Source organism: Streptomyces sirii, from assembly GCF_045690365.1.
GTDB lineage: Bacteria > Actinomycetota > Actinomycetes > Streptomycetales > Streptomycetaceae > Streptomyces > Streptomyces sirii.
The window spans coordinates 3,360,037-3,417,707 of the sequence record NZ_CP147982.1 but is presented as its reverse complement, the minus strand read 5'-3'; the positions used below and the strand labels follow the sequence as shown (position 1 = coordinate 3,417,707).

The window sequence follows — 57,671 nt, the reverse complement described above, 5'->3', positions numbered from 1 at the left end:
ATGCCTGCGTCTCGCTTGTCGCGATCGTCCCATGGGTCACTCGTCCCGTTCTGTGGGGGTTCTTGCGGCGCGCACGAGGGGGTATACGCTTCAAAAACCCAACGAAATTGGGCATTCTGCACATGTGGCGACCTTGGACGTACGACCCCGGCTGATCGACGCACTGTCCGTTCTGCGCGACCGCGTCGATGCCGCACGCTTTCCGCTGCCACTCAGGGGCGCGGCCCGTGCCCGGCGAAACCGGGACGAGCTGCTCGCCCAGCTCGACGACTATGTGATTCCCCGCTTGCACTCTCCTCAGGCCCCGCTGCTCGCGGTGATCGGGGGATCTACCGGGGCGGGCAAGTCCACCCTGGTCAATTCGCTGGTGGGGCGACGGGTCTCGGAGGCCGGGGTGCTGCGGCCGACGACCCGTACGCCGGTGCTGGTCTGCCATCCGGACGACGTCCACTGGTTCGCCGGGCCCCGGGTGCTGCCGCAGCTCACCCGGGTGTGGGTGCCCGAGCAGGACGACGGCGGTGAGGGGGAGTACGAGAGGGAGGCGGAGTACGAGAGGGAGGGGGCCGGGGCGGCGGGTGCGTATGGGGGCTATGGCGGTACGGGGGAGGAAGAAGAGACAGCGAAAGGCAAAGGGGGTGGGCGGGGGGCGGGGGAGTCCGGGGCGCTGAGCGTGCGGATCGAGGCGGATGCGGCGGTGCCCAGTGGGGTGGCGCTGCTGGACGCGCCCGACATCGATTCGCTGGTCGCGCGCAACCGGGAGCTGGCCGCCGAGCTGATCTGTGCGGCGGATGTATGGGTGCTGGTCACCACGGCCGCCCGTTACGCGGACGCGGTGCCCTGGCATCTGCTGCGTACGGCCAAGGAGTACGACGTCACGCTGGTGACCGTGCTGGACCGGGTGCCGCATCAGATCGCCACCGATATCTCCGGGCGGTACGCGGAACTCCTGCAGCGCGCCGGACTCGGCCAGGTGCCGCGGTTCACCATTCCCGAGCTGCCCGAGTCGGCGGGCGGCGGCAGCGGGCTGCTGCCGGCCACGGCCGTCGCGGCGCTGCGGGAGTGGCTGGAGCGGCATGCCCAGGACCCCGTGGCCCGGGTCGCCGCCGCGGAACGTACGGCCGCCGGCGTGATCACCTCGCTGCGCAGCCGGCTGCCCGCGCTGGCCGGCGCCGCCGCCGCCCAGCACGCCGCGGCGCTGAGGCTGACCGGGCGGGTCGAAGAGGCGTACGAGCGGGCCGCGAAGCGGGTACGGCGGGAGATCGCGGCCGGGGAGGTGCTGGCCGGGGACGCGCGTGCCCACTGGCGTGATCATGGGCTCGGCGGCCGGCCGGACGAGTTGCTCGACGCGCTGACCGAGGGGCTCGCCTCGCTGCTGACCTGCGCCGTCGAGGAGGCCGACGAGCGGGCCGCGGACGCCTGGCGACGCGATCCCGCGGCGGCGGAGGTCTCGCTGACGGCGGCCGCGGGCGCGGCGGGTGCGGCCGGGCGCGTGGGGGTGATCGTCCGTCGCTGGCGGCGGTGCCTGGAGGAGCTGGCCGAGGAGGAGACCCGTGAGGCGCGCGGCGGCCAGGCCGGTGACCGGGCCGGCTCGGTGGAGCCGGAGGAATCGGCCGCCCTACTGGCCGCCGAGCTGCTCGGCGGGCGGCGCGCCCGTACGGCGGGCGAGAACCTCGCCGACCTCTTGGGGGCACAGGCCGCGCTCCGGCTCTGCGAGCGCGGCGGGCGGCTGCTGACCACGTATCTGGAGCGTGCGCTGGACGGTGAACGCGAGCGGCGGCTGGCACCGCTGGACCGGCTGACCGTCCCGCCGGAACAGCAGGCCGAGCTGATCGCCGCGCTGTCCGTATTGCAGAGGGAGCGGCAGACGGGGAGGGGGAAGCGGGGCGAGACGGAAAGGCGGCGGGAGCGGGAGGAGATGACGGTGGGGGCGGTACCGGGGGGCGGGCTGGGGCTGGAGACGGCGAAGGAGGAGGTGTCGCGGTGAGCGGATCGACGGTGACGGGGCCGGAAGCGGAAGCGGAAGCAGGAGCAGGAGCGGGAGCGGGGATCGGCCGGGCGGCCGGGGAGCAGGAGAGCAGCGGCAAGGAAGGGAGCGGGGAGGAGGAGACGGGGGAGCGGGCGGGTGGGGTGAGGGCGGCCGGGGAGCACCCGGGTGGGGAGGCGGCAGGTGGGGTGGGGCCGGTGGGGGGAGCCGGGGGGCGGGCGTGGGATGACGGGCTGATCGCGCGGCGGGTGCGGGACGGTGGGGTGCCCAGGCCGGGTGTGCGGCGGGGTGGGGGTGAGGCCGGGGCGGAGCCGTCGAGCGACGGGACCGCGCCGGGTGGTGTGGCAGGGGGTGCGGAAGCGGGTGGTGGGTCATGCGTCGAAGCGCAGGACGCATCGGGTATCGGATCGGGAGTCGTATCGGGCGCCGCATCGTGTGGCGCGTCGCCGTCGGGGGCGCGCGTCGGGGTTCGCGCGGGCTCGCGCACGGCCTCGCCCGTCGATGCACGTGGCGGGCACGGCACGGGTTCACCCGCCGACTCGTGCACCGATGGGGGCGTCGGGCCAGGCGGCGTTCGTACCGCCTCGCGTGGGGTTTCGCGTGGGGCTTCGCCCGTGGGGTCGCGTACGCCGTCATACGGCGGCGCGCACGCCGACTCAGGCGCCGGAGCATGCGCCGGGTCGGCATCGCATGACACGTGCTGCGACGCGTCGTGGAGCCCTGCGCAGAGCGACGGCAGGGCCGGGTACCGCTGGGTCGCCGATGGGGGGCCGCGGGCCGCCGGGGGCGGGTTGCGGGGGCGGCTGGAGGCGTTGCGGGAGTTGATCGCGCTGTCGCGGACGCGGCTGGACGGGCGGACGCTGGAGGCGGCGGGCCGGGTGCTGGAGGTGGCGGACGAGCGGTACCGGCTGTCCGGTGAGCACACCGTCGTCGCCATCGCCGGGGCCACCGGCAGCGGCAAGTCGTCGCTGTTCAACGCGCTGGCCGGAGCGCACCGTTCGCAGGTAGGCCCGCGGCGGCCGACGACCGCCGACCCGGTGGCCTGCGTGTGGCCGGGCGGCGGGCCGGGCGCGGAGGGGCTGCTGCACCGGCTGGGCGTGCCCGCGCACCGTCGGCACGCCCCCGCGGACGGCAGCGCCGGGCTGGGCGGGCTCATCCTGATCGATCTGCCCGACCACGACTCCTCGGCCACCGAGCACCGTGCCCAGGTGGACCGGATGCTGGAGCTGGTGGACGCGGTGATCTGGGTGGTCGACCCGGAGAAGTACGCCGACGCGGTGCTGCACGAGCGGTATCTGCGGCCGCTGGCGGGCTACGCCGAGGTGATGTTCGTCGTCCTCAACCAGGTGGACCGGCTGCCCGGGGACGCCGCGGACCAGGTGGTGGACGACCTGCGCCGGCTGCTGGACGAGGACGGACTGGCGCTCGGCGAGCACGGGGAGCCCGGGGCTGCGGTGCTCACCCTCTCCGCCGCGACCGGCCAGGGCGTGGGGGAACTACGGGAGGCGCTCGCGCAGTTCGTCGCGGAACGGGGGGCGGCGGACCGGCGGCTGGCGGCGGACGTCGATGCGGCGGCCGAGCGGTTGCGATCGGTGTATGTGGCGCGCAGCCGGGTCGGGCTGACGGAACGGGCCCGGGAGGAGTTCGACGACCGGGTGGCCGAGGCGGTGGGGGCGGTGGCCACCGGGCGCGCGGCGGAACGCGACTGGCTGCGTCACGCGGAGCGTGCGTGCGGGTCGCCGTGGGCGCGGATGCGGGGCCGGCGGGGGAGGAGCCGGGGCCCCAAGACGGTCCCCGGTCTCAAGGCGGCCGTTGGTGCCGGTGAGGCGGCGGGGGACAGCCGGGCGGCGGCCCGGCCCGTGGTGGAGCAGGCCGTACGGGCCGTGGCCGGTGAGGCGGCGCACGGGTTGCCGGCGCCGTGGGCGCAGGCGGTCCGCGAGGCCGCGGAACGGGGCGCGTACGGCCTGCCGGAGGCGCTGGACAAGGTGGCCGCCGACGCCGAGGGGTCGCTGCGGGCCGGGCCGGCCGTCAAGCCGCGCTGGTGGACGGTGGCCGCCACGTTGCAGGGGATGCTGTCGACGCTCCAAGTCGTCGGGGTGCTGTGGCTGTTGGGTGCGCTCACCGGGGTGGTCGGCGCGACGGCCTGGCTCTACGGGCTGCTGCCCGCGGTCATCGGCTCGGTGGGCGGACCGGCCCTGCTGTGGCTGTGCAAGGTGGTGGCGCGCGGTCCCGCCAGGCGTTACGGGCAGGACGCCGAGCGGCGGCTGCGCAGTGCGGCGGCCGGGTGCGGGCGGGCCCGGGTGCTGGAGCCGGTCGCCGCCGAGCTGCTGCGCTATCGGGAGGTGCGCGAGCAGTACGCGGTGGCGTCGGGCGCCTGACACCGTGACGGGTGGCCGAGTTGTCCACACCCGGCCGCCCGTCCACAGGCCGCCGCGGGCCGCGCCGGATCCGTGCAGCATGAGAACAACGCAGCGCACGCGGCACAGGGCGAGCGCGCAGGACGCGGGGGAGGCGTGTTCCGTGAACGACACGATGGTGACGCTGGTGGGCAACGCCGCGACGGCGGTGGAGCATCGGCAGACGACGGCGGGCGTGACGGTGGCGAGGTTCCGGCTGGCGGCGACGTCCCGGCGGTGGGACAAGTCGCTGGAGCGCTGGGCGGACGGGGAGACGAGTTTCTATACGGTCCGGTCGTGGCGCGCGCTGGCGGACAACGTCGCCGCGTCGGTGGCGGTGGGCGAACCGCTCGTGGTCCAGGGACGGTTGCGGCTGCGCGAAGGGGAGCAGCCCGCCGAGCGGGGCGGCCAGCGCTGGTTCTCGGCCGAGGTCGACGCCGTGGCCATCGGTCACGATCTCTCGCGCGGTACCGCGGCGTTCCGCAGAGTCCTGCGGGCGGCGCGCACGGGAGGGGACCTCGCGCCGCGCGGCACACCGTCACCGCAGCCGGACGAGCACGCGCGCCCGCAGCAGCAGTTGGACGAGCGCAAGCGGACGCCCGCGCAGTCGGCGACGCAGGAGCAGCCGCACCCGCAGCCGGCACGACAGCAGTCCTCACCGCGGTCCGAGTCGCACGAGCAGCCGCGTCCGAAGCCGAAGCCGCGCCCTCCGGCCTCACGCCAACGCCGCCCGCAAGAACCCCCGTTGGCCGTGGGTGCCGCCTCCGCTCCCCTGGATACGGGCAATTCGCCGCAGACGGCATCAGTGCCCTGAAAAGGGGCCAGGGATTTATCGATAATGCCAGGTCAGGATGCTTGATGTCGGTAACGATTGCGATTCGGATCGCTTATGAGATGCCATTAGTGGGGACCCTGATGCGCCCGCTCCATAAGATCCGACACGTACTCACGGGGGCTCACGGGGGCTGACGTTCGGCTGCTGAGTTCTTTGCGATCTTTTCGGCGAGGCATCTTCCCTACTCGACCGCCTCGCCCAGAGGGGAAATTCATGCTTTCGATGAAGGGGCGGGGCGCAGCCCGCCTTGCCGCCGCGGTCGTGGCCTCGGGCCTGGTCGCGGCCGGCGCGATAGCCACCGCGGGCACTGCCGCGGCGGACGAGACCACCCCCGCGCACGGTGGTGCCACCGCCACGCTCGGCGGTCTGAAGACCTTTGACCAGGCGGTCGTGCACAGCGACGGCGGGGACCAGCGCGTCGGCGCCGGGCTCTTCGAGATGTCCGTCGACAACGGCGGCACCCTCCAGACGTACTGCATCGACATCCACAACCCGACGCAGCAGCAGGCGAAGTACCAGGAAGTGCCCTGGAGCGCCTCCTCGCTGCACAACAACGGGGACGCCGGCAAGATCCGCTGGATCCTGCAGAACTCCTACCCGCAGGTGAACGACCTGGCCGCGCTCGCCGCCAAGGCCGGTGCCGGGAACCTCACCGAGAAGACCGCCGCGGCCGGCACCCAGGTCGCGATCTGGCGCTTCTCCGACCACGTCAAGGTGGACGCGGTCGACCCGGCGGCCGAGAAGCTCGCCGACTTCCTCGAGAAGAACGCGCAGAGCGTCGCCGAGCCCAAGGCCTCGCTGACGCTGGACCCGCCGGCCGTCTCCGGCAAGTCCGGCAGCAAGCTCGGCCCGGTCACCGTGCACACCAACGCCGACAGCGTCACGATCTCCCCGGCCGCCGACGTGCCGGCCGGTGTCAAGGTCGTGGGCAAGGACGGCAAGCCGGTCACCAGCGCCACCGACGGCACCCAGCTCTTCTTCGACGTGCCCAAGGGCGCCGCGGACGGCAGCACCTCGCTGACCGCGCAGGCCGCCACCAAGGTCCCGGTCGGCCGTGCCTTCACCGGCATCGGTGAGCACGCCAAGAGCCAGACCCAGATCCTGGCCGGCTCCAGCGAGTCCACGGTCTCCGCGGCCGCCACGGTCTCCTGGAAGAAGCAGGGCGCCATCCCGGCGATCACCGCCGAGAAGAACTGCTCCAAGGGCGGCGTGGACGTCACGGCGACCAACAAGGGCGACGAGGCGTTCGGCTTCCAGCTCTCCGGCAAGCAGTACGAGGTCGCCCCGGGCAAGTCGCAGACCGTGACCGTCCCGGTGGCCGAGGACCAGCCGTACGAGATCACGATCAAGGGTGCGGGCGGTTTCAAGAAGACCTTCACCGGTGTTCTGGACTGCAAGACCGCCGGTAGCGGCGGCGGCAAGCCCTCTCCCCAGCCCAGCCCGGCCTCGGTCGGCGGCAGCACCGGTGGCGGCCACGGCACCGACCTCGCCGAGACCGGTTCCAGCAGCGCCACGCCGATGATCGCGGGCATCGCGGTCGTCCTCGTGGTGGTCGGCGGCGGCGCGGTGTTCTTCCTCCGTAAGAAGAAGGCCGGCACGCCCGCCCAGTAACAATCGGCGACCGTCCGGTGACCGGGCGGTGGTCGAGGAACATCCCGTGGCCCCGGAGCGTTGTATCGCTCCGGGGCCACGGGCGTCCGCCCGTCGGAACCCGTTTCCTTCCAGGGATGGACGTACGGCAAGATGGGGTGTATCTGCCCTCCCTCGGCCATGTCCCACGAAGGCCCCGGGCGGCGCCGCTCACAGACCCTTTTCGATCCAATCTGCCGGACGGTTTCTCTTGGCTGAGTACATCTACACGATGCGCAAGACGCGCAAGGCGCACGGCGACAAGGTCATCCTCGATGACGTGACGCTGAGCTTCCTGCCGGGCGCGAAGATCGGTGTCGTGGGCCCCAACGGCGCCGGTAAGTCCACGGTGCTGAAGATCATGGCCGGTCTTGAGCAGCCGTCGAACGGCGACGCCTTCCTCTCCCCCGGCTACACCGTGGGCATGCTCCTGCAGGAGCCGCCGCTGGACGAGTCGAAGACGGTGCTGCAGAACGTCCAGGACGGCGCCGCCGAGATCATGGGCAAGCTGCACCGCTTCAACGAGGTCGCCGAGCTGATGGCGACCGACTACTCCGACGCGCTGATGGAGGAGATGGGCAAGCTCCAGGAGGACCTCGACCACGCCAACGCGTGGGACCTGGACACCCAGCTCGAGCAGGCGATGGACGCGCTGGGCTGCCCGCCCGGCGACTGGCCGGTCACCAACCTCTCCGGTGGTGAGCGCCGCCGCGTCGCGCTGTGCAAGCTGCTGCTGGAGGCCCCCGACCTGCTGCTGCTCGACGAGCCCACCAACCACCTGGACGCCGAGTCCGTCCAGTGGCTGGAGCAGCACCTGGCCAAGTACCCCGGCACCGTCGTCGCCGTCACCCACGACCGGTACTTCCTCGACAACGTCGCCGGCTGGATCCTGGAGCTCGACCGCGGCCGCGCCATCGGCTACGAGGGCAACTACTCCACGTACCTGGAGACCAAGCAGACCCGTCTGAAGGTCGAGGGCCAGAAGGACGCCAAGCGCGCCAAGCGCCTGAAGGACGAGCTGGAGTGGGTGCGCTCCAACGCCAAGGGACGGCAGGCCAAGTCCAAGGCCCGTCTGGCGCGTTACGAGGAGATGGCCGCCGAGGCCGACAAGATGCGGAAGCTGGACTTCGAGGAGATCCAGATCCCGCCGGGCCCGCGCCTGGGCAGCGTCGTCGTCGAGGTGGAGAAGCTCAACAAGGCCTTCGGCGAGAAGGTCCTGATCGACGACCTGAGCTTCACCCTGCCGCGCAACGGCATCGTCGGCATCATCGGCCCGAACGGCGCCGGCAAGACCACGCTGTTCAAGATGCTGCAGGGCCTGGAGACCGCGGACTCCGGCGACATCAAGGTCGGCGAGACCGTCAAGATCTCCTACGTCGACCAGAGCCGCGAGAACATCGACCCCAAGAAGACCCTGTGGGCCGTGGTCTCCGACGAGCTGGACTACATCAACGTCGGCCACGTCGAGATGCCCTCGCGGGCGTATGTCTCCGCGTTCGGCTTCAAGGGCCCGGACCAGCAGAAGCCGGCCGGGGTGCTCTCCGGTGGTGAGCGCAACCGCCTGAACCTGGCGCTGACCCTCAAGCAGGGCGGCAACCTGCTCCTCCTCGACGAGCCGACCAACGACCTCGACGTCGAGACCCTCTCCTCGCTGGAGAACGCGCTGCTGGAGTTCCCCGGCTGCGCCGTGGTCGTCTCCCACGACCGCTGGTTCCTCGACCGAGTCGCCACCCACATCCTGGCGTACGAGGGCGACTCCAAGTGGTTCTGGTTCGAGGGCAACTTCGAGTCGTACGAGAAGAACAAGATCGAGCGGCTCGGCGCGGACGCCGCCCGCCCGCACCGCGCCACGTACAAGAAGCTCACCCGGGGCTGACCGTCGTGCGTTACCTCTACTCCTGCCCCCTGCGCTGGTCGGACATGGACGCGTTCGGCCATGTCAACAACGTGGTCTTCGTCCGCTACCTCGAAGAGGCGCGGATCGACTTCATGCGCCGGCTGGCGCCGGGGGGCGGCAGCCCGTCGTTCAAGGGCGGTTCGGTCGTCGCCCGGCACGAGATCGACTATCTGCGGCCGCTGGTGCACCGGCACGCCCCGGTGACCGTCGAGTTGTGGGTGACGAGGATCAGCGCCGCGTCGCTGACCGTCGGCTACGAGGTCAAGGACGAGGACGCGCTCTATGCGCGGGCATCGACCGTCGTCGTGCCGTTCGACTTCGCCGAGGGCCGTCCGCGGCGCCTCAGCGCGGAGGAGAAGGGCATCCTCAAGGAGTATCTGGACGACGCGTCGCGTCAGGAGGGAACCGTCGCGGTATGACGGCGCTGCATCTGGCCGATGCCGGGGAGGCGGCGGACCTCGCCGCCTTCCTCGCCCGGCTGATCCACTACGACCGCGCCGCGGCGGTACGGCTCCAGGCCGGCGGCGGGGTGCTCGCCGTCTTCGGCCGCCCGCCGTCCTTCGAGGTGCTGGCGATCCGCACCGCCCGGCTCGCCGGGGACGCCGGTCTGGACACCACCGTCTCGGCCGGTGAACTCCTCGAAGGCATCGAGCAGTCGGCGGGGACGCTGACCGTGCCCGCCGCCGTCACGGGTCCGCCCTGGACCGGGCTGCTGCCGCCGCGCGGTGGCTGGCAGCGGGTGCCCGGACTGCCGGCGCCCGAGGCGCTGGTGCGCGCGGTGGCCGCCGCGGTCGCCGAGTTCCGGGCCCGTGACGAGGCGCTGCCGCCGCAGCACCGCACCCGCGCCGAACGCGACCGCATCGGCCGGGAGATCTGGTCGCGCACCCTCGGCGACACCCACCTTCCGCTGCGGGCCGCGCACGCCGCCCAGTCGCTGGGCTTTCTGCGTCCGGCGCGGGCCGGGGCGCTGGCCGGCGGCCCCACCGCCGCCGCTCAGGGCGAGCGGCCCGGGGCCCAGCCGCTGAGCCTGCTCTCCGCGGGCGGCTGGCTGCGGCTGAGCACCCCGTACGGATCGATCGCCGTACGGACCGGGGGACCGGCGGGGCTCACGGGCCTGTCGGGGCTCACGGTCACGCCGGTCTGAGGCGGCAGGGGCCGTCGGCCCCTCGCCGTCCTAGGCGTCCGCCCCGTCTGCCGTCCCAGGCATCCCGGTCCGCGCGTCCCCGGGCTCCGGCGCCTGCCCGGCCTCGTCCTCGGGCCCGTCCCCGGAACCCTCCTCAGCTCGTCCCTCATCGGCCGGCCGGTCCGGCCACACCCCGATGTGGTCGCTCTCCAGCTCCAGCAGGACGCGATGCTCCATGCCCAGGCTTCCGGTGTACTCGGCCGGCAGCTGGAGGCGGCCCGTGCGGTCGAGCATCGCGTATTCGCGGGCGACCAGGGACTCCCGGCCCGTCGCGGCGTCGCGTTCGGTGCGCCGCAGTACCTCCGACGACGTGCGGCCGTCGCGGATCGCGACCGTGCGCCGCACCTCGCTCGCCACCGCCTGGTCATGGGTGACGATCACGATCGTGGTGCCCAGCTCCTCGTTGGCGGTGCGGAAGGCCGTGAAGACCTGCTCGGCGGTGTGCGAGTCCAGCTCGCCGGTCGGCTCGTCGGCCAGCAGGACCGACGGGGAGTTCGCCAGCGCCACCGCGATGGCGGTGCGCTGCTGCTCACCGCCGGAGAGCTGGTGCGGCCGGCGGTCCCGGCAGTGGTCCAGGGAGAGCATCGACAGCAGCCGCTCGGCCGCCTTCGTACGGGCCGCCCGGCGCCGGCCGCCGCTCAGCTGCATCGGCAGCGTGACGTTCTGCAGCGTGGTCAGATACGGCAGGAGGTTGCGGGCGGTCTGCTGCCAGACGAAGCCGACGACCTCGCGGCGGTAGCCGAGCCGGGCCCCGGCGTCCATCGTCAGCAGATCGCGGCCGGCGACCTTGGCGGCGCCGGCGGTCGGCACGTCCAGACCGGCCAGAATGTTCATCAGCGTGGACTTGCCGCTGCCGGACGCGCCGACCAGCGCCATCAACTCGCCCTCGGCGACCAGCAGATCGAGCCCCTGGAGGGCCTGCACCTCGACGCCGTCGGCGGTGAAGACCCGCACCAGCCGGTCGCAGGCGATCAGCGCGTCGTGCCCGTAGGCCGGGCGTCGGCGCCGGGCCGCCGCGCGCCGCTCCAGCTCGGCGAGGCTCGCGGGCCCGGCGGGCGCCCCGGTGCCGGCCGCCGCAGAGGCGTCCTGGCCATGGTCGGACGGTGTGGTCATCCCAGATCTCCCAGTCTCCACTCGGTGCGCTCGCGCCGCCGTTCGCTCAGCCACGCCTGGGCCAGTGCCACCGCCAGTGCCAGTGCCACCACCCCCGCCGACGGCAGCAGCAGCGACCCGGGGTCGGACCGCAGCCGTACGGTGTCCGGCGCGCCGCCCGCGGCCCCGGCCAGGGCGAGTGCGGTGAGGTCCATGCCGGGGCGCAGCAACCGGATCGTGGCGGCGCCGGCCAGCGCCCCGCCGAACGCCGCCAGCAGCGCCGGCGGCAGCGCTTCGAGGACCATCAGGCGCCGTCCCTGAGCCGGTGTCAGGCCCATCGTGCGCAGCCGGAACAGCAGATGGGCCTGCTGCGGGGCGGCCTGGAGGCGCGCGAGGAGCAGGGCCAGCAGCGCGAATCCGGCGCCGGCCGCGACGGCGGCGGTGTACAGGCGCTGCGCGCCCTGTTGGAGGGGCGGATCGGCGAGCCGCGCGCGTTCGGCGGAGCGCAGCACCAGGTCGGCGGTCAGCGACGCCGGGGTGTGCGCGCGGACGGTGCTGCGCAGCGCCTCGGCGTCCAGCCGGCGGCCGGACAGCAGCAGGACGGTGGGGTCGTTGGCGGGTTCGGCGTAGGTGTCCGGGTGGCGGCGCGCCACGCTTTCGGCGTTGATCAGGACGAAGTCGCCGCCGGGCTGGGCCGGGGTGTCGGCGCGTACCGCCGCGGGCCGGACGACGAGTTGGCCGAAGTCCGGCTGCAGCGCCATCGGGGCGTGTCCGAACCGGGCCAGGACGCGGGGGGAGACGATCGCCGGCAGTGGCCGGTCGCCTCCGGGGTCGGTCAGCTCCCGGGCGGAGAAGGCGCCCAGCCCGGTGGCGCGGGCGAGCCGGGAGTAGGCCTCGGCGTCGGCGATGACCAGATAGAGGGGCGGCCCGCCGTCGTCGGCGGCCTGGACGGCGATCCGTATCGCCACGGCGTCCTCGACGCCCGGCACCTTGGCGACGGCGCGCTGGAGGCCTCGGGGGAGGGGCCCGTCGCCGACGATGCGGGCCTCGGCGCCGACGGCGGTCAGCGCGGCGTGGTCGCGGGCCGCGTCGATGCCCGCGAGCACCGAACCGCCGAAGGACGCGGTGGTCAGCGCCACCAGGAGCGCGAGCAGGGGCAGCCCGGCGACGGCCGGGGCGCGGCCCGCGCGGGCCAGCGCGAGAAAGCCGATGAGCCCCGAGCCGCGGGCGGTGGGGCGGGCGGCCAGCCGCAGCGGGAGCGGGTAGAGCCGCATCAGCAGCAGCGCGGCGATCACGCCGACGAGCACCGGGGCGGCGCTGACCAGGGCGTCCACCCCGTCGCCGGCCGCCGTGCCGCGGCGGCGCAGCGCCACCACCGCGCCCGCCGCCAGTGCCAGCACGGTCAGTTCGGCGACCGTACGGCGCCGGGAGGGGCGGGCGTGCGCCAGGTCGGCGCGTTCGGTGGGGCGCGGGCGCCGGTGGGCGGCGGCGGCCCGCAGCGGCAGGGCGAGCGTGCCCAGCAGACCGGCCCCGGCCGCCGCCGCCAGCGAGGGCCAGACGCGCTCGCCGGGCAGCAGCACCAGCGCCAGCCCGCCGCCGGCCGCCGCCGCGGGCAGTGCCACCACGGCGGTCTCCGCCGCCAGTTGCCCGGTCAGCGAGGCCAGCGAGGCGCCGCGGGCCCGCAGCAGCGCCAGCTCCGGCCGCCGCCGGACCGCCGTCAGGGCACCGGACATCAGCAGGACGACGCAGGCGACGGTGCCGATGCCGGCCGCGGCCACCGCGATGACCGGCGCGATCGCCGCCCGCGACCGGGCGTAGCCGTCCAGCAGGCCGTCCACCGAGCTGTCGGCCAGCGCGTCGCCGCCCGCCACCGCGCGCAACCGGGCGAGCGCCGCGCCGTGTTCGAAGGAGAGCAGCCGGGCGTGCAGCAGCGGAGCCTCCTGGGCGGTCAGCGTGCGCGCGTCCACCGGGTAGCGCCAGAACTTCTCCGGGGCGCCCTCGGTGGACACCAGCGCCGGGCCGTCCTGGGGCGCCAGCAGCAGACCGGCGTGCCAGAACCGCTTCGGCGGCGGCCCAGGGGTCACGTCCCTGCGGGCGGCGGTCAGCACCGGGTCCACGGCCCAGTACGCGCCGTCCGGGGCACGCGGGGTGAGCAGACCCGAGATCCGTACGGTCAGGTCGTTCAGATGCAGTTCGCTGCCGACGCGCAGGGTCAGCGTCCGCGCGGTGGCGACGGTCACCGCCGCCTCCAGGGTGTGCGCCCCGGGGGCGGCACCCCGCGGCAGCCGGCCCTTGGCGAGCGTGGCGTGCCGGTCGAGGCCGGACGCCGCCCGGAGCGACAGGGCGGGGGCGACGCCGTCCGGCCGGGGCAGCCAGGCGTCGTGTGCGCGCAGCGGCTTGGTGGTGCGGACACCGTGCACCGCATCGCCCGCCACGATCCGCAGCGGAGCGCCGAACTGCCGTTGGAGCGCCCGGTCCTGGCGGTCGACCTCGGTCGCGGCGAAGGCGGCCGCCGGGTCGGTGCCGGGCGCCCCGGCGGGCGAGACGGAGATCTCCAGGGTCCGGTCGCCGGGCGGCGCCGAGCCGATCGCATGGCGCACCCCACGCGTCTCGTACGCCTCGACCCCGCGCGGGAACGCGGCCGCCAGGAACGCCGTCACCAGCACCAGCGCGCCCAGCGCCGTCGCCGCCGCGCGCGACGTCCGCAGCCGGAGGCGCAGCCAGGCCGCCCAGCTGAGCGCGTTCACCGGCCCTCACCCACCGGCCGCCGCGTCCCCGTCTTCGTACTCGTCCTCATCACAGCGCTCCTTGGCCGCGCAGGGCCCGTACCGGGTCGCCGCGGCGCAGCCCGAGGGCGGCGACGATCAGCAGCGGCACCGCGGCGACCGCCGCCAGCAGCGCGATCACCTGGCCGGCCGGCAGCTCCACCAGTACCGGCGGCACCGGGCGGCCCGCCTCTTGGGTCAGCACGATCAGCGGGACCACCGCCCGGGTCAGCACCGTCCCCAGCGCCATGCCGACGGCCAGTGCCAGCGCGATCAGCACGCCCTGCTCGGCAGCGATCATCCGGGCCAGCTGCGGGCGCGGCGCGCCCAGGGCCCGCAGCACGGCGAACTCCCTGGCCCGCTCGCGGACCGACCCGGCGGCGCCGACCGCGAAGCCGACCGCCGCCAGCGCCACCGCGACCGCCGCCGCGGCCGCCAGCGCGGTCTGCGGGCCGAGCCCCAGCGGATCGTCGTGCAGCTGCCGGGCGATCTCGTCGCGGACCAGGACCTGGCCCGGATCGATGTCCGGGCGGGCCCGCAGCGCGCCCGCGGCCTTCGCCGCCGCACCCGGCTCCGGGCGCAGCCACCACTCGGTCGCGGCCAGCGGCGCGGCGCCGCGATCGGCCAGCGCCTCGTTGACGGCGCCGAAGTCCACCAGCAGCCCGGTGCCGGCCGGACCGCCGTCCGCCACGGCGGGCAGGGCCCGCACCGCCGCGACGATCCGCGCCTTCAACGGCTCCCCGTTGACCGGCACTTCGAGGGTGGCGCCGGCCTTCGAGCCGCTGTCGCGCAGGAACGCCTCGGTCGCGATCGCGGCGAGCGGCGGCCGCTTCGGGTGCGCGGCGGTGATCCGCACCGTCGTCATCGCCGCGCTCCACGGGTCCGGCCGGATGCCGGTGTCGTACGTCTGGGACAGCAGACCGCCCGCGGGGACCTCGGCCCGGCCCGCCGCGGGCCCGGACTCCTCGCCCCCGGAGCCGCTCCCGCCGGTGATCTGCGCCCGCCAGGCCAGGGCGGCGGGCGCGGCCAGGGGGCGGGACCGGCCCGCTCCGGGGACGGCCTGTGCGGTGGTGACGGTCAGCCGCTGGCGGTGGGAGACCGCCGACCGCTCCGTGTCGGCGACCAGACCGGTCAGCCGCAGGGGACCGGCCGGGCGTCCCGCCGGGGCGCCCGCCGCGGCGGTGAGGTCCGCTTCCAGGGCGTGCGGGGCGCCGTCCGCGGCGAGCGTGCCGAGCGGCAGGGCGTACGGGACGCCGAAGCGGTCGGTGACGAGGGCGGAGAGGGTGGCGGGCACCGGCCCGGTGCCGTGCCCGGTGGTGCCCGGCCCGGACGGCAGCTCCTTGAGGGAGCGCAGGGAGGCGGTCAGCCGTAAGCGGCCGCAGTCCGCGGGGAGTTCGAGGCCGACCGGTGTGCCGTCGTGCGGTGCCACCGCCCGCAGCACCCGGTCGGCGGCCCGGCCCGACCGGTCGTCCGGGCCGCCGCCCAGCAGGTCGCCGCGCGACAACAGCGCCCCCGCCAACCGCCCGGCGTCCAGGGCGAGCAGCGAGGAGGTCCGGCCGCCCGACAGGTTCAGGGCGGCCTGCCCGGCGGGCAGCGCCGCGGCCACCCCCGGCATCGCGGCATACGCCCCGCCCTGGCCCAACTGCGGTGTCCGGCCGCCCAGCACGCGCACCGCCGCGCCCGCCCGGAAGTCGGCCTGGTCGTCCTGCGAGCGGTCCCAGGACGCGCGCTGGCCGATCGCCAGTATGCCCAGCGCGGTGGCCAGCACCAGCAGCAGCACGGAGCCCGCTCGGTGATCCGGGCGGCGACTGATCTGCCAGCCGGCCAGCGCCGTGGCCAGGCCCCGGCCGCCGGCCGCGCCCCGCTCGGCGATCCGGGCGGCGAGGGGCAGCAGCCGCAGCGTCAGCACCGTTCCGGCGAGCAGCGCCAGCGCCGGGGCGGCCACCAGGACGGGATCGATACCGAGTCGGCCGGTGGTGTCGCCGGTCAGCACCCCGCCGCCGCCGTCCGGTCCGTCGCCGCCCGCCGTCTGCCGCTGGAGCTGCCAGTACGCGACCCCGGCGAGCACCAGCAGCCCGAGGTCCGCGCCCGTCCGTCCCCAGGACCGCCACTCCGTTCGCCCGCGGGAGCCCCCGAGGACGCCGGTCGGCGCCCGCCGCCGCGGTGGACCGTCACCCCCGCCGTGCAGCAGGGCGGGCGCGGCGACCGCGAGCGCGCAGCCCAGTGCCACGCCGACCCCCGTCAGCCAGGTCGCGCCGGTCAGCCGGGTGTCCAGCGACAGCCCGATACGGGCCGGCGCGCCGCTCCCGGCCAGCAGCTGCATCAGCGGGCCGGCCAGCAGCGGCGCGCCCAGCGCGGCCGGGGCGGCGAGCAGCAGCGACTCGGCCAGGGCCAGCCCCGCGATCCGCCGCCGGGAGCCGCCGCGGGCCCGCAGCAGCGTCGTCTCGCCGGTCCGCTCGGTGCTCAGCATCCTGGCGACCAGCAGCAGCGCGTACCCGGCGAGCAGGATCAGCTGCAGCGTGACGATCAGGATCGTCGAGCGGTTCACCAGCAGCGCCCGCTGCAACTGCCCCAGCGCGTCGGGCAGATCGGTGGTGGCGGTGGCCCGGCCCGCGAACGCCGCATCGGCCATCAGCGCCTTGGGCGCCCGTCCGGCGGCGGCGCGCAGCGCGTCCAGCCGGTCCGCGGTCAGCGAGCGGAAGTCGGCGGTGGCCAGCCAGCCGGCCGAGTCCTGCACCAGCGGTCCGCCCCGGAACGCCGCCGGGTCGGTGAGCATCGGCCCGTAGGTGGTGAAGTCGAGGGTGCGCACCCCGCGTCCGCCGAGGTCGTCGAGCTTCCAGTACGGGTCGGTGCGGTCCTTGGGCCGGTAGACGCCGGTGACCTCGACCGCCAGTCGGGGGCCGGACAGCCGGTTGTCGAGGGTCAGCCGGCGGCCGGGCCCGATCCCGAGCCGGGCGGCCGCGGCCTCGGGCACGGCGATCGGCAGCGGCCCGTGTGCGGCGGGCGCGGGCCAGCTCCCCTTGGTGAGCGTGAGGCGGGAGCGGTCGAGGGCCGCGAGGTGGGTCAGATCCGGATCGCCCTTACGGGCCCGCGGCGGCCGGAGCGAGCGGGGCAGCGCGTACGGCCCGGAGCGGGTCAAGGTGCGCACCGTGAACGGCAGTCGACCGAAGGCCCGCCGGGCTCCCGTGTGCACCGCGCGGTCGGCCTGCTCCCGTTGCTCCGCGGGCAGTTGGGCTTTCACCTGGAGCGCGGCGGCCGCCGCGGAGCGCGTGCGCAGGGTCGTGCGCAGGCCGGCGTCCCCGACCGCGTCGGAGAAGGCGGTGAGCGTCGCCAGCACCGTGGTGGTCAGCAGCACCGACACCAGCGCGGCGGTCAGCAGCAGACGATGCGCCCGCACCCGCACGAAGACGAAGCCGGCCATGGTCCCCCCTGCCAGGCTCGCAGCACCAACCCCACCAACAGCACCAAACAGATGAACGGATGCTGTCAGAGTGCGGTGTCCGGTGAGCGGATTGCGGGAGTCCTTGACCGGATTGTGACGGGGTCGGGCGGGTGGGTGTGCGGGGCCGCCCGGTGTGACGCGTTCCTCAGTCCGCGGCGTTGATCATCGAGGCGGCCGCATACGTGAGGTAGTTCCACAGCTGCGTCTCGTGTTCCTCGGACAGCCCGAGGGAGTCCACGGCGTCGCGCATGTGCCGCAGCCAGGCGTCGTGCGCGGCCCGGTCGACGGTGAACGGGGCGTGCCGCATCCGCAGCCGGGGGTGGCCGCGGCCGTCGCTGTACGTACGGGGGCCGCCCCAGTACTGCATGAGGAAGAGCGCGAGGCGCTCCTCGGCCGGGCCCAGGTCCTCCTCGGGGTACATCGGCCGCAGCAGCGGGTCCTCGGCGACTCCCTGGTAGAAGCGGTGCACCAGGCGGCGGAAGGTCTCCTCGCCACCGACCTGCTCGTAGAAGGTCTGCTCCTGAAGCGTGCCGCGCGGAATCTTGTTCACCCGTCCATGGTGGCAGACGCCCAGGGCCGGGGTCTGTCCGATGGGTGTGCCCGCACCGCAAGGGCGAACGGGGCGTGATCGGTTGATCACGCCCCGTTCGTATGGTGTGCGGCCGGCGGGTCAGCCCCGGCGGATGGTCAGCGTCGTCCAGGCGCCGACGTGCACCCGGTCGCCCTCATGGAGCGGCACCGGCACATATGGCTGGATCGGGTCCTCGGCGAGGTTGATCGTCGTGCCGTTGGTGGAGTTCTGGTCCACCACGGCCCAACTGCCGTCCTGCTGCTGCACCAGTAGGGCGTGCTGGTGCGAGACGCCCGGGTCCTCCGGCGCACTGCCCAGATCGACGTCCGGGGACTCGCCGGTGCTGTTGCGGCGGCGGCCGACCGCGATCTGGCCGTTGGCGAGCGGGAGCACCTGCTCGGGGGAGTACGAGGGCAGGTTGAGCCCCGCCGCCTCCGGGCCGCTGCGGCCCATCATCGCCATGAAGTACTCACGGTCCGGCGCGACCGCGACCACCCAGCCGGCGCCGACGACCGGCTGCGGACCCTGCGGCGGCGCCGCGGGACCCTGCCCGGGGCCGCCGTTCCACTGCTGGTCAGGTCCGGGCCCCTGCTGCGGCGGCATCTGCTGCTCGTACGGAGCCTGCTGCTCGTACGGAGCCTGCTGCGGCTCGTACGGTCCCGGCTGCTGCGGCGGGAACGGCGCGGGCGGTTGCTGCTCGAACGGGGCCTGCGGGCCGGGTCCGGGCGGCGCGGGAGCCATGGGTGGGGGTGCGCCCTGGGCGCTCGGCGGGTTCAGCGTCCAGTCGTCGCCCTGCTGCGGCGGCGGGCCGGGCTGGCCGGCCGGGCCGGGGCCGGGCATGCCGGGCGGCGGGCCGGGCTGCCCGGGAAAGCCGCCGGGGCCGGGCTGCCCGGGAAAGCCGCCGGGGCCGGGCTGGTCGGGGAAGCCACCGAGGCCGGGCTGGTCGGGGAAGCCGGGCGGTGCCATGCCTTGCTGTGGGGGCTGCGGCTGCTGGGGTTGAGGCGGCGGGAAGCCGTAACCGCCCTGCCCGCCCTGCGTACCGGGGCCGGGCTGGCCGGGGCCCGGAGCGGGCGGCGGGAAGCCGTAGCCGCCACCCTGGGTGCCGGGGCCGCCGGGGCCGGGCATACCGGGCGGCGGGCCCGGCTGCTGGCCGGTCGGCTGACCGGGCGCCGGGGCGTACGACATCGGGGAGTTGGTGAGGAAGTTGTAACGGCACTCCTCACAGAAGGGGGCCATCGCCGCACGCGGGGTACCGCATTGCGGGCACAGCTCGGGCTGCGCCTGCTGGCCGGGACCGGGCTGGCCGGGGCCGGGCGCGGGCGGGGGGAAACCGTAGCCGCCACCCTGTGAACCGGGGCCGGGCTGGCCGGGACCGGGGGCCGGCGGCGGGAAGCCGTAGCCGTCCTGGCCGCCTTGCGGGCCGGGGCCGGGCTGGCCGGGGCCCGGTGCGGGCGGCGGGAAACCGTAGCCGCCCTGCGGGTCGGGAGCGCCGGGACCCATGCCGCCGGGGCCGGGGCCGCCGGGCGGCGGTCCGGGCTGGCCCGGTGGCGGTCCGGCCTGACCGGGCGGGGGGCCGGGCTGGCTGGGCGGCGGTGTGTTCAGGAAGCCGGCAGGCAGGGAGGGCGGCGGGGGGACAGCACCCGCCATCCGCTGGCCGCACACCTCGCACCAGTCTTCGGCCACCGACTGGTGGCCGCTCGGGCAGGTCGGCATGTCGGTATTTCCCCCTCCGTACCGTTTCTTTGGGGCACTGCTCGGTACTGATCGTGTCGGTACTGATTGTGAATCTTTGTGGCTATTTCTCTATGCGAATGGTTTTTGTCGAGGGCGTTTCGAGAGGTATCTCGTCCGCCTCGGCGACCTTCGCCTTCAGTCGCACAGTACCGGTCGCCCTGTCGGCGACGCCCACCACCTTCGCAAGGAGTTTCGCCGACTCCCCGTTCCCCCGGGTGTCGGCGGACGGTACCCCGCGACCCGTTTGCACCTTCGCACGGGCGACATCACCCGACTTACCCGTATCACGTGCCTGTTGGACAACTTGCGCCAGTTCCACCCGTCCTGTGTAGCGCACTCGTCGGAGCCCGTGGTGCGTTCCGCCACGGCGTGTGGCCCACGGGCGCCCGACTCGTTCGGCTTTGGTCCGGTCAGGCGGATCCTGCCCGCACCGACGGCGCGGGGAACGGCACCAGAGCCACCGTTACGTTGTCGTGCCCGCCGCCGTCGAGGGCGTGGGTGACCAGCGTGCGGGCGCCGTTCAGGGGCCTTGTGGGGGCGTCGTGGGGCAGTATGGCGGCCATGTGCTCCGCGGACTCGGCGTAGTTCCACAGCCCGTCCGTGCACACCACCACGACACCGGGGCCGTCCGGCTTGAACGTCGCGGTGTGCGGCTCGACCTCGTAGGCGTCGGCGCCGAGCCAGCCGGTGATGGCGTGCGCGCGCTCGTCGGCGTTCGCCTCGGCCTCGGACATCAGGTTGTTGGCGACCATCTGGGCGGCCCAGGAGTCGTCCTCGGTGAGCCGTACGGGTGGCGCCGTACGGTCGTTGGGGATCCAGTAGGCGCGGCTGTCGCCGACCCAGCCGACGGTCAGCAGTCCGCCGCCGACCACCGCGCCGACGAACGTGCAGGCCGGGGCGTTCTGCTGGCGGTGCTCGTCATGCGCCAGGGACGGGTCGGTGGCCAGCGAGTCGACCGCGGCGGAGGCCGCCAGGACGGCCTCGTGCATGGCCTGCTGGGGGTGTGTACCGCGCGGCAGCGACGCCAGCAGCGCCTCGCCGGCGGCCTCCGACGCCGCCTTGGACGCCTCGTCCGGGCGGGTCGCGGAGGAGACGCCGTCGCAGACCACCGCGGCCACGGCGGGGGCGCCGTCCGGCAGTGTGGTGGCCCGCAGCGCGAAGAAGTCCTCGTTGCGGTGGTGCCGGTGCCCCCGGTCGCTGACCGCCGCGAGGCCCGCCAGCTCGCTCTCCATGTGGTCGCGGGCGGGCGGCCGGGGCCGCCCGCACCGGGCGCAGTTGCCGTCGGGGTCCACGGGACCGGAAGGGCAGGCCGGACAGTCGGGGGTGTCCTGGGCGGGAGTGTCCTGGGCGGGGGCGGGCGCCGGCGCACTCGGCGGGGCGGGCCGGACACTCGGCGCGCCGGCCTCGGCGGCCGCTTCCACGGCGGCGTCGGCGACGACCTCGTACCCGGCGACGCGAGGGTCGGCGGGCGGCCCGTCCGCCGCCGTCGCGGTGCCGGGCGCCGCCGGCGCGCTGCCCGGCACCTGCGGTGCCTCGTCGTCGCCGAACGGCAACCGGGTCTGCGGGTCCGGGGGCGGCGGGCCGGCCGGGCCGGCGGGGGCGGGCGCTACCGGCGGCGCCGGCGGCATGGGCGGCAGCGGAGGCACCGGCGGCGGCCCGGCGGGCGCCCCGTGCCCCGGAGAGGCCCCGTACGCCGACGGCGCGGCCGGCGCCAGGAGAGCGGCGCCGCACCGACCGCAGAACTTGTCCCCCGCATCGAGGGGTTCGTCGCACCCCGCGCACCGGGACGGCCCAGTCACACCCATGTCACACCCATGTCCTGGGGCGGAAACGGTTGGCCCGTTCCACCAGCTCGATCCTCTTCTCACCACGCTGCGCCAGCCGCGCCAGCAGGCGATACGACCGCTCCAGGCCGCACCGCAGACCGCGCTCGTCCAGCGGGCTGCCGAGCAGCGCCGGCCGCCTGCCGGCGGCACCTTCTCCGTCCGGGCCGGCACCGTGGCTCCCGGAGAGTACCCAGTCCAGGGCGCTGCCCAGTACTTCGGTGGCGAGTTGTTCCCTCCGCTCGGCGTCCAGGCCGAAGTCCGCGAGGGCTTCGACCTGTTGGGCGGCCGCCCGCAGATCCGACAGCAGCGGATCGCGCGGCGGACGCCGCCGCAGCCGGGCGCGGACCGCCGCGACCCGCGCCGCGGTGTAGTGGATGGACGACTCCGGTACGGACTCCAGGGCCTCGACCGCGCCCCCGCGGTCGCCCGCCGCCAGCCGCACCCGGGCCAGCCCGAACGCGGCGCTGACGTAGCTGCGGTCGGTCGCCCACACCAGGCGGTAGTACTCCAGGGCGTTGTCCCACTGCTCCAGCAGCTCCGCGCAGAGGGCCAGCGCCAGCTTCGGCGCCGGCTCGCCGGGGAAGGCGTCGTAGACCGCGTCGAAGGCCAGCGCGGCCCGCTCGCGGTCCCCGGTGGCGAGCGCCACCATGCCGCCGTGCCACACCACCCGCCAGTCGGCGCCCCGCTCCCCGAGATCCCCGCCGACCGCCGCCGCGGCGGGCTCGGCCGGCTGCGCCGAGAGCGCCTCCAGCACCGCCTGCGCGGCCGGGCCGTCGCCGGTCTCCAGATGGGCGCGCAGCTCCCGCAGCCGGACCTCCAAGGAGCCGGCGGGCGCGCAGCGCAGCGCGGTCAGCAGCTCGGCGGGGGTGGCGGTCGACAGCCCGGCGAGGAGGCCGGCGCCGGGGTCGCCCGGATCCACCCGCGGCACCGGTAGCGCGAGGGCGGCGCCCGCGACGTCCAGGGGGCGCAGCAGTGGACCGGTGGCTTCCGCTTCTCGGTGCGCGGGCGCCGCGCCGCGCCCGCCCAGCAGCGAACCGTCGCCCTCCAGCGGGGCCAGCAACTCGGTGTCCACGGCCCGCAGCTCGGGCCCGAACAGGGTGGACGGCGCCGGCCGCGGCTCGCCCGACTGGAGCGCGACCACCTCCCGCAGCACGCCCGTCAGCTGCTCGGACATCTCCTCCGCGGAGCCGAACTGGCGCGTCCGGTCGGGGTCCGTGGCGCGCACCAGCAGCCGGTAGAAGGACTCGTAGCTGCGGAAGACCTCGATGTTGTCCGGATCGGGCAGGGAGTCCGCGAAGATGTTCGTGTAGCCCTGGAAATCGAAGGTCAGGACGGCCAGGGTGCGCGCGACCGTGTAGAGATCGGAGGCGACCGAGGGGCCCTGCTCGGCGATCTCGGGCGCCTGATAGCCGATCGTGCCGTAGATCGGGCTCTCGTGGTCGTCCATCCTGCGCACCGCGCCCATGTCGATCAGCTTGAGCTGGTCGTGCTGCTGGATGGCGTTGTCGACCTTGAAGTCGCAGTACAGGAAGCCGCGGCTGTGCAGATGGCCGAGCGCCTCCAGCGCCTCGATGCCGTAGGCGCAGGCCTGCTCGACCGGCAGCGGATCGCGCCTCCCGTGGGGCGTGCGCCGGTCGTTGGCGATGTCCTTGAGCGACCTGCCGCCGACGTACTCCATGACGATGTAGCCGTCGAGGCTGCCCGTCCCCCGGTCGAGGTGCTCCACGAAGTTGTAGATCCGGACGATGTTGGCGTGCTCGATCTCGGCGAGGAAGCGCCGCTCGGACATCGCGACCGCCAGCGCCTCCTCGTCACCGGTGTCCAGCAGGCCCTTGAGGACCACCCACCGGTCGGAGACCGCGCGGTCGATCGCCAGATAGACCCAGCCGAGCCCGCCATGGGCCAGGCAGCCCACGACCTCGTACTGGCCGTGCACCAGCTCACCGGGCCGCAACTTGGGGACAAAGCTGTACGGATGGCCGCACTTGTCGCAGAACCCCTCCGTCCGGCCCGCCTGTTCACCGCGCGCCCGGCCCACCGGGGCACGGCAGTCCGCGCGGCTGCAGAACCGCTTGCGCTCGGGGACCCGCGGATCCCTCAGGACTGCCGTACGCGGATCGGGCCGCGGCACCTCCGGCACCGCCACCAGGCCCGCGCCCAGCCGCCCGCGCGACGACCCGGAGGACGAGCCGCTGGCCGCGCTGCCGCGCACCGATACCGCCGACCTGCCGCGCGTCGCCCCGCCGCCGGACGCAGCGCGGGAGAGCCGCGCGGAGACCGAGCGCCGGGACGCCGACGAGCGGGCGGAGCGCGGCGTGGAACCGGAGCCGGCGCCCGGGCCGGGGGAGGGGACCGTCAGCAGCGCCCCGGCCGCCGCCCGGCGCGACGCCGTGCCCGCCTGGGCCCGGTCCGTCAGGCCGGTGGGCGGCGAGGAGATCAGGCCGCCCGGCGAGACCACCGGCGCCAGACCGCACCGGTCGCAGTACAGCTCGCCGCCGCCGGCATCGACGTAACCACCCGCGCAGTCCCGCCGCTGGCAGCGCCCGCCGGCCCGCTCCGTCATGAATCCCCCCTCTCCTCCCGCCGCGGCGGAACCAACGCCTCCGCCGCCGCCTGCTGATAGCGCCACACGGCGTGCTCGGCCGCCCGCAGATCGCACGGGGCGCTCCACAGCATCCGGCGGGCCACGTCGTACCGCTCCGTCAGCAGCGGATCCGCCGCCATGCCGTGGCGCGCCAGCTTCGCCTTGTAGGCGTCGAGCCGGCCGCGCAGCTCGGCGCGCACCGCCAGCGGCGCGGTGACCGCCGTCAACGACTCCCGGGCGCGGTGGAGTTCGTCCTCCGCGCGCTCCTCCAGGCTGTCCAGCAGCGGCGAGAGGCGGTGCCACTGCGCCCGCCTGCGGTACTCCGCGGCGGCCGCCAGCTGCTCGTGCAGCGCCGTGGAGGGGCCGCTGACCGCGGGCACCTCCGACGCGGCGATCTTCGCCAGCACCTCACCGCGCGCCTGGCGCGCCTCGGTCAGCGTCCGGTCGGCGCGCGAGAGGACGTCGCGCAGCTGCATCAGCCGCTGCTCCGCGTCCTGCCGCACGTCCAGCACCGCCGCGACCTCCCGCCGGATGTCCTCCAGCGCGCGGGCCGCCCGGTCGTAGCGCCCGGTGTCCGGACGGCCCCCGCCGGGCGCCGAACTCCCCGTCGACGACGACACCCAGAACGCCAGCGGGTCCGCGATCACCTGGGCGCGCAGCCGCACCAGCTCGCCGGTGATCCGCTCCAGGTCGTCGCCCGCCGGATGCTCACCGGGGCGCACGCCCACCGAATGCGCCAGCGAACGGGTGCGCTGCAGCTCGGCGGAGAGCAGGTCTATCCGGGCCGGCAGCGCCGACCAGACCGCGTCGGCGGCGACGATCACATCCAGCGACCGCGCGTACAGCCCGTTCATCCGCGCGACGAGCGCCTCCAGGCTCAGCCGCTCGCCCGGCCGGCCGCTCCCCGGGCCGCCGTCCTCCGAGGCCGCGCCGGGCACCGCGACCTCGTCGCCGTGCAGCAGCCGCGTCAGCTCCGCCAGGTCGTCCGGGGACGGCCAGCGCCGTTGCGCCCGCAGCTCGCGCGCCGCCTCCAGCGCCGCCGTATAGGTGTCGAACAGCGACCACAGGACCGTGATGGAGCGCTCCGTGGCGGCCCAGCGCTCCTTGGTCGTGCCCGACAGATCGGCGCCCTCCAGCAACCGGCGCCCCGCGTGGTCCTGCAGCGCCAGCAGCGAGGTCTCGATCGCCTCGTACTCGGCGCCGAGCCGCTCCAGCGCGCGGTCCACCTCCTCCCGGCTCAGCACCGGGGCATCGGGCCTCCCCGGAGATCCGGGAAAGGGTCCAGGGACCCCCATCGATCACCTCTCCAATACGCGTACGGTGCACGGCGATTGCTGCGACCGGGTGGCTGCTGCGGTGCGGTTCCCTCCGTTTCCCCTTCCTCTTTCCATAGTGAACGGCATCGGGCCGCTCCATGCGGCGATCGGTGAGGTACTGGGCACCTCGGGGCGGCCGGGCGTGCTACGGCGGTGTCGGGTCAGTCGCTGTACTCCGGCGACGGCGGCCCCGATATCTCCGGCATATCGGCCCGCAACCAGGTGCGGTACGCCCGCATCCAGGGGCTGTCGGCGCTCCCGTCGCCCCGGTAGTCGTCCAGCACCCTGTTGACCCGGCGCACCAGGTCCGTGTCGTCCTTGTTCATCGCCACGCCGTACGACTCCTTGGTGAACGGCCTGCCCTTCAGCTCCACCTTCGGATCCTGCGCCGCCTGCGCCGCGGCCAGCGCGTTGTCCGTGACCACAGCATCCGCCTGGCCCAGCTGCAGCCGGACCAGACAGTCGAGTTGGCTGGGCACCGTCAGCACCTCGGCGCCGTGCCGCTGCTCCGCCAGCTCCGATTCACCCGTCGAACCCGCGGCCGTGCACACCCGCTTGCCGCGCAGCGAATCGTCGAACGCCTTGATCCCGGACGACTTCGGAGCCAGCACCTGCTGCCCCGCCTGGAAGTACGACGTCGAGAACGCCACCTGCCGCTTGCGCGCGCAGTTGATCGTCATCGTCCGCACCACCACGTCGACCGTGCGCTTCTGCAGCGCCCGTATCCGCTGGTCGGTGGGCACCGCCTTGAAGACGACCTCGGGGTCCGGCCCCAGGATGTCCTCGGCGATCGCCCGCGCCAGATCGATGTCGAAGCCCTCCAACTTGCCGGTGGCCGGATCGCGGTACCCCCACCGGTAGGTGTTCTGGTCGACCCCGACGACCAGCCGGCCCCTGTCCTTGATCCGTGCCACCGCCGCACCCTCGTCCGACGACGGGCGCAGGCTCTCCGCGGCGTTCCCCGCCGTGCACGTGGCCGCTGCCGGCTCGGCCGGCGCCGTTCCGGGCCCGTACGCCCGGTGTGTCGCCGACGGCGAGGGCACGCCACCAGTGCCGGGCCGGTCCGGGTGGGCGGCACCGCCCAGCGCCGGCACCAGCACCGCGGCGGCCGCCGCCATCACCGACATCCCGGCCGCGACCGGCGCCAGGACGGCACGCAGATTCCGCAGCCCTCGCGCGCGCCTCGTCATGTCCCCCTCACCAGGTCCCCTCACCGGTACTCCGCCAGCCTGCGCCCGATCCCCAGCACCGCGCCGAGCGCGGCCAGCGCCGCCAGCGCCCCGGCACCCACCGGCAGTCCGTCCAGCGCCCCGCGCCCGTCGTCCGCCGCCGACCGGAACTCCCCCTGCTCATGCACCAGCGCCTTGTGCAGCCCGGTCGCCACCCGGTCGAACGACTCACCGGTGGAGCCGCCGGCGCCGATCACCTTCTCCAGCGCCCGGTCGTACTCGCCCTTCTCGTCCGCGGCCCGTGCCCGGGCGTGCCGCGCCTGCCACTGCCGTACGTACGTGACCGCATCGCGCACCGGCCCCCGCCCCGCATCGTCGTCCGCCAGCGCCAGCGCCGTTCCCAGCCTGCTCTTCGCCCCCGCCGCACCATGATCGCCTGCGCCGGCCAGATCCCGCATCCCCGAACGGAAGCCGACCTCGTAGAAGTCCCGCTGATCGCGGGTGAGCACCGCACCACGGGCCACCAGCGTCAGATTCTCGTCCCCGCGTGCCTGCAGTGCATCGATCCGCGCCTCGACGAGCACCCGCAGCGACCGGGCGCCGTGCTCATACGAATCCGTCAGCCCCGCGCGCGCCACCGCGTGCCCCACCACCAGCCACACCAACACCGCGACGGAAGCGGCCGTCGCGACCAGCAGACCCGGGTCGAACACCCGGTTGGTCCGCCGGTAGTGCCGCCGCTGCGCCCATCCCAGCGCACCGATCGCCACCACCCCGGCCGCCATCGCCCACCACGGCCACGCCTCGGCATCGTCGTAGTCCGCCGCCAGCCGCCCGGTCTCCGCGTCGTACAACGCCCGTGCGGCCGGCAGAAGTTCCGTACGCATCCGTTCGTTCGCGTACCGCAGATACGCCCCGCCGAGCGGCAGCCCCTGCCGGTTGTTCGCCCGCGCGGTCTCCACCAGCCCCGTATAGCGCGGCAGCTGCCGATTGAGGCGGGCTATCTGCGCGCCCGCCTCGTCCGAGCCGCGGGCGCTCTGCGAAGCCTTGGCCAGCAGGTCCGCCGCCGTCGCGATATCGCGGTCGTAGCGGTCACGCGTGGCCCCGCCGCCCTCTTCGCCCGCCAGGAAGCCGCCGGCGGCCGTGGTGTCCGCATCCGCCAGCGACCGGTAGATGCTCGCCGCGTCCGACGTCAGCGGCTGACTGCGCTCCACCACGTCCTCCGCGGCGGCCGCCCGGTCGGACACCTGCCAGGCCGTGACCGCGCCGAACACCACCACCAGCAGCACCAGGACGGCACCGATCATCCGCAGGCGGCCCGGTTCGGTCGTTGCCGCGGCGCGCAGCTCGTCCAGCCCCTCGGCCCAGGCCGGCCGGCGCCCCGAGGCGGACGGTGCCACGCTGCTGGTCGACACGGACGACACAGAACCTCCCCCTGGTCGCGGGCTGCGCACCCGGCCCCCGCGCCCGGCGCCCGGAGCGCTTACGACAAGGACCGGTGCATGGGCAGCAGTATGTCCGGCGCCACTGACAAGCACACCGCGATTGCCCTGATCTTGTTCGGATCGCGATCCGCGGCCGGGCCCGCCGCCCCGTCCCGTCCGGCATTACAGTGACCGCAGAGTCATCAGACATCAGACGCCGGAATCAAGAGCAGGGCATCGGCACGCCGGCCGGCGCCCAGGGAGTGATCTCGTGCAAACAGTCCGCAAGGGCAGGGTGTCGCTCGTGGAGAGCGCGACCGACGAGATCCGTGCCCAGATCGTGAACGGCACCTGGCCGGTGGGCAGCCGCATCCCGCCCGAGAGCGTCCTGTGCGAATCCCTCGGCGTCAGCCGCGCCTCGGTCCGCGAGGCCGTCCGCTCCCTGGTCCACTCCGGACTCCTCGAACCCCGGCAGGGCGACGGCACCTTCGTGATCTCGGACGACGACAGCGCGGCCGCCCTCCGCCGCCGTCTCGAGCGCGCCGAGCTCAGCCATGTCACCCAGGTCCGCCAGGGCCTCGACGTGGTCGCCGCCCGGCAGGCCGCCAAGCACCGCACGGAGGCCCAACTCGCCGGCATCGAGGCCGCGCTGGCCCGCCGCAACGCGGCCCTCTCCGCCCGCGACACCGACGCCTTCACCGCCGCCGACGCCGAGTTCCACGTCCTGGTCGCCGAGGCCGGCGCCAACCCCGTCCTCGCCGACATCTACCGCTCTCTCAGCGCCGCTCTGCGCGCGGAACTCCGCCGCGCCGCCTGCGTGGACACCGCCACCGCGGCCGCCACCGACCCGCACCTGCGCCTCACCGAGGCCATCCGCGCCCAGGACCCCCAGGCCGCCGTCGACGCCGCGGTCCTGCTTCTCGCCGGCCACGTACGCGACCTGGCCCTCCCCCTCGACGACTGAGCCCCGCCGGGAACCCTGACGGCGCATTCCACAGCGCCGCGCGCCTCCCCCTTCACTCCCACGCGCCGCTGACTCGCACACCCCTCCATGGCTACGCTGAGTGACGAAGTCGAGTTCGATCTTCACTCAGCAACCACGACGAGCGGGGGCCGCCCCGCACCCGGAAGTCAGGAGACCCCCATGCGCCGCATCGGCACCTTCTTCGCCCGCATCATCCCCAAAGCCGGCTCCACTCCGCCATTTACGCCTCCTGCCTGCGGATTCCTGACCATCGGCGGTACGACCTACATCGATCCGCATGGCACCTACCCCCTCGACCACCGCCTGACCGGCGCCCCCACTCTCGTCATCAACGACACCGACCAGCCCATCACCATCGTCACGGAACGCAACCACGACCACCTCCCCGCCGCACCCCCGCCCCACCGCGCCCCCACGGACCTCGTCCTGACCCCGGCCACGGACGTCGTGCTGGCTCCGGGCGAACGCACCGAGACGCGTAGGGGGGACGGCGTGCAGGTCGTGTAGACGGGCAGGCAGGCGCGAAGGCCGCGAAAGGGGACGGGCGCCCTGGCTCATGTCGCCAAGCCCGCGCCCGCCCCAGGTCCCCTCTCCTCCCAAGCCCGCCTCAGCCGCCCATAGGCGTCCGCCTCGGCACCCGCCCGGTCCAGGGTGTCGAGGGTCGCGCCCAGGACCGGTGGTGCGGTGACGACGTGGGGCACCGCCTTGGGGGCGCGTTCGGAGAGGAGGCGGAGGACGCGGTCGTGGAGGAGGGGATGGCCGGCGGCCAGGACGCTGCCGCCGAGGACCACCGGGGTGGGTTCGGTGAGGAGGTCGAGGCGTTGCAGGGCGACGGTGGCCATGAGGACGATCTCCTCGGCCTGCCGGGTGATGATGCCGCGGGCGACGGGGTCGCCGGAGGCGGCGACGGCGAAGAGGACCGGGGCGAGTTCGTGGCGGCGTCGGTCGGGGATGCCCCGTAGGTGGAGCGCCTCGATCAGCTCCGGCATGGTCGTCAGGCCGAAGTGGGCGGGGAGCGCACGGGCCAGCTCGGTCGGGGTGCCGCGGCCGTCCTCGGCGCGGGCCGCGTGCCACAGGGCCTCGTCGGCGAGGAAGGAGCCGCCTCCCCAGTCGCCGGAGATCCGGCCGATGGAGGGGAAGCGGGCGGTGGCTCCGTGGCGGCCGAGGCCGGCGCAGTTGATGCCGGCCCCGCACACCACGGCGACGCCCACTGGCTCCCCGTCGTCGGGTAGTCCGGCCCGCAGCAGAGCGAAGGTGTCGTTGCGGACGGAGACCGTGTGGGACCAGCCGCGGCGGGCGATTTCGGAGGTGAGAGCGGTCTCCTCGACGGGGAGGTCGGCGTTGGCGAGGAAGGCGGAGAGGTGGTCGACGGGTCCGGCGCCGGTCATCCCGGCCTGGGCGAGGGCTGATTCCACCAGGGGAGCCAGCGTGTCGATCGCGCGGGCGGTGCCCACCACGGCGGGCTGGAAGCCGCCGCCGCGCGCCGTGCCGAGCAGCCTGCCGTCGGCGGCCACCAGTGCCACGTCGGTCTTGCTGTTGCCCGCGTCGATGGCGAGCGCCGTGCCGGTCAGGCCCACGTGAGGTGCTCCCGGTTGTGCGCAATCAGCTCGTCGGTGAGCCGGTCCGCGTAGTCGATCTGGCCGATGAGGGGGTGCGAGAGGAGGGCGGAGAAGACCCGGTCCCGTCCGCCCTTCAGGGCCGCCTCCAGGGCCAGGTGCTCGTAGGCGGTGACGTTGGCGATCAGCCCGGCATAGAGCGGTTCCAGGGGGCGTACGGGGAGCGGGGTCGGGCCCGTGGCGGCGACGGTTGCGGGGACCTCGATCACGGCGTCGTCGGGGAGGAAGGGGAGGGTGCCGTTGTTGAGGGCGTTGACGATCTGGGTGTCGCCGGTGTCGCCCAGCAGGGAGGAGGTGAGTGCCACGGCCGCTTCGGAGTAGAAGGCGCCGCCGCGCCGGGCGAGCAGCTCCGGCTTCTCGTCGAGCGCCGGGTCCTGGTAGAGCGTGAGGAGTTGCCGCTCGATGGCGGCGACCTCCGCGGCGCGGGAGGGCTTGCTGCGCAACTCCCGTACCACCGCGTCGTGTTGGTAGTAGTAGCGCAGGTAGTAGGAGGGAACGGTGCCGAGGCGGTCGAGGAGCGGGCGGGGCAGGCGCAGATCGTCGGCGATGGCGTCGCCGTGTTCGGCGAGGAGCGCGGGCAGGACGTCCTCGCCGGCGACGCGGACGGACCGCTCCCAGGTGAGGTGGTTGAGGCCGATGTGTTCCAGCTCGACCTGGTCGGGGGAGAGGCCCAGCAGCTTCGCGAACTTGCGCTGGAAGCCGATGGCGACATTGCACAGGCCGACGGCCTTGTGGCCGTGGGTGAGCAGTGCGCGGGTGACGATGCCGACGGGGTTGGTGAAGTCGACGATCCAGGCGTCGGGGTTGCGGCGGCGCACCCGCTCGGCGATGTCGAGGACCACGGGAACGGTGCGCAGCGCCTTGGCGAGGCCGCCCGCGCCGGTGGTCTCCTGGCCGACGCAGCCGCACTCCAGGGGCCAGGTCTCGTCCTGGTTGCGGGCGTCCTGGCCGCCGATGCGCAGCTGCAGCAGGACGGCGTCGGCGCCGTCGATCCCGGCGTCGAGGTCGTGGGTCCACGAAATCGTGCCCGGGTGGCCCTGTTTGGCGAAGATCCGCCGGGCGAGACCGCCCACCTTCTCCAGCCGGTCCAGGGCCGGGTCGATCAGGACGAGCTCTTTGAGCGGCAGGACGTCACGCAGCCGCGCGAAGCCGTCGATGAGTTCGGGGGTGTAGGTCGAGCCGCCGCCGACCACGGCGAGTTTGACGCCGGGGCGCGGGGACCGACCCTCGGGAAGCCCTCCCCGAGCAGAGGGCTCCGAAGAAGCGGAAGGAGCGGAAGAAGGGAAAGAGGCGGATGAGGCGGATGAGGCGGATGAGGCGGATGAGGCGGAGGAGGCCGGAGAAGTGGAGGAGATGGAAGGAGTAGAGGAGAGGGACGAGGCAGACGAGGTGGAGGGAGTGGGAGACGAAGACGGCGGCATACGGGATCAGCCCTTTACTCCGGTGAGGGTGACGCCTTCGACGAAGGCTTTCTGTGCGAAGAAGAAGATGAGGACGACCGGGGCCATGACCAGCAGCGTCGCGGCCATGGTGAGGTTCCAGTTGACGCTGTGGGCGCTCTTGAAGGACTCCAGCCCGTAGGAGAGCGTCCAGGAGGCGGGGTTCTGAGCCGCGTAGATCTGCGGTCCGAAGTAGTCGTTCCAGCAGTAGAAGAACTGGAAGAGGGCGATGGCGGCGATGCCCGGCCTGGCCATCGGTACGACGATCTTGAGCAGGGTGCGCAGCTCGCCGCAGCCGTCGACCTTCGCGGACTCCAGATACTCCTGAGGGATGGTCAGCAGGAACTGCCGCAGCAGGAAGATCGAGTACGCGTCGCCGAACGCCATCGGGATGATCAGCGGCCACAGCGAGCCCGAGAGGTGCAGCTGCTGGGCCCAGACCAGATACATCGGGACCACGATGACCTGCGGCGGCAGCATCATCGTGGAGATGACCAGGATCATCGTGGTGCGGCGGCCGCGGAAGCGGAGTTTGGCCAGTGCGTAGGCGACCGGGACGGCCGAGCAGACGGTGAACAGGGTGCCCAGGCCCGCGTACAGCAGGGAGTTCTTCCACCAGTCCACGAACCCGGGGGTCTGGAAGACCGTGCCGTAGTTGGACCAGTGCCACTCGTGCGGCCACAGCTCGCCGCTCATCGCCTGGTCGTCGCTCATCACGGAGGTCAGGAAGACGAAGACGAAGGGGAGGAGGAAGAACAGGGCGGTCGCGACGGCGAGGGAGTGGACGGCGATCCAGTGCAGCAGCCGGGTGCGGCGGGCGCGGGCGGCCGGGCCGCCGGTCGTGCCGGTACGGGCCGGGGCGGGGCGGGCGGGGAGCGTCGTGGTGGTCATCTCGGATCAGTCCTCCGCCGCAAGCAGACCGGAGCGCTTGCGCATCAGCAGGGTGGTGACGGCCATGGCGATGACGAAGAGCACGAGGGAGAGCGCGCATGCCGCGCCGGTGTTGAAGTTCTGGAAGCCCAGGGAGTAGACGAGCTGCGGGACGGTGAGGGTGGAGTGGTCCGGGTAGCCGGGCTGTATGACGGTGCCGGGGCCGATGGAGACGCCGGAGGCGAGCTTCCCGGCGACCAGCGCCTGGGTGTAGTACTGCATGGTCTGGACGACGCCGGTGACCACCGCGAACATCACGATGGGGGTGATGGCCGGCCAGGTGACATAGCGGAACTTCCCCCAGGGGCCCGCCCCGTCCAGCTCGGCGGCCTCGTACTGCTCCTTCGGTACGTCCAGCAGCGCCGCGATGAAGATCACCATCAGGTCGCCGATGCCCCACAGCGACAGCATCACCAGCGACGGTTTGGCCCATGTGGGGTCGTTGAACCAGGACGGCGCGGGGATGCCGAGCGCCCCGAGGATCTCGTTGACGGGTCCGGTGCCGGGGTTGAGCAGGAAGACGAAGGCGACGGTGGCGGCCACCGGCGGCGCCAGATACGGCAGGTAGAAGGCGGTACGGAAGAACCCCACGCCCGATTTGAGCTTGGTGACGAGCAGGCCGATGCCCAGCCCGAAGAGCACCCGCAGCGCGACCATCACCACGACCAGCCACAGCGTGTTCCACAGCGCGGGCCCGAAAAGCGGCATCTGCGTCAGCACGTATTTCCAGTTCCGCAGCCCGACGAAATCGGGCGGTTCGATCTGGTTGTAGTGCACGAAGGAGAAGTAGACGGTGGCGATCAGCGGATAGCCGAAGAAGACCGAGAAGCCGATGAGCCAGGGGGAGAGAAAGCCGAGGGTGCGCAGCCGCTCGCGGGTGCGTTTGCGTCGTAGCGCGGGCGCGGGGGTGGTGGTTGCCATGGCGGTTCTCCGTCAGCTCTCGGAGTCGGTCCGGGGAGGCGGTGCGGGTTTCGCCGGTTCAGTTCTCGGACTGGAGGTTGTCGGCGTCGATCCGGTCGTCGAGTGCGCGCAGGCCCGCTTCTAGGTCGGGGACCCTTCCGGCCTCGACGTCGTAGCAGAAGTCCTGTAGCGCGGTGACGTACTGCCCGCCGTTGGTGGAGGGCGGCAGGGCGACGCTGTGCGGGTTCTGCGCGATATCGAGGAAGGTGCGGAACGTCGGGTCGCTGTCCAGTGCGGGCGACTTCAGCGCCGCTTTCGTCGACGGCACGTTATGGATGGCGTTGGCGAACCGGACCACCTGATCGGTGTCCACGGTCAGGAACCTCACCAGTTCCCATGCCGCGTTCTGATGCCGGCTGCTGTGCGCGATACCGGCGACGGTGCCGGTCAGATAGCCCCGCCCGTAGGTGTCGGCCCGGTCGTCCGGCACCGGCATCGGCGCGGTGCCCCAGTCGAACTTCGCCTCTGCCTGCCGGAGCATCAGCCCGCGCCATTCACCGTCCATGTGCATGGCCAGCTTCTGCGTCAGAAACGCGTTCTGCGAGGACATCTCCTCGCCGAAGGTGGTGCGGAACCTCTCCAGCGGACCGTAGCCGCCCTGCGCGTCGACCAGTTCGCGGGCGGTGGTGAGGAATTCCTTGGTCGCCGGCTCCTCGGCCAGCCGGGCCTTGCCGTTTCGGTCGAAGTAGGACGGCCCCCACTGGGCGAACAACCGGTCCGGACTGTTCTGGTAGAGCCGGAAGTCGGGCATGAAGCCCACCCGTCGGTACGAGCCGTCGTCGGTGCGCCGGGTCAGCTTGACGGCATCCCGCTTCAGCTCCGATATGGTGCGCGGCGGCCGGGTGATCCCGGCTTCCTTGAAGGCGTCCTTGTTGTAGTACAGCCCGTAGGAATCGGCGAGCAGCGGCAGGGCGCACTGCCTCTTTCGGTAACTCGTGTACTCCAGCAGGGTCTTGGGGAAAACTCTTTCCTTGTCCACACCGGTCTTCTTCAGGAACGGATCGAGGTCCGCCCACATCCCCGACGAGCAGTACTGCCCCACATTGCCGGTGGTGAAGGACGACACCACATCCGGTGCGTCGTCCCCGCCGGCCCGCAGCGCCTGGTTCATGGTCTCGTCGGTGACATTGGGGACCACTTTCACCGTGATGTTGCGGTGCGTCCTTTCGAAGCGGGCGACGCTGTCGTTGATGGCCTTCATTTCGCCCGGGGTCGACCAGCCGTGCCAGAAGGTGAGCGTGACCGGCTTGGTGGGATCGTCACGGTCACTGCCGACACTCGGATTGGCGCAGCCCGACACGAGCAGCCCGGCGCCGGCCAGCGCCGCTGACACCCGGATGCGCAGACGCGAAATCGGCATGGCGGACTTCCTTTACGGCGGGGTGGGTGGGGGAAGTGGCGCGACGGGGTGTGCGGTGCCTTGCTGGGCCGTGCGTTTCCGTGCCGGGGCCGTGTGTGCCGTGCGGGGGAGGGGCGGTTCAGCCGGTGGTGGTGTCGAACACCGCGTTGCGGGCGTCCGTGAGCGCCGTTTGCAGTGCGCCGATGAGAATCGGATTGCCGCCGATATCGCTCAGCCGCAATTCGGGCCGGGGCAGCGCGAGTCCGGTGAACTCCTCCTCGACCAGGGCGCGCAGCGCCTCCCCGCCGGCCTGCGGGACCTCGCCGGAGAGCACCACCAGCCGCGGGTCGACGACCGCGACCACGGCCGCGAGCCCCGTCGCCAGCCGCCGGGCGACCTCCGCCCGTACGTCGGCGCGGTCCAGCGCCTCCTCGACCGTACGGGTGCCGGCGGCCCCGTACTCCCGGGCCAGCGCGATCACGCTCGGCGAGCCGACCAGCCGCTGGAAGCCGCCGCCGGCGTCCGGTTGGGCGGCGCTGCGGTCGCCGCCCCTGGCCAACGGTGCGCCGGGCAGCGGCATATAGCCGATCTCGCCCGCGCCGCCGGTGGCGCCGCGCAGCAGCTGACCGCCGAGGACGATGGCGGCACCGACCCCCTCGTCCGCCCACACCAGCACGAAGTCGTCGAAGTCCTGCGCGGCCCCGTCCTGCTGCTCGGCGACCGCCGCCAGATTCACATCGTTCTCGATGGTGATCGGGGTGCCCAGCACCTCGGCCAGCTCCTCTTTCAGCGCCCGTGAGTGCCAGTCCGGCAGATGCGGTGCGTAGCGCAGCCGGCCGGTTTGCGGGTCCAGTGCGCCGGGTGTGCCGATCACCGCCCCGTGCAGGTCCGCGCGGCCCAGTCCGGCCTTGGCCAGCGCGCCGTCGACGGCCCTGGCGACCAGCTGCGCCGTCCGGTTCGGCGCCGCCTCGTCCACGGCGTCGGTCCCGACCCGCTCCTCGCCGAGCACCCGCCCGGTGATGTCCGCGACCGCGGCGGTGATCCCCAGCTGGTCGACCGCCAGCGCCGCGATATGCGCCGCCGTCGGGTCGATCTCGTACAGCTGGGCGTTGGGCCCGGGCCGCCCGGTCACGTTCCCGGTCGTCCGCACCAGCCCCGCGGCCTCCAGGCGCGCCAGCAGCTGCGAGGCGGTGGGCTTGGACAGTCCGGTCAGCGCGCCGATCTGCGTACGGGTCAGCGGTCCCTGCGACACCAGCAGATCGAGCGCGGCGCGGTCGTTCATGGCCCGCAGGACCCGCGGCGTCCCAGGGGTCCCTTGCGCTTGCTGCCCGCCGGCCATGACCGTCACCCCGTTCGTCGGCGGCCGCGGCGGCCACCGAGCATCTGTTAGGAAACCTTCCAATCGATGGACAGGAAGGTAGGTCGTGGGCCGGGGCGGCGTCAATGGGGTGAGCACGGTGAGTTGCGGGCGGAGTACGCCGGGCACGGCCGGCGGGAGAGTCGGGCGGGCACGGCCGGCGGGCCGTGGAAGGCTCAAAGTGGGCGGGTACGGCGAAGGGGCGGCCGCGACATGGATCGCGGCCGCCCCTTGTGCGGCGCGTCAGGCGCCCGGCGTCACTTCGCCCGGCTTACTTCCCGAGCTTCGGCGGCGCCGCTATCGGGTCGGTCGCCAGGGACTGCGCGGACGTCGGGTTGTTGAGGGCCGAGGGGGCGCCCATGGCGGCGGTGGGGTCCGCCGGGGTCGCCGGCTCCTCCTCTTCCGGGGCGGGGCGGGGGGCGAGGTGGACGCCGGCGGCGTCCAGGGCGCGCTTGATGCGCCAGCGCAGTTCGCGCTCCACACCCAGGGCCTTGCCGGGCATGGTCTTGGCCGAGACGCTGAGGGTGACCTGGTCCAGGTGCACCTCGCTCAGGCCGAGCACCTCCACCGGCTCCCACAGCCGCTCGTTCCACGGCTCCGCCTTGGACATCTCCTCACCGGCGGCGGTGATGGTGTCGCGGGCGCGCTCCAGGTCCTGGTCCGCGGCGAGCACGACGTCGACGGACGCCGTGGACCAGCCCTGGCTGAGGTTCCCGATCCGCTTGACCTCGCCGTTGCGGATGTACCAGATGGCGCCGTTGGGCCCGCGCAGCTTGGTGACCCGCAGACCGACCTCGATGACCGTGCCGGTGGCCACGCCCGCGTCGATCTCGTCGCCGACGCCGTACTGGTCCTCAAGGATCATGAAGACGCCGGAGAGGAAGTCGGTGACGAGGTTGCGGGCGCCGAAGCCGATGGCGACGCCGGCCACACCGGCGCTCGCCAGCAGTGGCGCGAGATTGATCTGGAGCACGGAGAGCACCGTCAGCGCGGCGGTACCCATGATCACGAAGGAGGCGACGCTGCGCAGCACCGAGCCGATGGCCTCGGATCGCTGGCGCCGCCGCTCGGCGTTGGCGAGCAGACCGCCCAGCGCGGTGCCCTGGGCGGCGGCCGCGGTGCGGTTCATCCGCTCGATGAATTTGGTGATGGTGCGACGGATCACATGGCGCAGCACCACCGCGATCACGATGATCAGCAGGATCTGCAGGCCGGACGTGAGCCACGTCCCCCAGTTCTCCTGCACCCAGCCGGCGGCGTTGGTGGCCTTCTGTGTGGCCTCGTCGAGCGAGGTCGGGCCGGTGGAGTCGGGTGCGGCCGCGCGCAGGGGCGCGGTGGCGACCGGCGAAGCGGACCAGAACACAGTCGAACCTTCCGTGTGGGACAGCAGACCCGGACCGAGGGGCCCCGGGGGCCGGGCAGGCCATCCACACTAACGGGGCAACGGGGGCGGTCCGTGCCCGTGTTCGAGCCGGGAGGTCCCAGGGCGGTCGAAATGAGCCGTATCCGCGGGGAAGTACGGGGGTGTGGTGGAAAACACCTCCGGCCCGTTACTCGGTCATGGTGGCGCTCCGACCAGGCACCGGGGGACACTGTGGGGAGATCGTCCCGGCGCGAGCCACGCGCCGCCGGCGTACAAGGAGGCACCCGTGCCGCATGTCCTGGTCCTCAACGCGTCGTACGAGCCGCTCGGCGTCGTACCGCTCCGCCGCGCGCTCATCCTCGTACTCAATGAGAAGGCTGTGAGCCTCGAGGAGTCCGGCGCCCTGATGCACAGCGCGACCCGTGTCGTACCGGCTCCGAGTGTGGTCCGCTTGAAGCGGTTCGTGCGGGTGCCCTTTCGAGGCCCCGTGCCACTGACCCGCCGGGCGCTGTTCGCCCGTGACGGCGGGCGCTGTATGTACTGCGGTGGCGTCGCAACCAGCGTCGACCACGTCATCCCGCGCAGTCGCGGCGGTCAGCACACCTGGGAGAACGTCGTCGCCGCCTGCCGGCGGTGCAATCACGTCAAGGCAGACCGTCATGTCGCCGAGATCGGCTGGCGGCTGCGTCATCAACCCGCCCCGCCGTCAGGACTGGCGTGGCGGATCATCGGCACGGGCCATCGCGATCCGCGCTGGCTGCCGTATTTGCAGCCGTACGGCGCGGATGACGCCTTGGCCCGGATCGACGCCGTATCGGCGTAGCCGGGCCTTTGTACGTGTGGGCCGCCGTGCGGACGGAGCGTCGCTTCGTCCGCACGGCGGCGGCACACGGCCCGCCGCCTTGGAGCGCTATCCCCGGTCCTCGACCGCGTACGCCTCCACCGACCACAGCGAGTATCCGAACCGGGTGGCCCGCTTGTCGCCCTGTATCCGGATGAAGCGGGCATCCTTCGCGTCCATCCTGACCGACTCGCGGCCGCCCTTGCCGTCCCGCACCGTCGCGGCGGTGCGCCAGCTGCGGCCGTCCGCGGAGACCTGGATGCGGTAGCGGGCCGCGTAGGCGTCCTGCCAGTTCAGCACGAGCCGGCCCAGGCGGGTCGGGTGCGCCAGCGCGAACTGGAGCCAGGCGCCGTCGTCGTCGGTCGAGGACCAGCGCGTCTTGGGGTTCCCGTCGGTGGCGGCCGAGGCCGGGAAGTCGGCGGTCTCGTCCCCCGAGGAGGAGGTGGCGGCGCCGCGCGCCAGGTCCTCGCCGCCGGTGCGCGGATAGGCGCGCAGCGACAGCGTCTGCTCCTCGCCGCCGAAGGACACCGGGATCTCATACGTCCCGGAGGCGGCGGATTCGGGCACGTCGATGCCGATGCGGACTGTGGCGGTGCCGCCGCGCGGCGCGGTGACCTCCTTGGGCGCGTGCACGGTGAAGCCCTTGGGCGCCTTGACCGTCAGCTTCTCGCGGACATCGCCCGGGCGGCGGGAGAAGAGCCGGGCGTCGACCGTCGCACTGCCGCCGGTCTGGGCGTCCGCCTCCTTGCGGGACAGCTCCAGACCGGCCGGCGGGGTGTCGTCGAACCACGGGGTCAGCGCGTGCACGGACGGGGCTTCCTCGCCGTTCGCCCAGGTCAGCCGGACCGCGTCGGCGCGCAGCCGGGGCGTGTGGGACTCCGTCCAGCCGGTCGCGGAGAGCCGGTCGAGGCGGCGCCAGCCCTCGCCGGGGACATGCGCCTCCAGTTGGACGCCGCCCGCGGACGGCCCCGGGTCGGTCAGTGCGGTGACCGCGGCCAGCCGGCGGGCCCGTTCGAAGGGGACGGTCAGGGAGGTGGGGTCGGCGCCCTCGGTGGGGCGGGGGGCGTTGCCGCGGGTGCCGGTCCAGGCGTCGGCCTCGGTCATCGCCCGCTGCAGGAACGGCGCCAGGACCCCCTTGCCGACCGTCGCCGGGCTCCGCTCGGCCTCCTTGCGCAGCCGCTGCACCGCGCGCTGGGCCGACCAGGCGGCGTCGCCGTCGTCCCGGGCCTGCGCCGTCAGCGCGTCCACGGCCTGCTCGCCGGCGCTGCCGTAGCGCGCCAACTGCTCGGCCCAGGGCCGGATTTCGGCGGCCAGGTCCGAGTCGAGGTTCCCGGGGGCGGTACTCATGGTGTGGAAGGCGGCGCGCAGCGCCTTGGCCGCCCGGGCGTAGTCGGGGTCCTTGCCGGGCCGGCCGCCGTTGACCGCCGCTTCGCGGGTCTCCCAGAAGCGGTCGATCAGGGGGCGCAGATACCCGGACTCGTCGCGGTTCAGTAGCGAGGAGGAGGCGTTGCCGGCGAGCGCGCGCAGGGCGGCGCGGGCCCGGGGGGCGCCGCCCGCCAGGTCGTCGATGGCCGCCTCCCAGGACTCCGCCGGGCGGTATTCGCGCGGGTTCCAGGCGTAGTCGGCGCTGGTGAAGAGCGGGATGCGGGAGGCCAGCGGCTGCTGCATGGCGTTGGCGAGCAGCGCCGAGGAGCCGGTGGCGACGGCCGGCTCACGGCCGCGGTAGGGGCCGAGGAAGATCCGGTCCTGCGCGTAGTCGTTGACCGGGTAGTTGTCCATGGTGACCAGCTGGTGGCCGAACGCCTGGCGGGCGGTGGACAGTTCGCCGCCGGTGATGGTCCGCGGGACCACCCCGACGCCGGTCCAGGCCACCTCGACCCGGTCGCCGAGCGCCTCGGCGAGCGCGCTGCGGTACGCCGTGGAGCCGTCCTGGTAGTACTCGGTCGGCATCAGCGACAGCGGCGCGGCGTCCGGGTGCCGCTCGCGCAGATGGCCGGCGAGCGCGTTGGCGACACGGGCCTGTGCCTTGGCGGCCGCCTCGGGGCCGGTGCCGAAGGCGTCCTCGTCGGCGCCGCAGTGCCATTCGTCGTAGCTGACGTCCTGGAACTGCAGCTGGAAGGAGCGCACCCCCAGGGCCCACATCGCGTCCACCTTGCGCCGCAGCGCCCGCAGGTCCTCCTCGGACGAGAAGCACAGCGCCTGGCCGGGGGCGAGCGCCCAGCCCAGCGTGACGTGGTTGGCGCGGGCCCGCTCGGCCAGCGCCCGGAAGTCCTCGCGCTGCGCGGCCGGGTACGGGTCGCGCCAGCGGGCCTGGCGGTAGGGGTCGTCACCGGGCGCGTACAGATAGTGGTTCTGCTTGGTGCGGCCCAGGAAGTCCAGCTGGGCGAGCCGCTGCGCCCGGCTCCACGGCTGGCCGTAGAACCCCTCGGTGGTGCCGCGCACCGCCGTGCCGGGCCAGTCGCGTACGACCACCGATGCCAGCTGCCGTCCGCCCCCGTCGTGGTCCGCGCCGTCGGTGACCAGCTGCCGCAGCGTCTGCGCGGCGTGGAAGAGGCCGTCCGGGCCGACGCCGGCCAGCGCGACCGTGTCCCGGCCGCCGACCTGGCCCACGGCCAGCCGGTAGCCGCCGGAGGGCAGATCGCCGCGGGCCGGTGCGCGCAGCGCCCGCAGCGCCTCCTCGGCCGGCTCGCCGCCGACCAGGATCACCGGCCCGGCCGCGGGCGGCCGCTCACCGGGCGCCTGCCGGCGGACCGTGCGCACCCCGGCGTCCCGCAGCAGAACGCGCAGCACGTCCAAGGTGTACGGGTCGGTGTCCGGCGCGGCCACCAGCGTCGCCTCGCCGCCCAGGGGCACGGCGGTGCCGAGCTCCTGCAGCGACTGGGGGCGCGGCCAGACCGCGGGCAGCCGCCCGGCGCCGGCCGGCCGGTCCGGCTGGTCGGGGGTGCCGATGGCAGGGTCCGCGGGCGCCGCCTGGGCGCTGGGCACCCCGCCCAGCAGCCCACCGATGACCGCGGCGGCCAGGGCGGTGGTCCCCGCCGCCCGCGCGCGGGCGCCCGCGCCGCTCCCCCTGCCGCTCCTACCGATTCTTCCGACGCTCCACACGCCCCGGCCTCGCACGGCTGCTCCTCGTCCCCGTCCATCACTCGCCGGCTTCCACCGGCGCCCCGTCTTCCCGCCGATGTCCGTTCGGACAGACCTTCGGCCGTGAGCCCACCATTGTGGCGGTGAGGGTGTCAACCGGGCGATGCCGGGGTCCGGACGGCTGTGCGGACGCGGGCGTACGGCCGGTGCTCCGGGCGGGTGCGCGCGAGGCGGCCGGTCCGCAGGACTTCCGTCGCGGAGGCCGGTTGTGGCGTGTTCTGTATGTTCGCGGGTGTCCCCGGCAGTGAAATCGCCTGCGTAGGGGATAATGTGACGTGGGTCACGTTTCGTGAGCAGATGCGTCTGCGATCGTGCCGAGTGGGTAGGGCCCACGTGTCCCACTATCGATGAACGGGAGGCCTTCGTGGCCGCGTCCGCTCAACTGCTCCTCGACGCCCTGTCCTCCAAACCGGGAGGTGCGACGGTGGAGTCCGATCTCTTCGACGGGGTGTCCAACCCCGACTCCGGCCTGGACGGCTCCGGCTCCTTCAGCTTCGTCGAGCCGCCCCTGACCAGCGAGCCCCCGCTCGCCGACGCCGCACCGCTGACCAGCGAGGTCCCGATCGCCGCCGAGCTGCCGCTGACCAGCGAGCCGACGGCCACCGGCCTGGGCACGGAGTCCATGGAGGTCTGAGAGCCCATGGGGCGTGCTCGGCTCGCCCGGTTGCACGGCGTCGCCACGTCGTACGCACCCGCACCGGGCAGGACCATCAAGATCGCCGACGACACCGTCGTCGCCGTGCTCGCCGCACTGGGGGTCGACGCCTCCACCCCGCACGCCGTACGCACCGCCCTGGCCGCGTACGAGGACGGACCGGGGCGCGCCCTGCTGCCCCCCACCGTCGTCGCCCGCCCGGGCCGGCCGCCCGACCTCGCCGGTCTCCCCGAAGGCACCGTCCTGAGGGTGGAGCCCGAGGGCGGGGAGGCCCCCGGCGGCCTGGCCGAGCCCGGTCCGCGGGAGCTGGCCCGGCTGCCCCTGGGCGTCCACACGCTCCGCGCCCACGCCCCCGACGGACGCCGTGCCCGCGCCCACCTGATCGTCGCGCCCGACCGGGTGCCCGCACCGCCCGGCCGCAGCCACGGCTTCCTGGTGCAGCTGTACTCCCTGCTGTCCCGGCAGTCCTGGGGCATGGGCGACCTCGGCGACCTGGCCGACCTCGCCGCCTGGTCCGGACGTGCGCTGGGCACCGGCTTCGTCCAGCTCAACCCGCTGCACGCGGCCGTCCCCGGCCCGCCCACCGACCCCTCGCCCTACCGCCCCTCCTCCCGCCGCTTCCCCGACCCGGTCCATCTGCGCATCGAACACGTCCCGGAGTACGCCCAGCTGGCCGGCGCCGCCCGCTTACGGGCCGACGAGCTGGCCGCCCGCGCCGGTGCGCTGCGCGCCGAGGTGCTCGACCGCGGCGCGCTGATCGACCGGGACGCGGTCTGGGCGCTCAAGCGCGAGGCCCTGGAGCTGCTGACGGCGGTCCCGCTCACGCCGGGCCGGCGGGCCGCCTACTGCGACTTCCTCGCCGAACAGGGGCGGGCGCTGGAGGACCACGCCACCTGGTGCGCGATCGCCGAGCGCCATGGCTCCGACTGGCGCGCATGGCCCGCCGAGCTGCGCGATCCGCGCTCCTCGGGCACGGCCCGGCTGCGGCCGCGGCTGCTGGCGCGGATCGACTTCCACTGCCGGCTCGCCTGGCTCACCGACCAGCAGCTGGCCGCCGCGCAGCGGGCCGCGCGGGACGCCGGGATGGGGGTCGGGCTGGTGCACGACCTCGCCGTCGGCGTCCACCCCTCCGGCGCCGACACCTGGGCGCAGCGGGACGCGTTCGCCGCGGGCATGTCCATCGGGGCGCCGCCGGACGCGTTCAACGCCCGCGGCCAGGACTGGGGCCTGCCGCCGTGGCGCCCGGACGCCCTGGCCGCCGCGGGCTACGCCCCGTACCGCGAGCTGCTGGGCGGACTGCTGCGGCACGCCGGCGCGCTGCGGATCGACCATGTGATGGGGCTGTTCCGGCTGTGGTGGGTCCCCGAGGGCCGGCCGCCGACCGAGGGCGCGTACGTCCGCTACGACGGTGAGGCGATGCTCTCGGTGCTGGCCCTGGAGGCCCACCGGGCCGGCGCCGCGGTGATCGGCGAGGATCTGGGCACGGTCGAGCCGGGAGTGCGCGGTGAACTCGCCGAACGGGGCGTCCTGGGCACGTCGGTGCTGTGGTTCGAGCGGGACTACGGGAACGGTGCAGGGGACGGGGATGGGGACGGCGAGTCGGCCGGGGACGCCGACGCGGCGGCCGACCCGCAGCCCGCCGCCGAGGCCCGCATCCTCGCCCCCGACGAGTGGCGCAGCGCCTGCCTGGCCACCGTCACCACCCACGATCTGCCGTCCACCGCCGCCCGCCTGGCCGGCGAGGACGTCGCCCTGCGGGAACGGCTCGGGCTGCTGGCCGGGCCGCCGGAGCGGGAGCGGTCCCGGGCGGCCTACGAACTCGCCGAGTGGCTGGGGGAGTTGGTGCGGCGCGGGCTGCTGCCGGAGGGGGCGGGCGACGAGGAGGCGGCGGTCAAGGCCGTGCACCGCTTCCTGCTGCGCACCCCGGCGCGGATGGTCGGGGTGTGGCTGCCCGACGCGGTGGGCGACCGACGCCCGCAGAACCTCCCGGGGACATGGGATGAATACCCGAACTGGCGCCTCCCGATTGCCGGCCCCGAGGGACGTCCGCAGACCCTCGAAGAGCTGGCGGCTTCGCCCCGACTCCACGCGCTGATGCGGGAACTGTCGTACGGACTGCGCTGAATCCCGGTGCTGCGCACACCCTTCCGGTCTCTCCCGCCGTCCGGCACCATGCCCTGGACACCATCCAGACATCCGACCATTCGGGCTGTGCTCGTGCTCGTCATGGTTCGGCGAGGTGGAGGGAACCATGGCTCTTCGCAGCACCCGGCGGACGCTGTGCGCGCTCGCGCTGGCCGCGGCCGCCGCGCTCGTCCCCGTCCACAGCTCCCAGGCCCAGTCGCCGCCGGCCGCCGGCCCCTGCGACCGGCCCGTACGCCCGGCCTCCCAGATGGCCGTCGAGCCCTGCGACACCCCCGAGCGGATCATTGACAAGGCCGCCCATATCGTCCCCACCAAGGGGCAACTCGCCTGGCAGCGCCGGGAGGTCACCGCCTTCACCCACTTCGGGATGAACACCTTCACCGGCCGTGAATGGGGCTCCGGCGCCGAGGACGAGAGGCTCTTCGACCTCACCGGGCCCGCCCGCTCCGGCTCCTTACGTCCGTTGCGCATGGACGCCGACCAGTGGATGCGCGCCTACAAGGCGGCCGGTGCCGAGCAGGTGATGCTCACCGCCAAGCACCACGACGGCTTCGTGCTCTACCCGAGCCGCTACACCCCGCACTCCGTCGCCGCGAGCCCCGGCCGCCCCGATGTCGTCGGCGCCTACGTCAAGGCCGCCCGCAAGGCCGGGCTGAAGGTCGGGATCTACCTCTCGCCGTCCGACGGCGCGGAACTCCCGCACGCCTGGCACGCCCGGTGGGTCGAGGAGATCCGCAAGAAGCAGCAGGAGGGCAAGCCGCTCAGCCCGCCCGAGCGGGTCGCGCTGGAGGACGGTGCGCACGCGCCGCGCGGCCTGGGCCGGTTCGGCAACGGCAGCGAGGTCACCGAGCGCACCATCCCCACTCTCGTCCCCGGTGACGACCGGGCCGCCGCCGTCCGCAGCGGCCGGCTGCCGGTCTTCCGCGTCCGGGCGGACGACTACGACGCCTACTACCTCAACCAGGTCTACGAGCTGTTCACCCAGTACGGGCCCCTCGACGAGCTGTGGCTGGACGGCGCGAACCCCTGGACGGACTCCGGCATCACTCAGAAGTACCAGGTCGCGCAGTGGTTCCGGCTGATCCACCGGCTCTCCCCGGACACCGTGGTCTTCGCCGGGCCGCAGGGTGCCCGCTGGGTGGGCAACGAGGACGGCGTCGCCCGCGAGACGGAGTGGAGCGTCACCCCCTCCGAGGCCGACCCGTGGACCGTCATGGCCGGCGGGCTGCCAAACGACTCCACCGACCCCGACATCGGCTCCCGCGCCCGGCTGCTGGCGCCCACCACCCGGTACCTCCAGTGGTATCCGGCCGAGGCCGATGTCTCGCTGCGGCCGGGCTGGTTCCACCACCCCGGTGAACGGCCCAAGACACCGGCGCAGTTGATGGACCTCTACGAAAGGAGCGTGGGCCGCAACGCCTCGCTGCTGCTGAACGTCCCGCCCGCCGGTGACGGCCGGATGGCCGCCGAGGACGTCGCCTCGCTCACCGCCTTCGGGGCGGCCGTGCGCGAGACCTACGGCAGGGACCTGCGGGCGGCCGGCCCGGGGCCCTGGACCTTCGACCGGATCGGGCTCGCGGAGGACATCCGTTACGGCCAGCGGGTCGAGCGTTTCGCCGTACAGGCGCGGACCGGCGGGACGTGGACGACGCTCGCGGGCGGCACCACCATCGGGCACCGGCGGATCCTCGCGCTGCCGCGGCCGGTGACCGCGGACGCCGTACGGGTCGTCGTCTCCGAGGCCCGCGGGCGGACCCGGCTCGCACCGGTGACCCTGCACCTCGCCCGGGGAGCGGGTGGCTGACGGGCCCGTTGCGCCACCCCGGGCGCGCGGGGCGGCGGGGCGTCCGATACGTTGACTTCGTGAGCAACAAGGTCAATAAGAATGTCCTGCGCGCCGGAACCATCACCGCCGGCACCGCGCTGATGCTGCTGATGTCGTCCCCCGCGTTTGCGCTCACCCGCGACGATGGTGACGACCCGGGTCCGGGTCTGAGCGTGATCGAGACGCTCGGCCTCTATGTCGTAGCCCCCATCGTGATCTTCCTGATCATCGCCGGACTCGTCATCGTGAGTGACAAGTCCCGCAAGCAGGCCCAGTCCTAGGACCTGCTCGCCCCACGGCCGCCGGTGCGGTCGGTACGGGGCACGAGTGACGCCTCAAGGGCGCCCATCGGTGACAAGAACCGAGGGGCGCCCTTTGTCGTACCTGGATATTTCCGCAGGTGAAAAAGGGGTTGCGAGGCGGCTATCGAGCGATTTTCGGCCGGTTTGTGAGGGGTTCGCGTTTAACCGGACCTAACCTACGATGACGTAACCTACGCAGCCGTAGGTCCAACCTACGGCCCCGTAGGTCATCGTCCCCCTGGAGTTCCCCCGTGACCATCGCCCCCGCCCGCCATAACGGAGAGCGCGGCCAGGCCGCCTGGAGCGACGCCCAGCTGCTCTACGCACTCGAAGAGGTCGTCGAGAAGGAACTCAACCGGCACGAGAAGGTCGCCAAGGAGTGGATGCCGCACCAGTACGTCCCCTGGAGCGACGGCCGGAACTTCCCCGGCGTCCTGGAGGATGGTGAGGCCTGGGCCCCGGAGCAGTCCAAGGTCACCGACATCGGCCGGATCGCCCTGGTGGTCAACCTCCTCACCGAGGACAACCTGCCCAGCTACCACCACGAGATCGCCACCCTCTTCGGGCGCGACGGTGCCTGGGGCACCTGGGTGCACCGCTGGACCGCCGAGGAGGGTCGGCACGGCATCGTGATGCGGGACTACCTGCTCACCAGCCGGGCCGTCGACCCCGACGAGCTGGAGCGGTTCCGCATGGCCCACATGTCGGAGGGCTTCGAGGCCGACAACTCGCACAGCATGCTGCACTCGGTGGCGTACGTCGCATTCCAGGAGCTGGCCACCCGCATCTCGCACCGCAACACCGGCCACCACTCCGGCGACCCGGTCTGCGACCGGATGCTCGCCCGGATCGCCGCGGACGAGAACCTCCACATGCTCTTCTACCGCAACCTCCTGGGCGCGGCGTTCGAGCTGGCCCCCGACCAGACCATGTGTGCCGTACGCGATGTGGTCACCGGCTTCCGGATGCCCGGTCACGGCATGCCCGGCTTCGAGCGGGCCGCAGCCCGGATGGCCATCGGCGGGATCTACAACCTGCGCATCCACCACGACGATGTGCTGCAGCCGGTGCTGCGCTTCTTGAAGGTGCTGGAGATCGGCGGTCTGGGTACGGCCGGCCTGGCGGCGCAGGAGGAGCTGGGGCTGTTCATGAACGGTCTGGACGGCCAGGCGCGGAAGTTCGACGAGCGGCAGGCGGCCATCCTCGCCCGCCGGGAAGCCCGCAGGTAAGGCGGCCGTCGGCCACGCATCTTTCAGTTTGCCTACAAGGTTCAATCGAAATTATTCGATGGACCTGATGTATTCGGGGCTGCCACGGTGGAGTCTCACCACCCCCGAAGAGAGGAAGCCGTGGCAGTCCTGGAGCGCGTCCGTATCCACCGCACGCCGTCCGCGCAGGGCGGAGGTGCCCCCGTGCGGACGGGGGAGAGGCCCGGTGCGGGGGCGAGGTCGCGAGCGGGCGTGGGCCTGGCCCTCGCCCTGGCGGCGACCGTGGTCTGGTCCGGCAACTTCGTCATCGCCCGGGCCCTGCACGACGCCGTCCCACCCGTCCAGACCGCCTTCTGGCGCTGGATCATCGCGCTGCTCGCGGTCGCGCCGCTCGCCCTCGCACAGGTCCGCCGCCAGTGGCCGGCGGTCCGCCGGCACCTCGGATTCCTCACGCTGGCCGCCCTGTTGGGCGTCACCTGCTTCAACACCCTCATCTACCAAGCCGGGCGCTCCACCTCGGCCACCAACATGGCCGTGATCGCGGCCGCCTCACCGATGCTGATCGCCCTCTTCGACCTCGTCGGCGGGCGGCGCGGTGGGACCCGCGAGAGGCTCGGCGCGCGCCGGGTGGCCGGCATGCTGATCGCGCTGCTCGGCGTCGTCACCCTGGTCGGCAAGGGCTCGCCGGCCGCCCTGTGGCAGCTCGAATTCGCCGCCGGCGATGTGTGGATGCTCGCCGCGACCACCACCTTCGCCGGCTACAGCGCCCTGTTGCGCCGCCGCCCCCAGGAGATCGGCGGGCTGGCCTTCCTCTTCACGACCTTCGCGCTGGGCGCGGCCATGCTGGCGCCCGCCTACGGCGTGAGCCTCGCCGTCGAGGGCGGTTTCACCCCCGGTGCCGAGACGGTCGGGCCGCTGCTCTACATAGGCCTGCTGTCCTCCGCCGTCGCCTACTTCACCTGGAACAAGGCGATCGCCCTGGTCGGCGCCGCCCGCGCCGGGGTCGTCTACTACCTCCAGCCGGTGTGCGTGGCGCTGCTCTCGCCGGTCGTCCTGGGCGAGCCCGTCGGGCCCGTGCAGATGCTGTGCATGGCGCTGATCGTGGCCGGTGTCGCCCTGGGGGCGGCGGGCACCCGGCGGTGAGGGGCGCGCCGGATGCGTACGCTGCCCGCATGGCCGACTGGGACATCAAGAAGCTGCGTATCCTGCGCACCCTCCAAGAGCTGGGCACGGTCACCGCGACCGCCGAGGCGCTGCACATGACGCCCTCGGCGGTCTCGCAGCAGCTGACCGGGCTGGCCAAGTCGCTCGGGGTGACGCTGCTGGAGGCCCAGGGCCGGCGGGTGCGGCTGACCGACGCCGCGCAGCTGGTGCTGCGGCACGCCGAGGCGGTCTTCGCGCAGCTGGAGCGCGCGGACGCGGAGCTGCTGGGCTACCTCCAGGGCGAGGTCGGCCAGGTGCGGGTCGGTGCGTTCTCCACGGCCATCCCCGCGCTGGTGGTCCCCGCCGTCCAGGAGCTGCGCCGCACGCACCCGGGCCTGTCGATCGCCGTCCGGGAAGCGGAGGCGGAGGCCGCCTACGAGCTGCTGGCGGAGGGCAGCGTCGATCTGGCGCTGTCGCTGGCCGCGCACGCACCCACCCCGCGCGACCCCAAGTTCAGCCGGGTCGCGCTGCTCGCCGACCCGTTGGACGTGGCGCTGCCGGCCGGGCATCCGCTGGCCTCCGAGCCCGGACTGCGGCTGGCCGACCTCGCGGGCGAGCCCTGGATCTTCGGCAGCAGCGGGCCCTGGTCGCAGATCACCACCGCCGCCTGCGAGAACGCCGGGTTCGTGCCCGAGCAGGCGCACGCCGCCGCCGACTGGAGCGCGATCTGGGCGATGGTCGCGGCCGGGATGGGGGTGGCGCTGGTGCCCCGGATGGCGATGGCGGGCGGTATCGGCGCCTTCGGGGGCGGGGAGCCGGGCGGACGGGACGGCCGCGCCCGGGTCGCGTTGCGGGTGCTGTCCGGGGACCAGCCGCGGCGCCATGTGGTCGCGGCCGTCCGGCGCGGCTCCGAAGGGGCGCCGGGGCTGGCCCGCGTACTGGCCGCGCTGCGCCAGGCGGCCATCGCCCAGGCGCCCCGGGAGGGCTTCCACACCGGCGGCTGAACGGGCGAACCGCCCGGCCCTATATTTCAGCTCTGCTGAACATATTCCTCAAAAACTTTCGATGGACCTGTGGGGTGGTCCGCTGCGACGGTGGACCGGTCCGCACCACCCGGCACATCGAAGGGCAACGATGACCAACACCCCGGCCGACACCACCGACCCGCACGCCAACGACGCCAACCCGTACGGCGGCGGAGACCCCTACGCCGACTACCGCGGCGGGGACTTCCCCTTCACCTCGCTCGTCGATCTCGCGGACCGCCGCTTCGGCGCCGGTGTGATCGCCGCGAACGACGAGTTCTTCGCCGAGCGCGAGAATCTGCTGAAGCCGACTCCGGCGGTCTTCGACCCCGAGCACTTCGGCCACAAGGGCAAGATCATGGACGGCTGGGAGACCCGACGCCGCCGCGGCGCCGACGGCGAGAACCCCTTCCCGACCGACGACGAGCACGACTGGGCGCTGATCCGCCTCGCCGCCCCCGGCGTGATTCGCGGCGTCATCGTCGACACCGCCCACTTCCGGGGCAACTACCCCCAGCAGGTCACCGTCGAGGCGACGTCGCTGCCCGGCAGCCCCGGCCCGCAGGAGCTGCTCGCCGACGGCGTGAAGTGGGAGGAACTGGTCCCGCGCACGCCCGTCCGCGGCCACGCCGCCAACGGCTTCGAGGTCACCGTCGAGCGCCGCTTCACGCATCTGCGCCTCAAGCAGCACCCCGACGGCGGTATAGCCCGCCTCCGGGTCTACGGCGAGGTCGTGCCGGACCCGGAGTGGCTCGATGTGCTCGGCACCCTCGACCTGGCCTCCGTCATGCACGGCGGCACCGTCGAGGACGCCTCCGACCGCTTCTACTCCTCGCCCACCCAGATCATCCAGCCCGATCTGTCCCGCAAGATGGACGACGGCTGGGAGAACCGCCGCCGCCGGGTCAAGGGCACCAACGACTGGGTGCGCTTCCGCCTCGCGGCCCAGGGCGAGATCCGCGCCGTCGAGATCGACACCGCCTACCTCAAGGGCAACTCCGCGGGCTGGGCCGCCCTTTACGGCTGCGACGCGGCCGCGGGCGACCCGGCCGACGACGCCTCGTGGTTCGAGATCCTGCCGCGCACGAAGCTGCAGCCCGACACCCCGCACCGCTTCGTGCTGCCGCGCCGGGTCACCGCCACCCACGTACGGCTGGACGTCTTCCCCGACGGCGGCCTCGCCCGCATGCGCCTGCACGGCGACCTCACCGAAGCCGGCCGCGCCGACCTGGTCCGCCGCTTCGACGAGCTCAACGGCTGAACCGCCCCCTGTTTGCCACCGGGCCCCGTAAGCAGGAGGGGGCGGGGCCCGGCGCACACTTCCCCCGCGCCCTTCAAGGCGCCGGGGGACACCCCATCGCCCGGCGGACGGCAACGCATCTGGCGCCCGTCCGCCGGGCGGCACCACACCTCGGCGGTGGGTTATGCCGCCGCGTCCGCCGCCTGCGCCTTCAGCGCCCGCTCGATGCCCGCTCGCGACTCCGTGACCAGGCGGCGCAGTGCCGCGCTCGGTTCGGCCGAGGCCAGCCAGGCGTCGGTGGCGTCCAGGGTCTCCTGGGAGACCTGCAGCGCCGGGTAGAGGCCCACCGCGATCTGCTGGGCCATCTCGTGGCTGCGCGAATCCCAGACGGACTTCACCGCGTCGAAGTACTTCGCGGTGTACGACGCCAGCAGCTCCCGCTGGTCGGTCTGCACAAAGCCGCCGATGACGGCCTCCTGCACGGCGTTGGGGAGCTTGTCGGACTCCACGACCGAGGCCCAGGCCCCGGCCTTGGCCTCCTCGGTCGGACGGGCCGCGCGCGCCGTCGCCGCATGCCGCTCCCCCGCCGAGGTCTTGTCCCGCTCCAGCTCCGCCGCGACGGCCTGCTCGTCCGCCCGGCCGGTGGCCGCCAACCGCTGCAGCAGCGACCAGCGCAGCTCGGTGTCCACCGCCAGCCCGGAGATCTCCGCCGTGCCGTCCAGCAGCCCCTGCAGCAGATCGAGTTGCTCGTCGGTACGGGCCGTGGCCGCGAACGCCCGGGCCCAGGCCAGCTGGTGATCGCTGCCCGGCTCGGCCGCCCGCAGGTGCTCCAGGGCCGCGTCGGTCCAGATCGCCAGCCCCTGCTCGCGCCACTTCGGTGCCGCGTACAGGTCCAGTGCCAGCTTCACCTGGCGGTGCAGCGACTGCACGACACCGATGTCCGACTCCTTGCCGATGCCGGACAGCACCAGCGACAGGTAGTCACGGGTGGCCAGTTCGGCGTCCCGCGTCATGTCCCAGGCCGACGCCCACGACAGCGCACGCGGCAGCGACTCGGTGAAGTCCCCGAGGTGCTCGGTGACGGCCTTCAGCGACTCCTCGTCCAGCCGGACCTTCGCATACGACAGGTCGTCGTCGTTGAGCAGGACGACGGCCGGCCGCCGGGCGCCCACCAGCTCCGGCACGGCGGTCCGCGCGCCGTCCACGTCCAGCTCGATCCGCCCGGTGCGCACCAGCTTGCCGTCCTGCAGCTCGTAGGAGCCGATCGCGATCCGGTGCGGCCGCAGCACCGGCTCGCCCTTCGCGCCGGCGGGCAGCGCCGGAGCCTCCTGCCGGACCGCGAACGAGGTGATCACGCCGTCCGCGTCGGCCTCGATCTCCGGCCGGAGGATGTTGATCCCGGCCGTCTCCAGCCACTTCTTGGACCAGGTCTTCAGATCCCGCCCGCTGGTCTCCTCCAGCGCGCCCAGCAGATCGCTCAGCCGGGTGTTGCCGTAGGCGTGCGCCTTGAAGTAGGCCTGCACGCCCTTGAAGAACTCCTCCATGCCGACGTAGGCGACCAGCTGCTTGAGGACGCTGGCGCCCTTGGCGTAGGTGATGCCGTCGAAGTTGACCAGCACATCGTCGAGATCGCGGATCTCGGCCATGATCGGGTGCGTGGACGGCAGCTGGTCCTGGCGGTAGGCCCAGGTCTTCATGGAGTTGGCGAACGTCGTCCACGAGTGCGGCCACTTGCTGCCGGGCGCGTAGGCCTGGCAGGCGATGGAGGTGTACGTGGCGAACGACTCGTTCAGCCACAGGTCGTTCCACCACTCCATGGTGACCAGGTCGCCGAACCACATGTGCGCCAGCTCGTGCAGGATCGTCTCCGCCCGCACCTCGTACGCCGCGTCCGTCACCTTCGAGCGGAAGACGTACTGGTCGCGGATGGTGACCGCGCCCGCGTTCTCCATCGCACCGGCGTTGAACTCCGGCACGAAGAGCTGGTCGTACTTCGCGAACGGGTAGGCGTAGTCGAACTTCTCCTGGAACCAGTCGAAGCCCTGCCGGGTGACCTCGAAGATCGCGTCCGCGTCCAGGTGCTCGGCCAGCGACGGCCGGCAGTAGATGCCCAGCGGCACCGACTGCCCGTCCTTCTCATAGGAGCTGTGCACGCTGTGGTACGGGCCGACGATCAGCGCGGTGACATACGTCGAGATCCGCGGCGTCGGCTCGAAGCGCCAGACGGTCCCGCTCGGCTCCGGCGTCGGGGAGTTGGAGATCACCGTCCAGCCCTCCGGGGCGTTCACGGTGAACTGGAAGGTCGCCTTCAGGTCCGGCTGCTCGAACGAGGCGAACACCCGCCGCGCGTCCGGCACCTCGAACTGCGTGTAGAGGTAGGCCTGCTGGTCCACCGGGTCCACGAACCGGTGCAGACCCTCGCCGGTGTTGGTGTACGCGCAGTCCGCGACGACCGTCAGCTCGTTACGGCCGGCCGGCAGCCCGCGCAGCGCGATCCGCGAGTCCTTGAACACCTCGTCCGGATCCAGCGCGGCACCGTTGAGCACCACCTCGCGCACGGCCGGCGCCACCAGGTCGATGAAGGAGTCGGCGCCCGCCTCCGCGACATCGAACCGGACCGTCGTCGCGGACCGGTAGGTGCCGCCCTCCTGCGCACCGGAGAGGTCGAGATCGATCTCGTACGCGTCCACGGTCAGCAGCCGCGCCCGCGCCTGCGCCTCGTCGCGGGTCAGATTCGTGCCAGGCACCCGGTCATCTCCTTCGCATCGGTTGTCGCATCGGACTCTTCGGCCATCCTTCCACGCGGTCGGCGCTGTGACCCGTGAGTAGGGTGAGTGGCAGCCGCGAGCGTCCGGGCCGGGGGAACGGCCATCGGGAAACGCGGCGTCCGGAACCCGCCGGCAATCGCCGCCCGGGCGGCCGACGCTGGACGCATGACGACCTACACTCCGCTCCCCATCCCCGCCGCCGCCCTGAAGGAACTCCGCCTCACCGACGACGCCGGACGGCCCGTCGAGCCCTACCTCGCCCGCGAGGACGGCGTACCGGTGGACTGCGTCGGCAGCCTGCTGCGCTGCTGCCTGCGGGCGATCCGGGCCGGCGAGCGGGTCGCGCTGGTGTCCTATGCGCCGCTGCGCCACTGGGCGGCCCGGACGGGGGCCGCTCCCGGCGCGTACGACGAGCAGGGGCCGGTGTTCATCCACGCCGACGAGTGCGGCGAGCCGGACGGCGACACCGCCGGCTACCCCCTCGCGCGCCCCGGAGCGCTGCGGACCCTGCGCCGTTACAACGCCCGGGGGCAGATCGTCGGCGGGCGGCTCCTGGAGATCCCCCAGGACGCCGAGGCCGGGTTCGACACGGCCTTCGCCGAGGCCTTCGCCGACCCGGAGGTGGCGCTGGTGCACGTCCGCGCCGTGGAGTACGGCTGCTTCCTGTTCGAGGTCCGGCCGACCGGCTGAGCGTCGCGCCGCCCGACGCGCGAGTGCCCGTACGGAACAGGGGTCCGTACGGGCACTCGGTGCGCTCGGGGTGCGGTCAGCCGCGCAGCTCCGCGGCGACCAGCTCCGCGATCTGGACGGCGTTGAGCGCCGCGCCCTTGCGGAGGTTGTCGTTGGACAGGAACAGCGCCAGGCCGTTGTCGACCGTCTCGTCCCGGCGGATCCGGCCCACGAAGGACGCGTCCTGGCCGGCGGCCTGGAGCGGGGTGGGCACGTCGGAGAGGGCGACGCCGGGGGCGCCGGCCAGCAGCTCCTGGGCGCGCGCCGGGCTGATCGGACGCGCGAAGCGGGCGTTGACCTGCAGCGAGTGGCCGCTGAAGACCGGAACGCGGACGCAGGTGCCGGACACCTTCAGCTCCGGGATCTCCAGGATCTTGCGGCTCTCGTGGCGGAGCTTCTGCTCCTCGTCGGTCTCGTTCAGACCGTCGTCGACGATCGAGCCGGCCATCGGCAGGACGTTGAAGGCGATCGGGCGGACGTACTTGTCCGGCTCGGGGAACTCCACGGCCGAACCGTCGTGGGCCAGCTTGGTGGCGTCCTGCTCGACCGCCTTGCGGACCTGGCCGTCCAGCTCCTCCACACCGGCCAGGCCGCTGCCGGAGACCGCCTGGTAGGTGGAGACGACGATCGAGACCAGGCCGGCCTCGTCGTGCAGCGGGCGCAGCACCGGCATCGCGGCCATGGTCGTGCAGTTCGGGTTGGCGATGATGCCCTTGGGGCGGTCCGTGATCGCCTGCGGGTTGACCTCGGAGACGACGAGGGGGACCTCGGGGTCGCGGCGCCAGGCCGAGGAGTTGTCGATCACGACGGGGCCCGCGGCGGCGACCTTCTCCGCCAGCGCCTTGGACGTCGCGCCGCCGGCCGAGAACAGGACGATGTCGAGCCCGGAGAAGTCGGCGGTGGCCGCGTCCTCGATCGTGATCTCGGTGTCCTGCCACGGCAGGGTGCGTCCGGCGGACCGGGCCGAAGCGAACAGCCGCAGCTGCTCGACCGGGAAGTTCCGCTCGGCGAGAATGCCCCGCATCACGCCGCCGACCTGTCCGGTGGCTCCGACGATTCCGACCCTCATGGGACTCCTTCTTTCTGACCTGACTTCGGTGACTGCTCCAGAACACCTGCTCAGTAGTGCCTCCATCATGTGTGTGACACCCGTCGCCTTGTCCAATCCATTCCAGTCTGTGGAGGGTCGGAGGGCCAGGTAGTCACACAGTGTGCCCCACTCGTAGCGGTGCGTACCAGCCGGGTCGGCGCGCGACACCCCTGATACCCCGCGGAGTGAACGCACGGTGACCGCCGGTCGCACCCCCGGGCAGGGCTCCGTGACCGGCCGATGGCGGCAGATCCCTGTGCGGTGATGGGTTCCCCCCGTTGCGGTGGCGTTCACGCGCAGGTCACTCCGGATGCCAACGATCCCTGGTGACAGGGCAGTTGTGCTGCGGGAGGACGACGAGCGGTCCCCCTCCCGCCACCACTGGTCCCGGCCGCCTTTGCGTTCGCACCCGGGGAGCCTCGCGTATGTCCCGTATACGGTCCGCCACCACTCTCGACCGCCGTACGTTCCTCGCCGCCACCGGCGCCGTCGGCGCCGCCACCGGGCTCGGCCTCGCCTTCGGCGTCGGCCCCGACCGGGCGGCGCAGGCCGCCACCGTCACCCCCGGCCCGGCCCCGGCCGCGCCCATCGCCGTCGACGCCCCCGCCGTCCCCCGCGTGCCGTACGCCAGGGGCACCACCCTCGGTTCCGCGGCCGCCCCGCGCGGCGGCGGAGGCTACCGCCGGCTCGCCGACGGCCCCGGCTGGGACCGGGTCGTGCGCGCCGAGCTGGCCGCCGCCCACGGCGGGCGCGAGGGGCGGCGCACCGCGCTGGCGTCGTTCGCGCAGTTCACCGATCTGCACCTGGTCGACGTGCAGAGCCCGCTGCGCTACGAGTACCTGCGCGCCGAGACCGCGAGCGCCTGGCGGCCGCAGGAGGCGCTGTCCGTCGCCGGCGTCGTCTCGCTGATCGAGCGGGTCAACGCGCTGCCCGGCGGGCCCGCCACCGGCGCCCCGCTGTCCTTCGTGATGACCACCGGCGACAACACCGACAACAACTCCAAGCTGGAGCTCCAGTGGTTCCTGACCGCGATGAGCGGCGGCCGGATCACCCCCAACTCCGGCGACCCGCGCCGCTACGAAGGCGTCCAGGACAGCGGGCTGAAGCTGTACTGGCAGCCGGACAGCGCACTGCGCGACGCCGACAAGCAGGTGGGCTTCCCGCGGCTGCACGGGTTCCTGGACGCGGCCATCCGTACGGTCCACAGCCCCGGGCTGCGGCTGCCCTGGTACTCCACGGTCGGCAACCACGACTCGCTGCCCGGCGGGTGCTACGCGCCCGGTGACCCGTTCTGGACCGAGGTCGCCACCGGGGGCCGCAAGCTGGAGACGCTGCCGTCCGCGGAGGCCGCCAAGGTGTGGAAGGCGGTCAAGAACGGCCTCGACCCCAAGGGTGAGGACTTCAAGCGGCTGCTGAAGAGCCACGCCCGGCAGGCCCGGAACGTCACCCCCGATCCGCGCCGGGCCCCGTTCACCCGCGCCGAGTACCTGCGCGCCCACCTCGACCCGGCGCACACCGGCCCCGGCCCGCACGGCCATGGCTACACCGCGGCGCACCTGGACGCAGGCCGCCTCTACTACACCTTCCGCGTCTCCGACGACGTCCTCGGCATCAGCCTGGACACCACCGACCCCGGCGGCCACTACACCGGCTCGGTCGGCGAGGCCCAACTGCGCTGGCTGGAGCGGACGCTGAAGCAGAACGAGCGGGGCGAGAAGGCGCA

The 57,671-nt window shown here is 73.5% G+C and carries 40 protein-coding genes and 1 pseudogene (1 of these 41 running past the window's edge); 20 read left to right on the top strand and 21 right to left on the bottom strand.

Translation table 11 applies throughout. The features are described 5' to 3' along the window. Nucleotides 1-133 precede the first annotated feature (133 nt). The 7 genes from WAB15_RS15360 to WAB15_RS15330 all read left to right on the top strand — a co-directional run bounded on the left by WAB15_RS15360 (nt 134) and on the right by WAB15_RS15330 (nt 9,885). Nucleotides 134-1,984, top strand: coding sequence for a dynamin family protein (locus tag WAB15_RS15360; RefSeq protein ID WP_407289229.1), 1,851 nt, complete (start codon nt 134-136; stop codon nt 1,982-1,984). Nucleotides 1,985-2,796: 812 nt separating this feature from the next. Next, complete coding sequence (locus WAB15_RS15355; RefSeq protein WP_399146789.1) at nt 2,797-4,362, top strand: YfjP family GTPase; 1,566 nt, start codon at nt 2,797-2,799, stop codon at nt 4,360-4,362. A gap of 142 nt (nt 4,363-4,504) precedes the next feature. Then, complete coding sequence (locus tag WAB15_RS15350; RefSeq protein ID WP_407286600.1) at nt 4,505-5,194, top strand: single-stranded DNA-binding protein; 690 nt, start codon at nt 4,505-4,507, stop codon at nt 5,192-5,194. Nucleotides 5,195-5,428: 234 nt separating this feature from the next. Next, a complete protein-coding gene (locus WAB15_RS15345) occupies nt 5,429-6,826 on the top strand; it encodes an LAETG motif-containing sortase-dependent surface protein (protein WP_399146787.1) in 1,398 nt (465 codons plus the stop codon). Nucleotides 6,827-7,055: 229 nt separating this feature from the next. Next, complete coding sequence (gene ettA / locus WAB15_RS15340) at nt 7,056-8,720, top strand: energy-dependent translational throttle protein EttA (protein ID WP_399146786.1); 1,665 nt, start codon at nt 7,056-7,058, stop codon at nt 8,718-8,720. A gap of 5 nt (nt 8,721-8,725) precedes the next feature. Then, complete coding sequence (locus tag WAB15_RS15335) at nt 8,726-9,160, top strand: acyl-CoA thioesterase (protein WP_407286599.1); 435 nt, start codon at nt 8,726-8,728, stop codon at nt 9,158-9,160. Beyond that, nucleotides 9,157-9,885, top strand: a complete 729-nt coding sequence (locus tag WAB15_RS15330) for a hypothetical protein (protein WP_407286598.1) — start codon at nt 9,157-9,159, stop codon at nt 9,883-9,885. The genes WAB15_RS15335 and WAB15_RS15330 overlap by 4 nt, the downstream gene beginning before the upstream one ends. A 30-nt stretch (nt 9,886-9,915) precedes the next feature. On the opposite strand, the gene WAB15_RS15325 is transcribed toward WAB15_RS15330, so the two are convergent. From WAB15_RS15325 to WAB15_RS15275, 11 genes and pseudogenes are all read right to left on the bottom strand, one after another. After that, nucleotides 9,916-11,037, bottom strand: a complete 1,122-nt coding sequence (locus WAB15_RS15325; protein ID WP_407286597.1) for an ABC transporter ATP-binding protein — start codon at nt 11,035-11,037, stop codon at nt 9,916-9,918. Continuing rightward, entirely contained in the window at nt 11,034-13,763 is a 2,730-nt protein-coding gene (locus tag WAB15_RS15320) for a hypothetical protein (protein WP_407286596.1), read from the bottom strand. Before WAB15_RS15320 ends, WAB15_RS15325 begins: the two co-directional genes overlap by 4 nt. 49 nt (nt 13,764-13,812) lie before the next feature. Continuing rightward, nucleotides 13,813-17,202: an FtsX-like permease family protein gene (locus WAB15_RS15315; RefSeq protein WP_407286595.1), complete on the bottom strand. Its 3,390-nt coding sequence runs from the start codon at nt 17,200-17,202 to the stop codon at nt 13,813-13,815. Between the two features lie 166 nt (nt 17,203-17,368). Continuing rightward, on the bottom strand, nt 17,369-17,773 hold the full coding sequence (locus WAB15_RS15310) for a globin (RefSeq protein ID WP_393486794.1): 405 nt from the start codon (nt 17,771-17,773) through the stop codon (nt 17,369-17,371). A 120-nt stretch (nt 17,774-17,893) separates the two neighbouring features. Next, nucleotides 17,894-19,507: an FHA domain-containing protein gene (locus tag WAB15_RS15305; protein WP_407286594.1), complete on the bottom strand. Its 1,614-nt coding sequence runs from the start codon at nt 19,505-19,507 to the stop codon at nt 17,894-17,896. Nucleotides 19,508-19,589: 82 nt separating this feature from the next. After that, a pseudogene (locus WAB15_RS15300) lies at nt 19,590-19,859 on the bottom strand (hypothetical protein); the annotation flags it as partial. 79 nt (nt 19,860-19,938) lie between these two features. After that, entirely contained in the window at nt 19,939-21,333 is a 1,395-nt protein-coding gene (locus WAB15_RS15295) for a PP2C family protein-serine/threonine phosphatase (protein WP_407286593.1), read from the bottom strand. 1 nt (nt 21,334) lies between these two features. After that, nucleotides 21,335-23,917 carry a tetratricopeptide repeat protein gene (locus WAB15_RS15290; protein ID WP_407286592.1) on the bottom strand — a complete coding sequence of 861 codons (2,583 nt, stop codon included), beginning with the start codon at nt 23,915-23,917 and terminating at the stop codon, nt 21,335-21,337. Further along, the gene (locus WAB15_RS15285) at nt 23,914-25,233 is read right to left on the bottom strand and encodes a hypothetical protein (protein WP_407286591.1); all 1,320 of its coding nucleotides are present in this window, start codon (nt 25,231-25,233) and stop codon (nt 23,914-23,916) included. The genes WAB15_RS15290 and WAB15_RS15285 overlap by 4 nt, the downstream gene beginning before the upstream one ends. Nucleotides 25,234-25,415: 182 nt before the next feature. Beyond that, the gene (locus tag WAB15_RS15280) at nt 25,416-26,444 is read right to left on the bottom strand and encodes a glutamate ABC transporter substrate-binding protein (RefSeq protein ID WP_407286590.1); all 1,029 of its coding nucleotides are present in this window, start codon (nt 26,442-26,444) and stop codon (nt 25,416-25,418) included. Nucleotides 26,445-26,464: 20 nt separating this feature from the next. After that, nucleotides 26,465-27,838 (bottom strand): hypothetical protein, encoded by a 1,374-nt coding sequence (locus WAB15_RS15275; RefSeq protein WP_407286589.1) that lies wholly within the window; start codon nt 27,836-27,838, stop codon nt 26,465-26,467. A gap of 280 nt (nt 27,839-28,118) precedes the next feature. Here WAB15_RS15275 and WAB15_RS15270 point away from each other — a divergent pair, with 280 nt between their 5' ends. Together WAB15_RS15270 and WAB15_RS15265 are read left to right on the top strand one after the other, a co-directional pair. Beyond that, nucleotides 28,119-28,811, top strand: a complete 693-nt coding sequence (locus tag WAB15_RS15270) for a FadR/GntR family transcriptional regulator (RefSeq protein ID WP_399146774.1) — start codon at nt 28,119-28,121, stop codon at nt 28,809-28,811. Nucleotides 28,812-28,991: 180 nt separating this feature from the next. Beyond that, nucleotides 28,992-29,339 (top strand): hypothetical protein, encoded by a 348-nt coding sequence (locus tag WAB15_RS15265; RefSeq protein ID WP_399146773.1) that lies wholly within the window; start codon nt 28,992-28,994, stop codon nt 29,337-29,339. Nucleotides 29,340-29,386: 47 nt separating this feature from the next. On the opposite strand, the gene WAB15_RS15260 is transcribed toward WAB15_RS15265, so the two are convergent. From WAB15_RS15260 to WAB15_RS15230, 7 genes are all read right to left on the bottom strand, one after another. Further along, nucleotides 29,387-30,409 carry an N-acetylglucosamine kinase gene (locus WAB15_RS15260; RefSeq protein WP_407286588.1) on the bottom strand — a complete coding sequence of 341 codons (1,023 nt, stop codon included), beginning with the start codon at nt 30,407-30,409 and terminating at the stop codon, nt 29,387-29,389. Further along, complete coding sequence (locus WAB15_RS15255) at nt 30,400-31,641, bottom strand: 6-phospho-beta-glucosidase (protein ID WP_407286587.1); 1,242 nt, start codon at nt 31,639-31,641, stop codon at nt 30,400-30,402. Before WAB15_RS15255 ends, WAB15_RS15260 begins: the two co-directional genes overlap by 10 nt. 234 nt (nt 31,642-31,875) lie before the next feature. After that, complete coding sequence (locus tag WAB15_RS15250; protein ID WP_407286586.1) at nt 31,876-32,778, bottom strand: carbohydrate ABC transporter permease; 903 nt, start codon at nt 32,776-32,778, stop codon at nt 31,876-31,878. 6 nt (nt 32,779-32,784) lie between these two features. Next, entirely contained in the window at nt 32,785-33,738 is a 954-nt protein-coding gene (locus WAB15_RS15245; protein ID WP_407286585.1) for a carbohydrate ABC transporter permease, read from the bottom strand. 58 nt (nt 33,739-33,796) lie between these two features. Further along, nucleotides 33,797-35,137, bottom strand: coding sequence for an ABC transporter substrate-binding protein (locus tag WAB15_RS15240; RefSeq protein WP_407286584.1), 1,341 nt, complete (start codon nt 35,135-35,137; stop codon nt 33,797-33,799). Nucleotides 35,138-35,255: 118 nt separating this feature from the next. Continuing rightward, on the bottom strand, nt 35,256-36,398 hold the full coding sequence (locus WAB15_RS15235) for an ROK family transcriptional regulator (RefSeq protein WP_407286583.1): 1,143 nt from the start codon (nt 36,396-36,398) through the stop codon (nt 35,256-35,258). 346 nt (nt 36,399-36,744) lie between these two features. Continuing rightward, on the bottom strand, nt 36,745-37,836 hold the full coding sequence (locus WAB15_RS15230) for a mechanosensitive ion channel family protein (RefSeq protein ID WP_399146766.1): 1,092 nt from the start codon (nt 37,834-37,836) through the stop codon (nt 36,745-36,747). 286 nt (nt 37,837-38,122) lie between these two features. Here WAB15_RS15230 and WAB15_RS15225 point away from each other — a divergent pair, with 286 nt between their 5' ends. Continuing rightward, the gene (locus WAB15_RS15225; protein WP_018538909.1) at nt 38,123-38,659 is read left to right on the top strand and encodes an HNH endonuclease; all 537 of its coding nucleotides are present in this window, start codon (nt 38,123-38,125) and stop codon (nt 38,657-38,659) included. 87 nt (nt 38,660-38,746) lie between these two features. Here the strand turns inward: WAB15_RS15225 and WAB15_RS15220 are convergent, their stop codons facing one another. Then, on the bottom strand, nt 38,747-41,698 hold the full coding sequence (locus WAB15_RS15220) for a beta-N-acetylglucosaminidase domain-containing protein (protein ID WP_407289228.1): 2,952 nt from the start codon (nt 41,696-41,698) through the stop codon (nt 38,747-38,749). Nucleotides 41,699-42,182: 484 nt separating this feature from the next. On the opposite strand from WAB15_RS15220, the gene WAB15_RS15215 reads away from it, so the two are divergent. The 8 genes from WAB15_RS15215 (at nt 42,183) to alc (ending at nt 51,382) form a co-directional block, all read left to right on the top strand. Continuing rightward, the gene (locus tag WAB15_RS15215) at nt 42,183-42,452 is read left to right on the top strand and encodes a hypothetical protein (protein ID WP_399146765.1); all 270 of its coding nucleotides are present in this window, start codon (nt 42,183-42,185) and stop codon (nt 42,450-42,452) included. 6 nt (nt 42,453-42,458) lie between these two features. Then, nucleotides 42,459-44,597 carry a 4-alpha-glucanotransferase gene (malQ, locus tag WAB15_RS15210; RefSeq protein WP_407286582.1) on the top strand — a complete coding sequence of 713 codons (2,139 nt, stop codon included), beginning with the start codon at nt 42,459-42,461 and terminating at the stop codon, nt 44,595-44,597. A gap of 127 nt (nt 44,598-44,724) precedes the next feature. Further along, entirely contained in the window at nt 44,725-46,422 is a 1,698-nt protein-coding gene (locus tag WAB15_RS15205) for an alpha-L-fucosidase (RefSeq protein WP_407286581.1), read from the top strand. Between the two features lie 59 nt (nt 46,423-46,481). Further along, nucleotides 46,482-46,724 (top strand): hypothetical protein, encoded by a 243-nt coding sequence (locus WAB15_RS15200; RefSeq protein WP_393486828.1) that lies wholly within the window; start codon nt 46,482-46,484, stop codon nt 46,722-46,724. Nucleotides 46,725-46,996: 272 nt separating this feature from the next. Next, nucleotides 46,997-47,974 carry an acyl-ACP desaturase gene (locus WAB15_RS15195; protein ID WP_407286580.1) on the top strand — a complete coding sequence of 326 codons (978 nt, stop codon included), beginning with the start codon at nt 46,997-46,999 and terminating at the stop codon, nt 47,972-47,974. 120 nt (nt 47,975-48,094) lie between these two features. Next, a complete protein-coding gene (locus WAB15_RS15190; RefSeq protein ID WP_407286579.1) occupies nt 48,095-49,096 on the top strand; it encodes a DMT family transporter in 1,002 nt (333 codons plus the stop codon). A gap of 29 nt (nt 49,097-49,125) precedes the next feature. After that, nucleotides 49,126-50,100, top strand: a complete 975-nt coding sequence (locus WAB15_RS15185) for a LysR family transcriptional regulator (protein ID WP_407286578.1) — start codon at nt 49,126-49,128, stop codon at nt 50,098-50,100. Nucleotides 50,101-50,230: 130 nt separating this feature from the next. Continuing rightward, complete coding sequence (gene alc, locus WAB15_RS15180) at nt 50,231-51,382, top strand: allantoicase (protein ID WP_407286577.1); 1,152 nt, start codon at nt 50,231-50,233, stop codon at nt 51,380-51,382. A 161-nt stretch (nt 51,383-51,543) separates the two neighbouring features. On the opposite strand, the gene pepN is transcribed toward alc, so the two are convergent. Next, on the bottom strand, nt 51,544-54,108 hold the full coding sequence (gene pepN, locus WAB15_RS15175; RefSeq protein ID WP_407286576.1) for an aminopeptidase N: 2,565 nt from the start codon (nt 54,106-54,108) through the stop codon (nt 51,544-51,546). A gap of 186 nt (nt 54,109-54,294) precedes the next feature. Here pepN and WAB15_RS15170 point away from each other — a divergent pair, with 186 nt between their 5' ends. Next, nucleotides 54,295-54,819: a DUF1203 domain-containing protein gene (locus WAB15_RS15170; protein WP_407286575.1), complete on the top strand. Its 525-nt coding sequence runs from the start codon at nt 54,295-54,297 to the stop codon at nt 54,817-54,819. Nucleotides 54,820-54,895: 76 nt separating this feature from the next. Here the strand turns inward: WAB15_RS15170 and WAB15_RS15165 are convergent, their stop codons facing one another. After that, complete coding sequence (locus WAB15_RS15165; RefSeq protein ID WP_399146756.1) at nt 54,896-55,927, bottom strand: aspartate-semialdehyde dehydrogenase; 1,032 nt, start codon at nt 55,925-55,927, stop codon at nt 54,896-54,898. A gap of 446 nt (nt 55,928-56,373) precedes the next feature. Between WAB15_RS15165 and WAB15_RS15160 the strand changes: the two genes are divergently transcribed. Beyond that, nucleotides 56,374-57,671, top strand: the 5' portion of a protein-coding gene (locus WAB15_RS15160; RefSeq protein ID WP_407286574.1) for a TIGR03767 family metallophosphoesterase. Its footprint extends 448 nt past the window's final position; 1,298 of the gene's 1,746 nt are visible here — the first part of the coding sequence; it begins with the start codon at nt 56,374-56,376; its stop codon lies off the right edge, out of view.

Coding starts and splice junctions, on each gene's coding strand:
- WAB15_RS15345 (WP_399146787.1), top strand. CDS start 5,429: ATGCTTTCGATGAAGGGGCGGGGCGCAGCCCGCCTTGCCGCCGCGGTC.
- WAB15_RS15330 (WP_407286598.1), top strand. CDS start 9,157: ATGACGGCGCTGCATCTGGCCGATGCCGGGGAGGCGGCGGACCTCGCC.
- WAB15_RS15325 (WP_407286597.1), bottom strand. CDS start 11,037: ATGACCACACCGTCCGACCATGGCCAGGACGCCTCTGCGGCGGCCGGC.
- WAB15_RS15315 (WP_407286595.1), bottom strand. CDS start 17,202: ATGGCCGGCTTCGTCTTCGTGCGGGTGCGGGCGCATCGTCTGCTGCTG.
- WAB15_RS15305 (WP_407286594.1), bottom strand. CDS start 19,507: ATGCCGACCTGCCCGAGCGGCCACCAGTCGGTGGCCGAAGACTGGTGC.
- WAB15_RS15295 (WP_407286593.1), bottom strand. CDS start 21,333: ATGGGTGTGACTGGGCCGTCCCGGTGCGCGGGGTGCGACGAACCCCTC.
- WAB15_RS15290 (WP_407286592.1), bottom strand. CDS start 23,917: ATGACGGAGCGGGCCGGCGGGCGCTGCCAGCGGCGGGACTGCGCGGGT.
- WAB15_RS15285 (WP_407286591.1), bottom strand. CDS start 25,233: ATGGGGGTCCCTGGACCCTTTCCCGGATCTCCGGGGAGGCCCGATGCC.
- WAB15_RS15280 (WP_407286590.1), bottom strand. CDS start 26,444: ATGACGAGGCGCGCGCGAGGGCTGCGGAATCTGCGTGCCGTCCTGGCG.
- WAB15_RS15265 (WP_399146773.1), top strand. CDS start 28,992: ATGCGCCGCATCGGCACCTTCTTCGCCCGCATCATCCCCAAAGCCGGC.
- WAB15_RS15250 (WP_407286586.1), bottom strand. CDS start 32,778: ATGACCACCACGACGCTCCCCGCCCGCCCCGCCCCGGCCCGTACCGGC.
- WAB15_RS15245 (WP_407286585.1), bottom strand. CDS start 33,738: ATGGCAACCACCACCCCCGCGCCCGCGCTACGACGCAAACGCACCCGC.
- WAB15_RS15240 (WP_407286584.1), bottom strand. CDS start 35,137: ATGCCGATTTCGCGTCTGCGCATCCGGGTGTCAGCGGCGCTGGCCGGC.
- WAB15_RS15235 (WP_407286583.1), bottom strand. CDS start 36,398: ATGAACGACCGCGCCGCGCTCGATCTGCTGGTGTCGCAGGGACCGCTG.
- malQ (WP_407286582.1), top strand. CDS start 42,459: ATGGGGCGTGCTCGGCTCGCCCGGTTGCACGGCGTCGCCACGTCGTAC.
- WAB15_RS15205 (WP_407286581.1), top strand. CDS start 44,725: ATGGCTCTTCGCAGCACCCGGCGGACGCTGTGCGCGCTCGCGCTGGCC.
- WAB15_RS15185 (WP_407286578.1), top strand. CDS start 49,126: ATGGCCGACTGGGACATCAAGAAGCTGCGTATCCTGCGCACCCTCCAA.
- alc (WP_407286577.1), top strand. CDS start 50,231: ATGACCAACACCCCGGCCGACACCACCGACCCGCACGCCAACGACGCC.
- WAB15_RS15170 (WP_407286575.1), top strand. CDS start 54,295: ATGACGACCTACACTCCGCTCCCCATCCCCGCCGCCGCCCTGAAGGAA.
- WAB15_RS15165 (WP_399146756.1), bottom strand. CDS start 55,927: ATGAGGGTCGGAATCGTCGGAGCCACCGGACAGGTCGGCGGCGTGATG.